Genomic DNA, 54988 nt, shown 5'->3' on the forward strand with positions numbered 1-54988 from the left:
CGCAAGATGGTGGAGCGGCTCGGCGAGGGCGTGGGCGTGGAGCTGACCTACGAGGGCGAGGGCCACGGCGCCTACAACAGCGGTGACCCCTGCGTGCAGAAGGCGGTGAACGGCTACCTGCTGGACGGGAAGGTGCCGACCGCGAACTCCGTCTGCACGGCGGCCCCCGATGCCACGAAGACCCCGGACGGGCCGCAGGCCTCGGAGAGCACCTGAGCCCGGACCCCGGTGACGCGAACGGGGCCGTACCGCGCGGACGCGGTACGGCCCCGTCGGGGCGTTCGGGGGACCGGGGTCGCCGGTCTAGTAGATCGGCTTCTCGGGCTCGATCTGGTGGACCCAGCCGATGACGCCGCCACCGACGTGCACCGCGTCGGCGAAGCCCGCGGACTTCAGGACGGCGAGGACCTCCGCACTGCGGACACCCGTCTTGCAGTGCAGGACGATGCGCTTGTCCTGCGGGAGGTCCTGGAGGGCCGTGCCCATCAGGAATTCGCCCTTGGGGATCAGCTTCGCGCCGGGGATCGAGACGATCTCGTACTCGTTGATCTCACGGACGTCGATGATCTCGATCGGCTCGTCGTTGTCGATCCACTCCTTGAGCTGCTTGGGAGTGATCGTCGAACCCGCGGCGGCCTCCTGGGCCTCCTCCGACACGACGCCGCAGAAGGCCTCGTAGTCGATGAGTTCCTTGACGGTGGCGTTCGGACCGCAGACCGCGCAGTCGGGGTCCTTGCGGACCTTGACCTGGCGGTACTGCATCTCCAGGGCGTCGTAGATCATCAGGCGGCCGACGAGCGGGTCGCCCACGCCGGTGAGGACCTTGATGGCCTCCGTGACCTGGATCGACCCGATGGACGCGCAGAGCACGCCCAGCACGCCGCCCTCGGCGCAGCTCGGGACCATGCCCGGCGGCGGCGGCTCCGGGTACAGGCAGCGGTAGCAGGGGCCGTGCTCGGACCAGAAGACCGAGGCCTGGCCGTCGAAGCGGTAGATCGAACCCCACACGTACGGCTTGTTCAGCAGCACGCAGGCGTCGTTGACCAGGTATCGGGTGGCGAAGTTGTCCGTGCCGTCGACGATGAGGTCGTACTGGCTGAAGATCTCCATCACGTTCTCGGCTTCGAGCCGCTCTTCGTGAAGGACCACGTTGACGTAAGGGTTGATGCCCAGCACGCTGTCGCGCGCCGAAGCGGCCTTCGAGCGGCCGATGTCCGCCTGGCTGTGGATGATCTGGCGCTGCAGGTTCGACTCGTCGACCTCGTCGAACTCCACGATGCCCAGCGTGCCGACGCCGGCCGCGGCCAGGTACATGAGGGCGGGCGAGCCGAGGCCGCCGGCGCCCACCGCGAGCACCTTGGCGTTCTTCAGGCGCTTCTGCCCGTCCATCCCGACATCCGGGATGATCAGGTGACGGGAGTACCGACGGACCTCGTCAACGGTGAGCTCAGCAGCTGGCTCTACCAGGGGTGGCAGCGACACGGGGGCTCCAGGCGGGTCATCCCCGCGGTCACGGGGAGCATCAAGGGCTAGTTATGTCCCGTAACACTGCCACGCTCCACTTCATTCCGAGACACTCGTCCCGATCCGCGAGACGATTTCGTCCCAGTACCCGGGCATCGAGGCCCACGGGTCCCGGTCCCCGGCCCCCCGCCGGTCGGTCAGCCAGACCGTTCCGGCGCCCTGCCAGCGGGCGATCCGGACGGCCTCCTCCAGGTGGGTGCGGGGCACCCCGTGGACGAGGTGGCAGAACCGCTCCGGCGGGTGCTCGGCCGTCCACTCGGCCACCTGGGACCAGCGGTAGTCGGCCCAGGCCCCGGAGAAGGTGACCAGTTGGTCGGCGGCCTCCGCGTAGCCCGCGTACGGGTGGGTGCCGTGCCCGAGGACGATGAGCAGGTCCTCGCCGAGCCCGCGCAGGGTGTCCGTGACCCTGCGGACGAAGGCCAGTTCCGACCGGTCGGCGGGCACGTCGGCGAGGTAGAAGCCGGCCACCCCGTACCAGTCGCGGAACCGGTGCGCGTCGGCGATGAGCTCCGCCAAGGGCCGCGCGCCGTCCCGCACGGCGAGATGACCGAGGAGACGGGGACCCCCGGCGCCCGGGGCCCGCAGCTTCGCGGCCGCGTCACCGCAGTGCGGGTCCGGGCGCCCTCCCGGGCCCTCCGTCACGTTGAGGACCGCCCAGTGCAGGGGGGTCCCGGGCCGGGTCAGCTCCGCCCACTCGACGGGGGCCAGCAGGGGATGGGCGTAGCCCGGGGCGCCGAGGCCGAGGCGACCGGCCCCGGTCGCGGCGGCCGCCGGGCTTCCGGGCGGCGTGGTCAGATGCGGCACGCCGCCTCCATCCAGATGTCCGCCAGGGATTCCTCCAGGTTGATGCGCGGTCGCCAGCCGAGCCGGTCGCGGGCGGTGCGCACGTCGGCCTGCTGCCAGGCGCCGCAACCGTCCGGGTACGGGTAGGGCTGCGGGGCGGTCCCGGCGAGCTGCTCGGCGGTCGCCTCGGAGCGCGGCGAGCCGATGGCGGCGAGGCCCGGCGGCCGGCCGGGGTGCGCGTGCTGCGGGGGCAGGTCGAGTTCGTGCAGGGCTCCGCCGTAGCCGGCGACCCGGGCGAGGACGGCCGCGGCGTCGCGCAGCCGGACCGCGCGGCCGGTGCCGATGTTGACGACGCCCTGGGCGGCGGACAACGAGGCGGCGTGCACGGCCCGGGCGACGTCCCGGACGTCGACGAAGTCGCGCTGCACGCCGAGGCCGCTCAGCTTGAGCTCGCCGTCCCCGGACTGCATGGCCCGCCGCATGGCCTCGGCGAGCCTGCCGAGCGGGGAGCCCGCGGGCGTGCCGGGACCGACGGGCGAGAAGATCCGCAGGACCACGGCGTCCAGCCCGGATCCGAGGACGAGCTCGGTGGCGGCCAACTTGCTGACGCCGTACGGCCCGCCGGGTCTCGGCACGGCGTCCTCGGCCGTGGACGAACCGGGCTGGCTGGGCCCGTACTCGGCGGCGCAGCCGAGCTGGACGAGCCGGGCGCCGCAGCCGCTGCGGCGCAGCGACTCGCAGATGGTGGCGACGGCGACGGTGTTGTGCCGGGTGAGTTCCCGGGCACCTCCGCGGGTGGCGCCCGCGCAGTTGATGACGACACCCGGGTGGACGGCGTCGAGGAAGCGGGTGAGCGCGCCGGGGCTGCCCGTGGCGAGGTCGAAGCGGACGTCGGCGTCGTCCCCGCGGCCGAGGGCGGTGAGCTGGACGGCGGGGTCGGCGAGCAGCCGGTCCGCGACGTAGCGGCCGAGGTACCCGTTGGCTCCGATCAGCAGCACCCTCATCGCGCCGCCCCTTGGTTGTTTGGCTGGCCGGTCATCCTGTTGCTCCTTGGTGGTGGGATTCGGTAGGGGGTACGGCGCTCCGGCGTCGGCTCCGAAGCTCAGGGACGCGCGTGGGCCGAGGCCCGGGACAGCGCGAGGAAGGCGTGTACGAGGAGTCCCGCCGCGGCGGCGGTCACCACCGCCGGATCCGGGACCAGGGCGACGGCCAGTGCCACGGCCACGGGCGCGCGGTGGGCGCCGTGGCCGAGCAGCAGACGGGCCAGGAACAGCAGCACCGCGAGCGGCACCGCCGCCGCGAGCGGCGCTCCGATCACCGCGGCCGCCCCCGTGGCGGCCGCGGTGAACAGCAGGAGGGTCCCGGCGAGCAGGGGCCGCGCCCCGTCGGCGAAGTCCTCCAGGGCCCGGCTGGCGGCGATCCGGCGACGGGCGCCGGCCGCGAAGAGGAGCCCGGCCAGGTGTCCGGGGGCGACGGCGAGGGCGAGCGCGGCGCCTAGGGCGGGACCGTGCCGGTGCACGGACCAACCGATGGCTGCCGCGCCGATCAGGTGGGCGACCCAGGGGAACCGGCCACCGGTGGCGCGCCTGGGCAGGACCAGGGCCCCGGCGGTGACGAGCGTCGCGAGGAGGCCCGCCCACGGCGTCCCGGTGGCGGCCGCGCCCACCGCGACGGCGCCGGGCAGCAGGGAGTATCCGACGCCGCGCAGGGCGCGCCCGGACGAGGCCCGGGCGGCCGGCGCCGGCGCGGTCGGGGCGGGCCGGGCCTCGTCCCGGGGGGTTCGGGCGTACAGCTCCTCCGCGAGGGAGAAGACGTCGCGGTGGCGGAACCGGGCGGCGGTGCGGTCGGTGATGCCGTGCGCTTCGAGGCCGGCGGCGATCTCCAGCGGGTCGACGGCCCGCTCGCAGAGTTCCCGGTGGCGGTGCAGCAGCGACTTGACGGGGTCCCCGCCGGCGGTCCGCCGCCGGGGCGCCCCCGGGGTCGGGCCGTCGGGTCCCGCGAGGGGGCGGGGCGCGGCGGGGCCGGGGCCCGCGTCGGCCGTGGGCGTCGCGGCCGGTGCGGCCGGGGCCGCCGGTGCGCCGCCGGGACCGTGCGTGTCGCCCGTGAGGGGGCCGTGGTCGAGGGTGGTCACGCGGTGGCCTCCGTGATCCCGGAGGCGCCGCCGGTGGAACCGGGTGCCGCCCAGGTGGGGGTGGTCCAGTGGCCCGGGACCCGGGCTTCCGCGGGCTGCTCGAAGGGGATCTCCCCGTCGGGCCGGGCGGAGCCGCGGGCCAGGAGCCGCAGGTAGATGTCCTGGAAGGCGGTGACGTTCTGCTCGACGGTGAACAGTTCGAGTGCGCGGGCCCGGGCGGCCGAGCCGAGCCGCTGGGCCCGTTCGGGTTCGCCCAGCAGGGCGAGGCAGGCGTCGGCGAGGGCGCGGGGGTTGCGGGGCGGGACGACGAGCCCGGTGCCGCCGATGACCTCGCGGACGGCGCCGACGTCGGTGGAGACGGTGGCCCGGCCGCAGAACATGGCTTCGGCCAGGGTGATGGGAAAGCCCTCGATCACCGAGGACAGCACCACGATCCGCCCGGCTCCGTAGGCGTCGGCGGGGGTGGGCGCCTCGGGGCCGCCGACCTCCTCGAAGGTGACGGGGCTCTCCCCCACCGTGCGGGCGTCGGCGGCCTCGTCGGGGAAGAGCTGCGCGGCCAGCGAGCGGCAGTCGGCGAGGTAGCCGAGGGCGGCGGCGCCGGGCGCGACGGCCGTCGCGAAGATCCGCAGCCGGGCCCGCGGGGCGGCCCGGCGGACGTCGGCGAAGGCGTGCAGCAGGCCGATCAGGTCCTTGGCCGGGTCGATCCTGCCGGCCCACACCAGGGTGTCGGGGTCGCCGCACTCCGGCTCCTCGCCGACGGCGGCGAATCGGTCCGCCTCCATTCCCGGGTAGACGGTCCGCAGCCGGTCGCGGGGGGCTCCGCAGCGCTCCTGCCAGCGGCGGGCGTGGGCGTTGCCGGGGGTCAGCAGGTCGGCCCGGGCGTAGATCTCCCCGGCGAGCCGGGTGTGGAAGGCGGCGAGCAGGGCGCGGAGCGCGGGCCGGGTGTCGTCGGTTTCGGACAGGTAGTGGGAGCGCAGTTGCACCCCGTACTCGGTGACCAGCAGCGGAACCCCGAAGAAGCGTTTGGCCAGCAGACCGGGGAGCGCGGCGACCCCGCCGGCGGCTGCGTGGCACACGTCGACCGCGCCGAGGCCCTCCTCGCCGTCCTCGTACCAGTCGAGGGACAGCGGGCGCAGCGCCCGTTCCAGTTCGTCGACGAACTCCAGCAGGTCCGGTACCTGGGCCAGTTGGACGGCACGGGCGGCGCCGCCCGCCCGGCAGGCGGACTCGACCGTGCGCACGGCCGTCTCCGAGCGCAGGGCGGCGTACATCCCGCCCTGGTCGCGGGCGAGTTCGGCGAGGGCGTAGAGCCCGGCGGCGAAGGGCTCGCCCTGGCCGGCGCAGACGCCGCGGACCAGTTCCCCGAAGGCTTCGGTGAAGCGGCGCCGCTCGCGGCGGGAGTGGGTGCGGCCGTCGTCGGCGGGGGCCCACAGCGGGGCGGTCCGTACGCGGGTGACGTGGTCGGGGAGCCGGACGCGGCCGTGCTCCTCCTGACGGGCGCTGCGGCTCAGCGCGTAGAGCTCGAACTCGTGCTGCGGGAGACCGCGCACGAGCCGGTCGCACCACAGCCTCGCCTCTCCGGCCGCATACGGATAACCGCCTTCCGTGAGCAGTGCGATCCGCACGAGTGGCACCCCCGATCTCCCGTTCAGGGGGTCGCCGTCGGCCCGGCGACCCGCCGCGGAAGAACTCAAGCGGATATGCCGAAGGCGCGACGGACGGTTGTCCGTCGCGCCACCGGAAGGGGTGAAGAGTCGTAACTTTCCCGTACGGTTCGCGTTCGAGCACGCTAGGAAAGGGTGTCTCCCCGGCCTCCTCCGCACTCCCCCGCACGCGCCCCGAACGCCCCGGAGCGCCCCGGAGCGCTACTGGGCGACGGCCTCCTGACGCGCGGAGCGGCGACCGGCGGCCAGTGCCGGGTCGAGGGCCGGTACGGCGTCGAGCAGCCGGCGCGTGTACGGGTGGGCGGGTCGGTCGTAGACCCGGTCCACGGGTCCCTCCTCGACGATCAGGCCGTTGCGCATGACGGCGACCCGGTCGCTGACCTGTCGGACCACCGCCAGGTCGTGCGCGATGAAGACGAGCGCGATGCCCAGCTCCCGTTGGAGCTCCGCCAGCAGGGCCGTGACCTGCGCCTGGGTGGTGACGTCGAGGGCGGAGACCGGTTCGTCGCAGACGATCAGCCGGGGTCGGGGGGCGAGGGCGCGGGCGATGCCGACGCGTTGGCGCTGACCGCCGCTGAACTCGTGCGGGTAGCGGTCGTGGTGCCCCGCCTCCAATCCGACGCGGACGAGGAGTTCCCCGACCCGGGCGCGGATGGCGCCCTCGTCGCGCTCCCCGGCGGCGCGCAGCGGGTCGGCGATGGACTCCCCGACCGAGCGGCGCGGATTGAGGGAGGACACCGGGTCCTGGAAGACCATCTGGGCGCCGGACGCCACGCCCCTGATCCCGGTGCCGGCGTGCCGGACCTGCCCGGAGGTGGGGGCCAGCAGTCCGACGAGCATCCGTCCGAGGGTGCTCTTGCCGCTGCCGCTCTCCCCGACGATGCCCAGCGTCTCGCCTTCCCGCACGGCGAGGGACACGCCCCCGACGGCGGTGATCCGGCGCCCTCCCCGGCCGAACTCCCGGCTCAGCGCGAGGGCCTCGACGACGGGTGCGGCTTCGGCGGGGGCGGCCCGCAGCCGGGGTGGGCGGGGCGTGTCGAGCCGGGGCACGGCGGCCAGCAGGGTCCGGGTGTAGAGCGCTTCCGGCGCGGAGAGGACCTCGGCCACGGGACCCCGCTCGACGGCGGAGCCGTCCCGCATGACGAGCAGGTCGTCGACGCTCTCGGCGGCCACGCCCACGTCGTGGGTGACCAGCAGCAGGCCGAGTCCGTGTTCCTCGCGCAGTCCGTGCAGCAGGTCCAGGATCTGCGCCTGGACGGTGACGTCGAGCGCGGTGGTCGGTTCGTCGGCGATCAGCAGGCGCGGCTCGCAGGCCAGGGCCATCGCGATGAGGGCGCGTTGGCGCATGCCGCCGCTGAACTCGTGGGGTCGGGAGCGGGAGCGTCGCGGGGCGTCGGGGATGCCCACCCGGTCCAGGACCTCGACGGCCCGCTTCCGGGCGGCCCGTCGGGGGCCGCCCGCGTGGACCCGGTACACCTCGGCGATCTGGTCGCCGACGGCGTAGTACGGGTCCAGGGCGCCGAGCGGGTCCTGGAAGACCATCGCGGCGACCGAGCCGCGCAGTCGGCGCAGGTCGGCGGCGGACGCCGTGCCCACGTCGGTGCCGTCGACGCGGACGGTCCCGCCGAGGCGGGCGCCCGTGCCGCGGTGCAGCCCGAGCAGGGCGGCGGCCACCGTGGACTTGCCGCTGCCGGACTCGCCGACGATGCCGAGGGCGCGGCCGGGTTCCAGGGTGAAGGAGACGCCGTCGACGGCCCGTACGTGTTCGCCGGGCGCGCCGATCGGGAAGTCGACCGTGAGGCCGTCGACCTCCACCAGCAGTTCCGTCATGCGAGGGCCACCCTTCGGTCGGCGACGGCGTACAGCAGGTCGGCGACGGCGCCGGCGATGACGACCGCCGCTCCGATGGCGAGGACGACGCCCACGACCACGGGCAGGTCGACGACGCGCACGCCGTCGATCAGGGTCTTGCCGAGGCCGGGGATGCCGAAGAGGGATTCGGTGAGGACCGCGCCGCCGATCATGGTGCCGAAGTCCACGGCACTGAGGGCGATCACGGGGGCGACGGCGCCGCGCACGGCGTGCCGGGTGACGATGGCGCGCTCGCCCACCCCGTAGGCGCGGAAGGTGCGGATGTGGTCCTCCGCGAGTGTTTCGAGGGTCGAACTCCTGGTGATGCGGGCGTACTTGGCACTTTCGAACAGGCCGAGCGTGAGCCAGGGCAGCAGCAGGTTCCAGGCCCACTGCTCGGGATCCTCGCCCAGCGGGACGTAGGTCGGGAAGGGCAACCACCGGAGGTGGGCGCAGATCAACATGAGCAGCAGCAGGCCCAGGATGAAGACGGGCGTCCCGGTCCCGGCGAGGGTCAGGACGGTCAGGGCCCGCTCGGTGGGGCCGCCGCGGCGCAGCGCGGAGAGCAGTCCGGTGCCGACGCCGATGACGAGCCAGATGACGAGCGCGCCGACGGCGAGCGACAGGGTGGCGGGCAGCCGTTCCAGGATCAGCTCGGTGACCTGCCGGTCGTTCTGGTACGAGAAGCCGAGGCAGGGGGCGTCGCAGTGCAGCACCAGCCCGGCGCCGCCGGAGTGGTCCCGGCCGACGAGGATTCCCTGGAGGAAGCGCAGGTACTGCACGGTCACGGAGTCGTTCAGGCCGAGTTGCTCGCGGACCTGGGCGATCTGCTGCGGGCTGCAGCGTTCGCCGCAGGCGAGGCGGGCGGGGTCGCCGGGGGCGACGTAGAAGAGGGCGTGGACGACGACGGACAGGACGAGCAGGACGAGGAGGGCGCCCCCGACCCGTTTGAGCACGAAGCCGGTCATGCCGTGCGTTCCTTCCTGGTGCCGACCCGCAGGCGCGAGCCCTCGCGCGGGTCGAGGGCCGTGCGGACGGCGTCGCCGAGGACGGTGAAGGCCAGCACGGTGACGAAGAGCAGCCCGGCGGGGAGCAGGACGTAGGCGGGGTCGGCGCGGAACCAGGTCTGCGCGCCGGACAGCATCTGCCCCCACGAGGGGGTGGGCGGCTTGACCCCGACCCCGAGGAAGGAGAGCGAGGCCTCGGCCACCATGGCGCCGGGAACCTTGATCGCCGCGAGGGTGACGACGGGTGCGGCCAGTGCGGGCAGCAGTTCGCGGCGGGCGATCCGCAGGGTGCCGTTCCCGGAGAGCCGGGCGGATTCGACGAAGTCGAGGCCGGTCAGGGCGAGGGTCCGGGCGCGGACCATGCGGGCGGTGCCACCCCAGTCGAAGAGCCCGATGAGCAGGATCAGTAGCAGTTCTCGGGGGAAGTCGGGCGGGACGACGGCGGTGAGGGCAATGCCGATGACCAGCATGGGCAGGGCGATCATCACGTCGGTGAAGCGGCCGATGACCTGGGCGACGAAGCGGTTGCCGAGGGCCGCGGCGAGTCCGACGCCCACGCCGACGGCGATCTGTACGACGGTGGCGCCGAGGGCGACGAGCAGGGAGACCCGCGCCCCGTACAGGAGGCGGGTGAAGAGGTCGCGGCCGGTGCCCGGTTCGACGCCGAGCCAGTGGTCGGCGGAGACGCCGCCGAAGGAGCCGAGGGGGACGCCGCCGCGTGCGGAGTCGACGAGGTCGTCGTGGTAGGCGTTCGGATCCTGACCGGTGAGCTGGGCGAACAGTGGTGCGGCGAGGGCGAGCAGGACGAGCAGTGCCAGGACCGTGGCGGCCGCGATCGCGGAGGGGCGACGCAGCATCCGGCGCAGGACCTGGCGCGCGGCGCCCGCCGCCGGGGGGACGCCCCCGGCGGCGGTGACCGGCTTTTCGATCAGGACGCTCACTTGACGGCGACCTGCGAGATGTCGAGGACGCCGGTCCAGTCGCTGATGACGACGTTCTTGACGTCCTTGCCGACGAGGCGCTTGTAGACCGGGTGGAAGAGCGGCACGTCGAGGGCCTGCTCGCCGATCTTCTTGTCGAGGGCGCCCCAGCGCTTGCCCGCGGCGGCGAGGTCGGTGAGCTTGGCGATCTCGTCGATCTCGGCGTTCACGGCCGGGTCGTCGAGCTGGGCGTGGTTGTAGTTGGAGCCGTTCGTGACGATCTGCCGCCCGTCGAAGATCGGGGCGAGGAAGGGGGCGCCGGAGGGCCAGTCGGCGCCCCAGCGGGAGAGGAAGAAGCCGGGCGTGTTCTTGACGTCCCAACGCCTCTCGTTGAAGGCGTTGTTCTCCAGGCCCTCCAGCTTGACGGTGATGCCGGCGGCGGCGAGGGCCTGCTGGACGGCGGTGGCCACCTCGGGGCTGGTCTGCCGGTTCTGCGCGGTGGAGTGGGTCAGGGTGATGGTGAGGCCGTCGGGGTGGCCGGCCTCCTTGAGGAGCTCCTTGGCCTTCTCCGGGTTGCCCGTCCTCCCCGCCGGGAAGTGGTCGTAGGCGGTGAAGCCGAAGGCCTCGCGTTCGGGCAGGAAGGTGGTGGCGGGCTCGGCGAGGGCGGAGCCGCCGGCCGCGTTGATGACGCTGGTGCGGTTGATGGCGTAGGAGATGGCCTGGCGGACCTTCGGGTTGTCGAAGGGGGCGACCTTCGGGTTGAAGGCCAGGTAGTTGATGTAGCCGAAGTGACCGGTTCCGACGCGGGACGCCAGTTCCTTGTTGTCGCCGATCTGGGCGAGTTCGGCGGGGCCCAGGTTCGTGTCCGTGGTGACGGCTGCGGCGTCGGGGCCGGAGCCGGTGGTCAGCCGCTGGTTGATGACCGCGGCGTCGAGCCCGGAGCGGACGTCGATCCGGTCGGGGTAGGCCTTGCGCTCCTCGTCGGTCTTCTCGTCCCAGTGCTCGTTGCGCTCCAGGGTGAGGTGTTCGCCGTCGCCGTCGTTCTTGACGACCTTGTACGGGCCGGAGGAGACCGGGTGCTCCTCGTACTTGACGCCGGTGTCCTTGACCTTGGGCACGGGGGCGAACTGGGTCTGGGTGGCGAGGAAGGGGAACTCGCCCTCGGGCTTGCGGAGTTTGAAGACGATGGTCCTGGCGTCCGGCACCACGATGGAGTCGAGGCCCTTGCCGCCGTCCTTGTAGGGGCCCTGGTAGCTTTCGCCGCCGACCAACCAGTCCCTCAAGTAGGGTGCGCCGCCGGAGAGTTCGGCGGCGAAGGAGCGCTCGATGCCGTACTTGATGTCGGCGGTGGTGATCGGGGAGCCGTCCTCGTACTTCAGCCCTTCCTTGAGGGTGTAAGTCCATTCGGTGGCGTCGGCGTTGGGCTTGCCGAGGTCGGTGGCGAGGTCGGGGACGACCTTCGCGCCGGCCGGGCCGTCCTCGCGGTTGCGGGTGGTCAGCGTGCGGAAGACCAGCGAGGGAACGTTTCCGCCGCCCGAGGTGTAGAGCCGCGCGGGGTCGAAGTCGCTCTGCGGCTCGTTGTTGAGGACGGTCAGGGTGCCGCCCTTCTGCGGCGCGGCCCCGGCGGCTCCCGGCTTGCCTTCGGCGGCGGCCTTGCCCGCGGCGTCCTCGGGCCCGCACGCCGCGGCTCCCCCGGCCAGTACGAGGCTGACGGCGACCGCGGCCACGCGGCGCGCTCTGTGGGACTGACGGACCGGACCGACGGAATGCATGGGAAAAGGACCTCTCGGCGTGGAATGGGATGCGGAAAAGGCCACGCGAGGGGCAGCTGTCGCCGGTCGGCGAACGGAAATGGACCGTCGGAAAGGAGCAGCCGCGCCCGCGGGCAGGAAATGCCCGGGCGCGGCGACGCAGTCGGTGAGGAGGTCGCGGCGCTCAGGCAGGCGTCAGCGACAGGAGATGTCGGCCACGCTGTGCGCGGCCACACCGAGGAGCGCCAGCTCGATGGCGGCGCTCGCGGAGAGGGTGTGGCGGTGCGACATGCGGAGAACAATGACCGATGAGCGGACACCCTGTCAACGAAAGGACCGGTACCGCTCCGGAATCTCCGATCAACTCCCGGGGAAGGCCCAGGGATTGGGCTTGCATTGAATATTGTCGATGTTGAGGGATTTCGTCTGCTGCTGCATGATCGGCGCGAGCGCGCCCGGCGTCCGGCAACTCACGTGCCCGTGTCCGAGCCGGTGCCCGACCTCGTGGTTGATGAGCATCTGACGGTAGGCCAGCATCTGGTCGGGACCGAAGGTCGTGGAGCCCTGGGCCCAACGGAACGCGTTGATCATCACGCGTTCGGTGGAGGCGGAGTCGCAGGAGACGTTGTCGACGGTGGTGTCCAGCGAGGACTTGGCGCACCATTCGCCGGTCGTCCCGGGGCTGGCCAGGGTGATCACGAACAGCACGTCGCCGGCCGGCACCCGCTCGAACGTCATCTGCCCGCCGTGGGACCAGCTGCGCGGGTCGTTGAGGGTGCGCTGCACGGCGTCCGCGAAGAGCTGCTGGTCCATGCCGAGCCCCTGCTCGACGTCGACCCGGTAGCGCACCACCTTGCCCTTGCCGGGCGCCTTCTCCACGCCCGCCACGGTGTCGAAGGTGCCGGGTCCCTTCAGTCGGGGGTCGATCGGGAGCTGGAGCGCCATCCGTTGCTCGTACGTCAGCGGTTGCTCCGGCGCGGGTGCCGCCACGACCGGCGGGGAGTCGGGGGTGGGCCGTCCCTCGGACCGGTCCGTCCGGCCGCTCATGGCACGTTCGACGCCGTCGTCCCCGGCGGCGCGCGTCCCGCCGATGGAATCGTCGTCGAGCGCGACCTGACCCGCGACGACGACGGCCAGGACGGTGGTGACGGCCGCGGCGGCCATCCCGGTGTACGTACGGAACTTCGTTCCGCGCCCGGATCCGGTGCGCTCGCCGGTGGCGGCGGGCTCGGCCTCCCGCGGCCCGGGCACCAGGGGCGCCGCCCCGAACGGGTCGGGGGCGGGACGCCCGGAGACGAAGGGGTCGTCCGCGAAGGGGTCCTCCGCGAACGGATCGGTGACGAACGGACGGGGCGCGACCGACACGGGCGCTCCGGCGGCGGTCCGCAGCGCGGAGACCGACGCGGGGGTCCGGGGGGTGCCGCGCCGGTCGCCGTGGACGGCGGGCTCCGCGGGCGGGTGCGCACCCCGGGCCCCACCGGGTTCGTACGAGTCGGGCCGGCCGCCGGGTCGCGCGCCGGGGCCTGCCGGCGGGACGTACCCCTGGTGGATGACGGTGGGCTCGGGCGCCCGGCGCGGGCCGCGGGGCTCCCCGTGGGGGGCGGGGCGCGTCGGGGGGAAGTCGGTGGCCGCGGACGCCCCGTGGGGCGCCGGCTCGTACAGGGCGCCGGAGAGGGCTCCGTACGGATCCCCGTACGGGTCCCCGTGGTGTCGCTGCTCCGGCCGCGGCGGGCCGTCCGCCGGAGCGGGGGCGGCAGGAGCAGGGCCCTTGCGACTATGTCGTCCCACGGTCCTCAGCCCTTGCCGTCTTCGGTGTCCCGGTCGGTGTCGTGCAACAGCTCCCGGAAGGCGGCGGCGACCACCTCCGGGTACTCCATCATCGCCACGTGCCCGGCCTCCGGCATGCACAGCAGCCGCGAGCCCCTGAAGGCGGCGGCGGCCTTGCGCGCCATCCGGTACGAGACCAGTTGGTCCCGGCCACCGTAGACCAACAGGGTCGGTGCGAGCACCCGTTGGGCCTGACGCCACAGCCCGTGCTGTCCGCCGAGGGTGTAGGCGTCGACGATCCCGCGTGACGAGCGGGCCAGGGCGTCCCAGAAGTACGGCAGGGCCATCCGCCGTTCCATCTCCTCGACGGCCCACCCGAACCCCTCGGGCGTCACCCGTGCGGGGTCCCCGTAGCAGAGCGCCGTCACTCCCCGGGTGCGCTGTTCGGCCGTCAGCCCACTGGTGAGGCGGGTGCACAGGGTGGCCATGCCGGGCAGCGCCAGCAGGGCGGTGGGGACGGCCGATCTCTGCACGCGCAGTTCCGGCAGCGCCGGCGACACCAGCGTCAGCGTGCGCACCAGATCGGGGCGGACCGCCGCGATCCGGGTGGAGACGGCGCCACCGAGGGAGTTCCCGAACAAGTGGACGGGCCCGCGCCCGGCGGCGTCGAGGTGACGGATGACGGCCCGGGCGTGCGCGGTGACGGAGTAGTCCCGGTCGGCGGGCGGCGGGGACCAGCCGAAGCCGGGCAGATCGACGGCCTCGGCGTCCACGACGCCGGCCAGCTGCTCCATGAGCGCGGACCAGTTCTGGGAGGAACCGCCGAGTCCGTGCACGAAGAGCGCGGGCGGCAGACCCTCCCGTACGGGTGGCCGGAAACGTACGTTCAGCTCCAGGCCCGGCAGCGTGACGGTGCGCAGCTGCTCCCCCTCGGCCACCCGTACCGCCCCCACCTGGGGGTTCGGCTCGACGGTGGACCGCACACCCGGCAGCTCGGTCGAAGACATGGGGCAATGTTACGAGAGGATCACGCCCACCCCTCGGACTTCCCTTGTGTTCGCGGTCACAGGACCACCTGGCGGAGGATCCCCGATCCTCCTAGGCTCATAGGGAGGAGCGAAGGCGAGGGGAGCGCGATGACAGCCGACCCTGCGGAACCGGACACCTTCCGGGGGAGGATTCCGGAGATCACCGACCCCGAGGCGCCCGAGGCGGACGTCGCGGAGCAACGGGCCGAAATCCAACAGCAGGAGGACGACCCGCTGTCCGGCCTGGAGCCGGGCGAGGCACCCGAGGCGGACGCCGCGGAGCAGGCCCGCGTCGTCCCGCTCGACGAGGAGGACTACCGCTGAGGGGCACCGTCGGCCCATTCACGGCCCGCGCCCGCCGCTGACCAGCGTGTCCGGCCGGTCCGTACCGCGAGAAAACTCGGCTTGAACCCACCAGATCGGGTTACCGAAAAGTACGATGGCGGCGCGGCGCAGAGCGCACTGTGTACTGAAAGAAAGTGGGAGGCGGCGTGACAGCCATCGAGCAGACCGAGGCAGCGCGTCCGCGGGGCACGCGACTGCCGCGTCGCGCCCGGCGCAACCAGCTCCTGGGCGCGGCCCAGGAGGTCTTCGTCGCACAGGGTTACCACGCCGCCGCGATGGACGACATCGCGGAGCGCGCCGGAGTCAGCAAGCCGGTGCTCTACCAGCACTTCCCCGGCAAGCTCGACCTGTACCTGGCACTGCTGGACCAGCACTGCGAGGCCCTGCTGGTCGCGGTGCGCACGGCGCTGGAGTCGACCACCGACAACAAGCTGCGCGTGGCCGCCACGATGGACGCCTACTTCGCGTACGTCGAGGACGAGGGCGGCGCCTTCCGGTTGGTCTTCGAATCGGACCTGACGAACGAGCCCGCGGTGCGCGAGCGCGTCGACCGGGTCTCGCTCCAGTGCGCCGAGGCGATCTCCGACGTCATCGCCGAGGACACGGGGCTGTCGAAGGACGAGTCGATGCTGCTCGCCGTGGGCCTGGGCGGGGTGTCCCAGGTCGTGGCCCGGTACTGGCTGTCCAGCGCGAGCCCCGTCGCCCGGGACACCGCCGTGGACCTGCTGACGTCGCTGGCCTGGCGCGGCATCGCCGGTTTCCCGCTGCACGGCACGGACGCCTGACCGGCACCTGTTCGCTGCGAGCGTGTCCGCCGCGAGCCGATCGTGTCCCCTCTCCGGGCTAATGTGGACCGGGTACGGCGCGGCTGATCGCGCGAACCGGACCGTCGGAGGGACAAAGCCGTGGAGGTCAAGATCGGCGTGCAGCACGCACCCCGGGAGATCGTGCTGGAGAGCGACCTGAGCGCCGAGGAGCTGGAGAGCATCGTCTCCGCCGCGCTGTCGGGCACGGCGCCGCTGCTCAGCCTCACCGACATCAAGGGCCGCAAGGTCCTGGTGCCGTCGGACCGCCTGTCGTACATCGACCTGGGCGAGCCGAGCGTGCGCAAGGTCGGCTTCGGAGCGCTCTGAGGCACCGAGAACTGAGAGGAACGGCCCGGCGGTTGACTCCGCCGGGCCGTTTCCCTTTGTTCCGCTTCGGGTAGGACCGCAGTGACCGCCTGCCCCCGACCGCATGGGAGTGACCAGATGCTGCTGTTGGAGGCGCTCGGCTCCGGTCTGTTGGGTCTCGCCTTGGCCGGCGCGGCCGTGCGGGTTTTCGCCCGACGGCTGCCGTCTCCCGGAATCGTGCTGGTCAGCGGTGCGGCGGGGGCCCTCTTCGGGGCGTACCTCACGCACACCGCGCTGGGTCCCGGGCACAACACCCTGGCCTACACGTTCCTTGGTGCCGCCCTGGTGTCGACCGTCGTGCTGTCCCTGCTGCTGCGGCCGGACCCGCATGCGGGGAGGACGCCCCGCAGGGCTCCGTTTTCGCTCCCTTCGCGGGGCTGACCCCTCGGGGGACGGGGCTCCGGAACCTCCGGGTGGATCGCCGGGCGGGCCCTGAGGTGCCGGATCGGCGTCCACCGCCCCGCGGGCGGGGGTCCCGGGGCACGGAACCCGGAAAACGGAACGGGGGCCCTGCGGACAGGACCCCCGAACGTGGTGGACGCGCGAGCGGTCAGGCCGCGAGGCCCAATGCCGCCATCCGCTTCGTGTGGGCCTTGGTGATCCGGGTGAACATCTCGCCGACGGCCGCCAGGTCGAAGCCCGCCGCCATTCCGTCGACGCCGCCGACCAGCATCGTGGAGAGCGCGTCGCGCTCGGCGACCACCCGCTGGGCCTGCGAGAGCGCCTCGCCCATCAGGCGACGCGCCCACAGGGCGAGCCGGCCGCCGCAGCGCGGGTCGGCCTCGATCGCGGCACGGACCTTCTCGACGGCGAAGCCGCCGTGGCCGGTGTCGTCGAGGACGCCCACGACGAGGGCGCGGGTGTCGGTGTCCAGGTGGGTGGCGACCTCGCGGTAGAAGTCGCTGGCGATCGAGTCGCCGACGTACGCCTTGACCAGGCCCTCCAGCCAGTCCGACGGGGCGGTCTGCCGGTGGAAGTCGTCGACGCCCTTCGCGAAGGGCTCCATCGCGGCCGTCGGCTCGACGTCGATGGCCGCCAGCCGCTCGCGCAGCCGCTCGAAGTGGTGGAACTCGGCCGAGGCCATCTTCGCGAGTTCGGCCTTGTCATCGAGGGTGGGTGCGAGCTTCGCGTCCTCCGCGAGCCGCTCGAAAGCCGCGAGCTCTCCGTACGCCAGCGCGCCGAGGAGGTCCACGACGGCGGCCCGGTACTGGGGCGACGCCGAGGCGGTCGCCCAGTCCTGGGCGGCGATTCCGTGCGCCTCGGCGGGGGCGCTGTCGTCGGCGGGAGATGCGTTTTCTACGGTCGACATGCTCCGCACAATAGCCGCCCGAAAGGCCGCACAAGTCACCACACCTGCACACTGTCGGTCCGTGTAAACGCGCCTACCCGGTGAATTCACCCGACACAGCTGCGCGATTCCGGGGTACAGTGGTAATGCGCCTGCCGAATACTCGGCGGGCCGTCCGAATGAGGATGCCCGGTCGGTGGCCCGATCGGCTCCAACCCGACCGCCCTCGGTGTGGTGCGTACGTCCATGCGTACAGCCTCCGCACGAGGGGCCCCCTCAGCGGCAGAAGCGCTTGAGCGAAGGCTAGTGGTCCCGCGCAGCTTCGTACGTGGCAGTACTGCAAGCACGGCACGGTACGACCCCCCTCGCCGCCTCGCGCCGCGTCTCACAGAAGAGGCAGCACCCTGACTACGTTCCGAGACCTCGGGATCTATCCCGAGACGGCCGAGGCCCTTGAGGCCGTCGGCATCGTGTCCCCCTTCCCGATCCAGGAGATGACCCTCCCCGTCGCCCTTTCCGGCACGGACGTCATCGGCCAGGCGAAGACCGGCACCGGCAAGACGCTGGGCTTCGGCCTCCCCCTGCTGGAGCGCGTCACCGTTCCCGCCGACGTCGAGGCCGGCCGCGCCCGCCCCGACCAGCTGACGGACGCCCCGCAGGCCCTCGTGGTGGTTCCCACCCGCGAGCTGTGCACCCAGGTCACCAACGACCTCCTCACCGCGGGCAAGGTCCGCAACGTCCGCGTCCTCGCCATATACGGCGGCCGCGCGTACGAGCCGCAGGTCGAGGCGCTCAAGAAGGGCGTCGACATCATCGTCGGCACCCCGGGCCGCCTGCTCGACCTGGCCGGCCAGAAGAAGCTCGACCTCTCGCACGTCCGCGCGCTCGTCCTGGACGAGGCCGACGAGATGCTCGACCTGGGCTTCCTGCCCGACGTCGAGCGCATCATGAGCTACCTGCCGCCGAAGCGACAGACGATGCTGTTCTCGGCGACCATGCCGGGCGCCGTCATCAGCCTGGCCCGTCGCTACATGACGCAGCCGACGCACATCCGCGCCGTCTCCGAGGACGGTGAGGGCGCGACCGTCGCCAACACCACGCAGCACGTCTTCCGTGCGCACAACATGGACAAGCCGGAGCTCGTCTCCCGCATCCTCCAGGCCGAGGGCCGTGGCCTGGCCATGATCTTCTGCCGCACCAAGCGCACGGCGGCCGACATCGCCGAGCAGCTGGAGAAGCGCGGCTTCGCCTCGGGCGCCGTCCACGGCGACCTGGGCCAGGGCGCCCGCGAGCAGGCGCTGCGCGCCTTCCGCAACGGCAAGGTCGACGTGCTGGTCTGCACCGACGTCGCCGCCCGTGGCATCGATGTCGAGGGCGTGACCCACGTCATCAACTACCAGACGCCGGAGGACGAGAAGACCTTCCTGCACCGGGTGGGCCGCACCGGCCGCGCGGGCAAGAAGGGCATCGCCGTCACCCTGGTCGACTGGGACGACATCCCGCGCTGGCAGCTGATCAACAAGGCGCTGGAGCTGGACTTCCACGACCCGGTCGAGACGTACTCCACGTCGCCGCACCTGTACGAGGAGATGAACATCCCGGCCGGCACCAAGGGCATCCTGCCCCGCGCCGAGCGCACCCGGGCCGGCCTGGGGGCCGAGAACCTCGAAGACCTCGGCGAGACCGGTGGGCGCGGTGGCCGTGGTGGCCGCGGCCCCGCCGCTGCCGCCGTGGTGACCGAGGAGCGTCCCGCACGCACCCGTACGCCGCGTCAGCGCCGCCGCACCCGCGGTGGTTCGGACCTCGGCACCGAGACCGTGGACGCGCCGGTGACCCCGGCCCCCGAGGCGGCCCCGGCCGCTCCGGGCGTCGAGGAGCCGCGCAGGCCGCGCCGCCGCCGGACCCGGGTGTCCGCCACGGCCGCCGCCGCGGCGGTGGCCGAGGCCGCCGTCGTCGAGGTGCCGGTCGCCGTCGTCGAGGCACCGGCCGCGGCCGAGGCTCCGGCCGTCTCCGACGAGGCCCCGGTCAAGGCGCGTCGCACCCGGACCCGCAAGGCCGTGGCGCCCGTCGCCGAGGCCGTCGCCGAGGCAGCCGTCATCCCGGCCCCGGCCGAGGAAGCCCCGGTCGCCCCGCGTCGGACCAGGGCCCGCAAGGTCGCGGCGCCCGCCGCCGAGGCAGCCCTCGTCGCGGCTCCGGCCGTGGAGGAGGCTCCGGTCGCCCCGCGCCGTCCCCGCGTCCGCAGGGTCGTGGCGCCCGCCGTCGACGAGCCCGACTTCCAGATGGCCCCGATGGTGGAGCCGCCGGTCAAGACCCGCCGGACCCGGCCCCGCAAGGCGGTCGAGGCGGCTCCGGTCGTCGAGGTCGCCGCGCCGGCCGAGGAGGCGCCCGCGAAGCCGAAGCGCACGCGGGCCCGCAAGGCGGCCCCGGCCGCGGAGGTCGCCGCTCCGACGGCAGCCTCCGCCGAGGAGGCTCCGGCCAAGCCGAAGCGCACCCGCGCCCGCAAGGTCGCGGAGACCGCCCCCGAGGCGTAGGGCCCACGCCCGCACACCGGCCCCGGTCCCCTTTCGCAGGGGACCGGGGCCGTTCTCGTACCCGGGGGCTACGGGCCGGTAGCCTCGGGCCATGAGCAAGCCGCCGCGCCTCACCCTGCCGTCCGTAGCCCGCGCGTACCGCCTCACCACCGCCCGCGGCGCCTTCGCCGTGCACGAGGCCGGGCGGCCCGTGCGGGGCACCGCGCTGCTCGTTCCCGGGTACACGGGCAGCAAGGAGGACTTCGTCGGCCTGCTGGAGCCGCTGGCCGCGGCCGGGTACCGGGTCGTCGCCGTCGACGGGCGCGGCCAGTACGAGACGCCGGGGCCCCGCGACGAGGCGGCGTACGGGCTGGAGGAGCTGGCCCGCGACGTCCTGGCCCAGGCCGCCGTGCTGGGTGGCGGGCCGCTGCACCTGGTCGGTCACTCCCTCGGCGGCCTCATCGCCCGCGCGGCCGTCCTGCGCGACGCCGCGCCCTTCGCCTCGCTCACCCTGATGAGCAGCGGGCCGGGCGCGATCACCGAGGTCCAGCAGGCCCGTACGAAGCTGCTGGTCGCCGGTCTGGAGGCGTTGCGGGACGACATGCCGGCGCTGTGGGCGGCGATGCGGGCCCAGGACCCCGAGGACACCCTTCCCGACGGTCCCGCGATGACGGAGTTCCTGCGGGAGCGCTGGCTGGCGACCGTGCCCGAGCAGCTGATCACGACCGGCCGGGTGCTGATCGGCGAGCCGGACCGGGTGGCGGAGCTGGCGGAGCTGGCACTGCCCAAGCTCGTTCTGTCCGGAAAGGTCGACTACGCCTGGCCCGTCCCGTTGCTGGATGAGATGGCCGTTCGCTTGAGTGCGGCGCGAGTGATCGTCGAGGATGCCGAACACTCCCCCAATGCGGAGAATCCGCAGGTCACGGCGGGTGCGCTGGCCTCGTTCTGGGAGCTCGCCCTCCAGAGGTAGTTAGCGAGGGAAAAAATTTCCTTAGCGTAGGGAATGTTTGCGGCTTACACTTCGTTAACCCTGTGCAAGGAGAAACACCGACGAAGGGAGAAGCCCATGCGCTTCGAGATTCTGCGCCTGAACGACGTCGACGGATCCGCCGTGGACAGCACCGTCGTGGACGCGGCCTCCGTCAACCGGATCGTGCAGCACGCGGCCTCAGTGGGCCAGCGCATCCTGATCCGACCGGCCGGACCGGCGTCCTCCTGAACCTCGCGCAACGCCCCCGCACCGAAATCCGGTGCGGGGGCGTTCGTGTGTCCGGGACGCCGGTGCGTCCCGGCCCGCGCGTCAGGCTCCGCGTACGACCTGGAGCACGCCGTTGATGATCTGCTGGACGGCGATGGCGGAGAGCATCATGCCCGCGAGCCGGGTCACGAGCACCACGCCGCCGTCCTTGATGACCCGGATGATCACCAGCGAGTAGCGCATGGTCAGCCACAGCACCACGTGCATGGCGATGATCGCGCACCACACCGAGACCTGCCCGGTCACCCCGTCGGCCTTCTGCACGGCCAGGATGACGGACACGATCGCGCCGGGACCCGCCAGCAGCGGCATGCCCAGCGGGACGAGGGCGACGTTCACGTCCTTGGTCTGCTTGGGCTCATCGGTCTTGCCGGTGAGCAGGTCGAGCGCGATCAGCAGGAGCAGCAGGCCACCCGCGATCATCAGCGCGGGGACGGAGACGTGCAGGTAGTCCAGGATCTGCTGACCGCAGATCCCGAAGACGGCGATGACGCCGAAGGCGACGCAGACGGCCTGCCAGGCCATGCGGCGCTGCACCTTGGCGGGACGCCCGGAGGTCAGCGCGAGGAAGATCGGCGTGATTCCCGGGGGGTCCATAATCACGAAAAGCGTGAGAAAGAGGGATCCGAAGACGGCGAAGTCGAGCACAGTGATGCCTTGCAGGTGAGGGGTGTGAAGAAAAGGGGAGGAAGGACGCGCGGCGCTTACGCGCGCGGGGCTCCGCCGGCGCCGGGCACGGGGAAGGCGCCGGTCGCCCGGCGCGTGATCTCGCCGTAGATCTCGGGGTCGGTCGTGTACTCGCCGAGCCGGCAGGTCTTGCGGCTGCCGTGGTAGTCGCTGGAGCCGGTCGTCAACAGGCCCAGGTCGGCGGCCAGGGCGCGCATCCGGGCGCGGGTGTCGGCGTCGTGGTCCATGTGGTCCACCTCGATGCCGTCCAGGCCGGCGGCCGCCATGGCGGCGATCTGCGCCTCGGACACGCAGTGGCCGCGCTTGACGGCGGCGGGATGCGCGAGGACGGTGACCCCGCCGGCGGCCTTGACCAGGCGGATCGCGTCGAACGGGTCGAACTCGTGCTTCTCCGCGTAGGCGCGGCCGCCGTTGGCGAGCCACTGCTCGGTGAACGCGTCGGAGACCGTCGGGACGACGCCCAGCTCGACCAGGGCGGTGGCGATGTGCGGGCGGCCGACCGAGCCGTCGCCGGCGATGCGCGCCACCTGTTCCCAGGTGATGTCCACGCCGAGTTCCCGCAGCTTGCCGATCATGGCCTGGGCGCGGGGGGTGCGGTCGTCGCGGACGAGCTCCCGCTCCCGGAAGAGCTCGGGCTCCCGCGGGTCGAAGAGGTACGCCAGCATGTGCAGGTTCACGCCGTCGAGCCGGCACGACAGCTCGGCCCCCGTGACCAGGGTCAGACCGTCGGGAAGGACGGCCGTCGCCTCCGCGTACCCGGCGACCGTGTCGTGGTCGGTCAGCGCGACCACGTCGAGACCTGCGGCGGCGGCGTTGCGCACCAGCTCGGCGGGGGTGTCCGTGCCGTCGGAGGCGGTGGAGTGGGCGTGCAGGTCGATGCGCACAGCCGAACTCCAGGGCTCGCGGGGACGGGGGGACACTCCAGGATAACCGCGTCGACCCCGTGCCCCTTACCCTGCCGGACGCCCGGTGGCAAGCCCCTCCAGCGACGGATCAGGGGTCACGGGGAGAACGGGCGGCCCGGGACGGGCGGTCAGGGGCCGGCGGGGTCAGGGGCTCAGGATGCGGGGGCTCAGGGCGCCGCAGGGCAGGAGCTCCACCTCGGAGCCCGCGTCGCGCAGGTCGGTGAGGACCAGTTCGTCGTACATGAGGAGGCCGGACTGCTCCGGCCAGACGATGGCCCACAACCACATCCCCCGCGCCTCGCCCGCGAAGACCGCGCGGTCGTCGGGCACGCCCTTGAGGTGCCACAGCGGCGCCGGCCGCCCCGCCGCGACGACCTTCGCGTCCGGCGGGCCCGAAACGTCGATGTGCGGGCCGGGGTCCGGCCCGTCGATGCCCGCGAAACGCGCGCCGAGGCCTACGCCGAGTTCCTCCGCGACCAGCAGCAGCTCCCCGAGGCCGCCCAGCGGCCCGGGGCCCGAGCAGGCGACGGCGGTGGCACGGCCGCCGCTGCGGTCGTCGCCCGCGGTGGCGACCCCGGTGAAGAGCCACCCCACCGGAAGGGGCCACGGCATCCACACCGGCACCCGCGCCCGGTGGACGACCACGCCGAGTCCCTCGACGCTGGGCGGGATGACGGGCTGCAGCGGGTGGACGGCGCCGTGCGCGGCGCACTGCCAGGAGTCGGCGAAAAGACCGGGCGCGCGCACCCGGCCACCGCACTTCGGGCAACTCGGTTCGCCCCTCATAAGAAGCACGCTCCTCCCCGCCCGCCGCCCCGTCAAGGCGCGGTCACCCGTCCGGATGTCATCCGTACCCGGCGGGCGCGGCGCTCAGTCCAGTGCGACGGCCGTACGCAGAGGGTCCCGCAGATCGGTGCCGCGCGCGAGCCAGCGTTCCTGGAGGGCGGCGGCGCCGTGGACGCGCTTCCAGGCGGCCTCGTTCGCGGTCATCGGGAGGAGCGGGAGGAAGCGGACCGGGTCCATGGGTTCGTCGAGGTCGAGGTCCTCGACGAGGCCGCCGGACTCGGCGACGAGGACGGAGGTGAACGGAGCCCCGTCCCAGAGGGGTTCGCCGACGTCGAGGGAGGCCCCGGGGGCGACGATGAGCCCCTCGACCATCGGGGAGGCCGCCAGCACGGCGAGCGGGCGCAGCAGTTTGTCGGTCGGGGCGAGCCCGGCCCGTACGGTCAGGACCAGCTCGGCGCGCGGGCCGCGCACGGGGTCGGCGACCATGTCGGTCGGGTCGGTCATGGGGTGTGCGGACATGCCGAGGGTCGCGTACCGCAGGAGGTCCCCCTCGGCGAAGCGGAGGACCTCGATGCGGTCGGTGCCCAGGAAGGTGACGGCGGCGCGGGCGTCGGGCTCGCCGAACGTGCTGCGGAGCCGGGCTTCGACGAGGGCCGGAATTTCTGCCATGGAACGAGCATAGAACTCGTATCGCGGGGGTAAAGCGCGGGTCCTGACCACCCGTCGGCTGTTAGTGTGGACAGCTGGTCGGGGCCGCGTTCGACAGGCCCCGTTCGCAAGCGGTGGAGGACGTCCCCCACGGGGGACCGGCCGGAGGAGGTGGGGCTGCAATGGATCGAAGTCGATCGTGCAGTACCAATCGCTCTTCCACTTCCGCGGCGGGCGCTTCCCGCCCTCTGTGATCTTCTGATCAGTAGAAGAGCGACGGCAGAACTTTGTCCTCCCGTCCTGCTTCCTTCCGTTCGCCCCGGGCCTGCCCGCCCGCGCGTCGGAAGGTCTCCCACCCGTACGGTCCGCAGCCGTGCGCGCGAAGGAGCCTGCCATGTCGATGCTGCCCTACCTCCGTGCCGCCGTCCGTCCGGCACTTCGCCGGTCCACCCCCGCGCAGCCCGGCTACGACGCCACCCGCGACCCCTCCGCCAGTAGCGCGGTCGTCGACTGCGCCGTGTACCGCGACGGGCGCAGGGACCGGCGCGAGCCCGGCTCGGCGTGCCTGACGCCGCGTGAGGCGATCCGTCGTGTCCGCGAGGACGGCGGTTTCGCCTGGATCGGCCTGCACGAGCCGACCGAGGCCGAGTTCGCGGGGATCGCCGCCACGTTCGGTCTGCACCCGCTGGCGGTCGAGGACGCGGTGCACGCGCACCAGCGGCCGAAGCTGGAGCGGTACGACGACACCCTCTTCACCGTCTTCAAGACGATCCACTACGTCGACCACGCCGAACTGACGGCGACCAGCGAGGTCGTCGAGACCGGTGAGGTGATGTGCTTCACCGGCCCGGACTTCGTCATCACCGTCCGGCACGGCGGCCAGGGCTCCCTGAAGGGCCTGCGCCACCGGCTCCAGGACGACCCGGACCTCCTCTCGCGCGGCCCCTCCGCCGTGCTGCACTCGATCGCCGACCACGTCGTCGACGGGTACATCGCGGTCGCGGCGGCCGTGCAGGACGACATCGACGTGGTGGAGAGCGAGGTCTTCGCCGCTCCCGCCAAGGGCGTCGCGCGCGGCGGAGACGCCGGCCGGATCTACCAGCTCAAGCGGGAGGTGCTGGAGTTCAAGCGGGCGGTGGCGCCGCTGCTGCGGCCGATGGAGCTGCTGAGCGAGCGGCCGATGCGCCTCGTGGACCCGGCCGTCCAGAAGTACTTCCGCGACGTGGCCGACCACCTGGCGCGGGTGCACGAGCAGGTCGTCGGCTTCGACGAGCTGCTGAACTCGATCCTCCAGGCCAACCTCGCGCAGGCGACGGTCGCCCAGAACGAGGACATGCGCAAGATCACCTCCTGGGCGGCGATCATCGCGGTGCCGACGATGATCTGCGGGGTGTACGGGATGAACTTCGACCACATGCCCGAGCTCCAGTGGGAGTACGGCTATCCGATGGTGATGGCCACGATCGTCGGTGTCTGCTTCACGATCCACCGCGCGCTGCGCCGCAACGGTTGGCTGTAGCACCCCGCAGGCGAAGGCCTACCCTGTGCGCATGACTCTCAGCGCGCTCGACCTCGCCCTCGTCGAGGAGGCCTCCAAGAAGTCCGGCCTGATCTGGGTCCGCGGCGAAGGCGCCGACCGGGCCCTGTGGCACGCCTGGGTGGGCGGCGCCGCGCACGTCCTCGGGGACGGGCCCGGCGAGCAGCCGTTCCCGGGACTGGCCGACGGGTCCACCGCCGAGGTGACCGTGCGCAGCAAGGACAAGGGCGGGCGCCTGGTCGCCTGGACCGCGACCGTACGGGAGCTGGAGCCGCGCGGCGAGGCCTGGGAGGCGGCGGTGGCCGAGCTCAAGGGCAAGCGGCTGAACGCACCCGACTCGGAACTGATGACGGACCGCTGGGCGCGCGAGTGCCGGCTGCTGCGCCTGGAGCCGGTGGCGGTGTCCGGGCGGCTGCCGGACGGTTCGCTGGCCGCGGTTCCGCTGCCGACCCAGGCGACGACCCGCCGGGCGATTCCGGCCGGGCTGCCGAAGCTGCTGCTGAAGCGGAAGCGCAGGAGCGGACGCTGAGGAGGAACGGGCGCTGAGAAGGAACGGGTGTCGGGGAGGAACGGACGCCTGAGGGTTCGCTCAGCCCCCGCCGCCCGTGCCGGAGCCCGAGCCGGTGCCGGAGCCCGCTCCCGCCGTGTTGGTGGGGGCCGGTGAGGCGCCGCCGCCCTGTCCGTCCTTGGTCGTGGGCAGCTCGACGGTCTGGTCCTCCTGTGGCGGGTCCAGCGGGAAGGCCTTGCCCCATTCGGCGAGCTCCACCCGCCCCGCGCCGCCCGCGCGTTCCATCAGCAACGGGTAGGGGGTGCCGGTCAGGGAGACGGAGAGCCGGCCGCCCTTGCCGCCCTCCGCCAGGACGGGCACCACGCGGGTCGGTCCGACCGTGCTGTACGGCCCCTTGGTGAGCTTGCCGTCGAGGCCGAGCAGGCCGTCGAGCAGGACGTCCATGTCGGTGAAGCCGCGGAACTGCTTGTAGGACGGGTCGTTCTCGGGGACCTTCACGTACTTGTCGCCGAGCTTGCCCGCCGAGTCCGACTTCCCCCAGAAGGCGGCGCTCGCCTTCAGGTAGAGCTGCTCGCCGACGCGCAGCAGTTGGAAGGTGTCCTCCTGCGACTTCACCTCGCCGGTGCCGCCCTCCGACTTCAGCCGCATGTCCAGGGTGAAGGTCTTGCCGCCGGTCACCAGCGTCCCGGACAGGTGCACCGATTCGGCGGCCGTCGCGGCCGCCTTCGCCTGGGCCTCGATCTTCTCGGCGGGGAGCTTGCCGATCCCGTTCGTGCCCTTGTCGGGGTCCTTCTTCTCGCCGCAGCCCGCACCGGTGACGGCGAGGCCCGCGCACAGGACACCGATGACGGCGGCCCGACGCAGCCGTACGGCGGAGGGGTAGGCGGTCACGGGCGGGTGCCTCTCGTCGTGCGGCTGCGGGCAGCAGGCAGCGTACCCGCCCCGCGCACGGCCGCTTCCGGACCCCCGGGCGGACGGCCCCACCAGGACGGTTGCGCGCGGCACGGGCTAGCCTGAGGCACGGCAGGACTGTCGATTGACGCTCTAGGAGGCGCTCGGATGGCTGCAGGCGCCCCGCGGATCTTCGTCTCGCATCTGTCGGGTGTGCCCGTCTTCGATCCCAACGGCGATCAGGTGGGCCGGGTCCGGGACCTGGTCGCGATGCTGCGCGTGGGCGGCCGACCGCCCCGGCTGCTGGGCCTGGTCGTGGAGGTCGTCAGCCGCCGGCGGATCTTCCTGCCGATGACCCGGGTGACGGGCGTCGAGTCCGGCCAGGTCATCACCACCGGTGTCGTCAACATGCGGCGCTTCGAGCAGCGCCCGACCGAGCGGCTGATCCTCGGTGAGCTGCTGGACCGGCGGGTGACGCTCGGGGCGACCGGCGAGGACGTCACCGTCCTCGACGTCGCCATCCAACAGCTCCCGGCCCGCCGGGACTGGGAGATCGACCGGATCTTCGTCCGCAAGGGGAAGGCGGGCGCGCTGCGCCGCCGCGGCGAGACCCTGACGGTGGAGTGGTCCGCGGTGACCGGCTTCTCGCTGGAGGAGGACGGGCAGGGCGCCGAGAGCCTGGTGGCGACGTTCGAGCAGATGCGCCCGGCGGACCTGGCGAACGTCCTGCATCACCTGACCCCGAAGCGGCGCGCCGAGGTGGCCAACGCCCTCGACGACGACCGGCTCGCGGACGTCCTGGAGGAGCTCCCCGAGGACGACCAGGTGGAGATCCTCGGCAAGTTGAAGGAGGAGCGCGCGGCGGACGTCCTGGAGGCGATGGACCCCGACGACGCGGCCGACCTGCTGTCCGAGCTGCCGGAGGACGACAAGGAGCGGCTGCTGACGCTGATGCAGCCGGACGACGCCGCCGACGTGCGGCGCCTGTTGTCGTACGAGGAGCGGACGGCGGGCGGTCTGATGACCACCGAGCCCATCGTGCTGCGGCCCGACGCGACCGTCGCGGACGCCCTGGCCCGGGTACGGCAGTCGGACCTGTCGCCGGCGCTGGCGGCGCAGGTGTACGTGTGCCGCCCGCCCGACGAGACGCCGACGGGCAAGTACCTGGGGACGGTGCACTTCCAGCGGCTGCTGCGGGACCCGCCGTTCACCCTCGTCAGCTCGATCGTGGACACCGACCTGCCGCCGCTGCGGCCGGACGCCTCGTTGCCCGTGGTGACGAGCTACCTGGCCGCGTACAACATGGTCGCCGTGCCGGTCGTCGACGAGAGCGGCTCGCTGCTCGGTGCGGTCACCGTCGACGACGTACTGGACCACCTGCTGCCCGAAGACTGGCGCGAGACGGACTTCCATTCCGAGGAGGCCGTGCGTGGCCACTGAGCGGGGGCGCGGCGAAGCCGCGCGCGAACGGCGCCGGGAGCGGCGCGAGCACGCCCGGGACGGATTGTCCGACCGGCTGGAGGAGGCGGCGGAGCGGCTGCGGCACGAGCGGCCGGAACGTTCCGCCGACCGGGCGAAGGGCACGCCGCCGGCCGGGTCGAGCGCGCTGTCGCGTTCACGCGTACGGCTGGACCTGCCGCGCCCGGCGCGGCGCCGGTTGCTGCCGGAGTACGACCCGGAGGCGTTCGGGCGGCTGTCGGAGAAGGTGGCGCGGTTCCTCGGCACGGGCCGGTTCATCGTCTGGATGACGCTGGTCATCGTCGTGTGGGTGCTGTGGAACATCTTCGCGCCGGACGAGCTGCGGTTCGACCAGTACCCGTTCATCTTCCTGACGCTGATGTTGTCGTTGCAGGCGTCGTACGCAGCGCCGCTGATCCTGCTCGCGCAGAACCGGCAGGACGACCGGGACCGGGTCACCCACGAGCAGGACCGCAAGCAGAACGAGCGGTCCATCGCGGACACCGAGTACCTGACCCGCGAGATCGCGGCGCTGCGGATGGGCCTGGGCGAGGTCGCCACGCGCGACTGGATCAGGTCCGAGTTCCAGGACCTGATCAAGGAGATGGACGAGCGGCGGCTATTCCCGCCGGAACGTGATGAAGGCGACCGCTGAGTAGCTTTCCTGAGCCGTGCTACCGAGCCGTACCATCGGGGCATGGCTACCGACACAAGCTCCGCCGCCGTGCCTGAGCAGGACGCGATCCTGGACGCTCTGGCGACGGTGAACGACCCCGAGATCCACCGGCCGATCACCGAACTCGGCATGGTCAAATCGGTGGAGATCGGCGAGGGCGGCGCGGTGGCCGTCACGGTCTTTCTGACGGTGTCGGGCTGTCCGATGCGCGAGACCATCACCAAGAACGTCACCGAGGCCGTGGAGCGGGTCGCCGGTGTGACCTCCGTCGCCGTGAGCCTCGACGTGATGAGCGACGAGCAGCGCAAGGACCTGGCGGCCACCCTGCGCGGCGGCACCGCCGAGCGCGAGGTGCCGTTCGCGAAGCCCGGCTCGCTGACCCGCGTGTACGCGGTCGCGTCGGGCAAGGGCGGTGTCGGCAAGTCCTCGGTGACGGTCAACCTGGCCGCCGCGATGGCGGCCGACGGCCTGAAGGTCGGTGTGGTCGACGCGGACATCTACGGTCACAGCGTGCCCCGCATGCTCGGTGTCGAGGGTCGCCCGACCCAGGTCGAGAACATGATCATGCCGCCGTCCGCGCACGGCGTGAAGGTCATCTCCATCGGCATGTTCACCCCGGGCAACGCGCCGGTCGTGTGGCGCGGCCCGATGCTGCACCGCGCGCTCCAGCAGTTCCTCGCGGACGTCTTCTGGGGCGACCTGGACGTGCTGCTGCTCGACCTGCCGCCGGGTACGGGTGACATCGCGATCTCCGTGGCGCAGTTGGTGCCGAACGCCGAGATCCTCGTCGTGACCACCCCGCAGCAGGCGGCGGCCGAGGTCGCCGAGCGGGCCGGTTCGATCGCGGTGCAGACCCACCAGAAGATCGTCGGCGTGGTCGAGAACATGTCGGGCCTGCCGTGCCCGCACTGCGACGAGATGGTGGACGTCTTCGGCTCGGGCGGCGGCCAGAAGGTCGCCGACGGCCTGACGAAGACGGTCGGCGCCTCGGTACCGGTCCTCGGCACGATCCCGATCGACGTGCGGCTGCGCGAGGGCGGCGACGACGGCAAGCCGGTCGTGCTGTCCGACCCGGACTCCCCGGCCGGTGCCGCCCTGCGCGCGATCGCGGGCAAGCTGGGGGGCCGCGCCCGCGGCCTGTCGGGCATGTCGCTGGGCATCACCCCGCGCAACAAGTTCTGAGCCACGTGGAGGAGGGGGCCACCGCCGGTCGGCGGTGGCCCCCTCCTCCACGTGCGCGGTCCCGCCGGGCGGGCTACTCGTAGGCGGCCAGGTCCGCGATGACGGAGAAGCCGATCCCGTAGGCGCTCATGCCCCGTCCGTAGGCACCCAGGTGGACGCCGCCGGGGGTGGAGCCGGCGAGCACCCAGCCGAACTCGGACTCGCGGTAGTGGAAGGGCGTCGGCTCACCGTCGACCGGCAGCGACAGCGTGGACCAGTCCTCGCCGCCGAGGTCGTCGGCGAGCTCCCAGGCGGCCTCGGTCTGCTGGTCGAGCCAGTCGCTGCGCAGGGAGTGGTCCATCTGCCCCGGCCAGCTGTACGAGAGCAGTCCGGAGCCGGCCAGCCAGGCCGCCGAGGAGACCGAGGTGGCCTCCAGGGTGCCCGTGCCGTCGCCGCTGCGGCGCAACGGATTGCTGGCCACGGTGATCACCACCGCGAAGCGTTCCTTCTCGCCGGTGGCGAGCTCCCCGCGGGCGGAGGGCTCGTCGCCGTGGCCGGTCGAGCCGTGTTCCACGGTGCCGTCGGCGCCGGTGCCGACCTGCATGAGCCAGCGACGGCCGGTGAAGGCCCCGTCCAGCCCGTACCAGGGGAAATCCGCGCTCAGGTACCCGTCCGCCGTCCGGCGGGCCGCCGGGACGGGCGCAGCGGTGTCCTGGGGCTGCCCGGGGGGCCCTTGGGGATCCTGGGCGGTGTGCTCGGTGTGCGGGGGTGCGGCGGCAGGGATCTCGGCGGGCTGTGTGCCCACCCGGCTACTGCGCGTCGTCTCCATCTGGGCGGCCTCTCGTTCCGTCGGGTCCGGAACGGCCCTCCCCCTCGCTTCGCTGGGGGGACCCCCTCCCTCGGGCGTCTTCGGTCCGGACAGATGGAGGATAGCCATCCGACCCGGGATCGCCGGGCAGGCGGCGGCTCAGGTGGCGTCGGCGTCGAAGGGCGTGCGCGGCTCGGGCGCCGGTGCGGCGGGCTTCTTCAGCAGGTCCGGGCCGGTTCCGGCGGCGGGCGCGGCGGCGGCTTCCACGGCCGGGTGCTCCTTGCCGTTCACCGCGTCCGTGACGTCGGTGAGTTCCTTGCGGAGGTCGAAACTGGTCCGGAGTTCCTTGAGGTCCTCGTTCTCCGTGAGCTGCTTGCGGATGAACGTCTTCGGATTCAGGTCCTCGAACTCGAAGTCCTTGAATTCCGGGCCGAGTTCGGAGCGGATGTCCTGTTTGGCGCTGTCGGAGAACGACCGGATCTTGCGGATCACGTTCGAAACGTCCTGGATCACCTTCGGCAGCTTGTCGGGGCCGAAGACGAGGATGGCGAGAACCACGATGGTGACCAGTTCGAGTGCGCCTATGTCGTTGAACACCTTGCCGCTCCTCGGCTCTCTCCACGTCGGGCCCGGACAACGGTACCCGGCGATGACCTCGGTCCCCTACGCCGGTGCCGGCCCTTTCCCGGATTCACCCCGCCGTCACCCGGCATTCGGCCTCAGGAGCCGTTCGCGGATCCCAGCACCACCTCCAGCGTGCGCTCCTTTCCGTCGCGGAGCACGGTCAGGCGGAGCGGATCGCCGGGGCGGTGGGCGCGGATCTTGATGATCAGCTCGTCGCCGCCCTGCACCCGGACCCCGTCGACCTTGGTGATCACGTCGCCCGGCTCGATGCCGGCGCGGGCGCCGGGCCCGTCGGCGACCACCGACGGCTTCCCGTCCTCGCCCTTGGTCCCGACGCGGGCGCCGTCGCCCTTGAACTGCATGTCCAGGGTGACGCCGATGACGGGGTGGGTGGCGCGACCCGTACGGATCAGCTCCTCGGCGACGCGCTTGCCCTGGTTGACCGGGATGGCGAAGCCGAGGCCGATGCTGCCGCTCTGGCGGGAGCCGGACTCGTCGTCCTCGCCCTGGTCCGCGCCGCGGATGGCGCTGTTGATGCCGATGACGTGGGCGCGGGAGTCCAGGAGCGGGCCGCCGGAGTTGCCCGGGTTGATGGGGGCGTCGGTCTGGAGGGCGTCCACGTAGCTGATGTCGCTGCCGTCGCCCTTGTCCCCGCCCGCCGTGATGGGGCGGCCCGTCGCGCTGATGATGCCCGCGGTGACGGTGTTGGAGAGGTCGAAGGGGGCACCGATGGCCACCACCGGGTCGCCGACCCTGACGTTCTCGGAGTTGCCGAGGGCCAGCGGCCTCAGGTTCCGTACGCCGGTGACCTTGACGACGGCCAGGTCGTAGCCGCCGTCGCGGCCGACCAGGGTGGCGGGCACGCTCTCGCCGGTGCTGAAGGTGACCGTTATGTCCTTGGCGCCGGCGACCACGTGGTTGTTCGTCAGGATGTGGCCCTGGGAATCGAGGACGAAGCCCGTACCGGTCCCGCCGCCCGCGCCGCCCGCGACGTGCAGGGTGACCACTCCCGGCAGGGCGGTCGCGGCGATCCCGGCCACGCTGTCCGGCGCCCGACCCTTGTTCTCCGCGGCGGCCTGCGGGAGTTCCAGGCGGGTGCTGCTGCGCCGCTCGGCGACGATCCCGAGGTAGCCGCCGATGCCGCCCGCGAGGAGCGCGATCACGGCGCCGAAGGCCGCCAGCTGCCACAGCCGGGGCGCCCTGGAGCCCCGGCCCATGTCCGTGACCTGGAGCGGACGGTCCGCCCAGGGGTCGTAGCGGGGGCCCGCCGTGGCGTCGGGGAACGCGAAGGGGTCCGAGGGCCCCGCGTCGGCGGTGGCCGGGACGCCCTCGGCGAACTCCCGATCGGGGGAGCGGTCGTCGGACGGGGCCCCACCGGCCGGTCCCGCGGGCCGGCTCCACCACCGCGGACCCGGGACCGACCGCCGATCGTCGGGCCGTGCGCCGGGGGACTCCCCGCCACCGGCGGGCGGGGCGCCGTCGGGCTCCCCGGCCGGCTGCGGACCGTCGGACGGTCGGTCCTCGGGGAAAGGGGCGTCGGTGGCGTTCCGGGCTTCCGGGTCCTGAACGGGCGGCTGCTGACGGTCGGGCTGCTGACTGTCGGACATGGATGCTCCCCCGCGTGCCTGTCGCACCGCACGGCGGCGCATCTGCCGCAGATTCAACCAGGTACCCGGGCCCGCCGGGGGCCCGGGTACGTGGCCCTTCCGCCTCAGCGGGAGAGCGAAACCGGCTGCGCGGTGGCCGGGGTGGCCGTGGCGGTCACGGGCAACTGACCGGTCGGACCCAGGCTGGGCACGCCGCCCGGGCTGGGAAGCCGGTCCCGGACGACCGTCGACAGCGGCACCGCGGGGCCGGGCCGGGCGGCGGGCGCCTCACCGCGGGCGTTCGGCTCCACCGCCTCCAGCGGCAGTGAGCCACCGAGCGCGATCGCGGCCAGCGACACGGCTCCCGCCGCGACGAAGGCGAGTCGGTGTCGGGGTCGACCCACCTCATGGATGCGGAAGCCTTCGCGGCGTGGGGCGGCCGGGGCCGCGTACGCGAAGCCCCCGAACGGCTCGGCGCCCGGCGGAGGCGTGAGCCCCGACCCGCGGGGGACTCCGGACGGGCCCGAGGCCCCCGGTGGTCCCGACAGGCCGTCAACCGCCCCTCCGGGCAGGCCTTGGAGCCGGGCGAGCAGCCCGGCGGACACCGGTGGTGGCGCGCTCTCCACGAACATGGTCTTCAGACGTCGCTGGGCATCGGCCTCGGCCTTGCACTTGGCGCAGGTCGCCAGGTGGGCCAGGACCCGCTCCCGGGCGTCGTGGTTCAGCTCCCCGTCCACGAGGGCGGCGAGCCGGTCGCCCAGGTGCTGTTCGGCGGGGGACGGACTGGCTCCGCTCACTCGGCTCCGCCCTCTCCCCCGGCTCCCGGCGCACCCACCGCCACCCCGGCCAGCGCACGCTGTTCGGCACGCGCCTGCGGGGACCGGTGCTTGAGCGCCTTGCGCAGGTGCGAGCGACCCCGGTGGATGCGGCTGCGGACGGTGCCGAGCTTCACCCCGAGGGTGGCGGCGATCTCCTCGTAGGACAGCCCCTCGATGTCGCACAGCACCACGGCGGCACGGAACTCCGGCGCGAGGGTGTCCAGCGCCTGCTGCACGTCCGCGTCGAAGTGGGTGTCGTGGAGGACCTGCTGGGGGGACGGCTCGCGGCTCGGCAGCCGCTCCGCGGCGTCGTCGGCGAGGGCGTCGAAGCGGATCCGCTGCTTGCGGCGCACCATGTCCAGGAAGAGGTTGGTGGTGATGCGGTGCAGCCAGCCCTCGAAGGTGCCCGGCGTGTACGTGGACAGCGACCGGAAGACGCGGACGAAGACTTCCTGGGTGAGGTCCTCGGCGTCGTGCTGGTTGCCCGTCAGACGGTAGGCGAGGCGGTACACCCGCGCGCTGTGCGTGCTGACGATCTCCTCCCACGTGGGAGGGGTCCACGCCTGGGAGCCCGCATCGGCGGCAAAGGTCGCGGTGGTTGCGGTGTCGGCGGTGTGGAAGCGGTCAGCAATGTCGGTCACGGATTTCGGCTCACCAGCCGACCAGAAGAAGCGTCTCAGGACGCCCCCACGATCCACAGGCGCAGCCGCACCTCCCCTATCGGCTCTGGTGGTGTCCAGTGGAGCCCCTACCATAACCACCCCTCCCGTCAGCTCCGGATAAGCGTTTTTACGTTAACTTTGCACGGGCCTCGGGTCCCGGCCGCCGATCTGCCCGCTGCCGTCCCCTCCGTCCCGCCTCCACCCCTCCCAACGCCCGGTCCCATCTGCGGGTTCCCGACGCCAGCGGATACAGTCACCGTTGCGCCAACTATGGGGACAGGAGAGGGTCATTAGCGGCAACCGGCAGACGAGCTGGGCGTTCGCCGACGCGTTTGTCGCCGAGGACGACGCTCTGCGATGGGCCCGCGACCGGTCCAGGGAAGCGGGCCTGCGCTCCGTCTCCCCCGGCACCGGGGCCGCGCTGCGCCTGCTCGCCGCCACCGCCGACGCCAAGGCGGTCGCCGAGATCGGTACCGGAACCGGCGTCTCCGGCATCCACCTGCTCCACGGGATGCGCCCGGACGGCGTCCTGACCACCGTCGATCCCGAACCCGACCGGCAGGCCTTCGCCCGCCAGGCGTTCCGCGCCGCCGGATTCGCCGGCAACCGGGCGCGCTTCATCCCCGGCCGCGCGCTGGACGTACTGCCCCGACTCGCGGACGGCGGGTACGACCTCGTCTTCTGCGACGGCGACCCCGCCGAGTCCCTCGACTACCTCGCCGAATCGTTGCGCCTGCTGCGCCCCGGGGGGCTGGTGTGCTTCGAGGGGGTCTTCTCCGACGGCCTCACCGTCGACTCCACGGCCGTCCACATAGAGGTGACCCGGGTGCGCGAGCTGCTGCGGAGCGTCCGCGAGAGTCCGGCCCTGGAGGCCGCGCTGCTCCCGGTGGGTGACGGCCTGCTGTGCGCGGTCCGTCGCTGAGTCCCGCACGGAGCGGGTGAAGGGTGTGCCGGCCCGGATCCGACCCCGGTCCGATCCGCCGCCGCGCCGTCCGGCGCCGGACACGACACCGCCCCGGACGCAGGAGCGGCCGGGGCGGTGCAGAGATGGCTCAGATGGTGTCGACGCTTCAGCCGACGACCTTCTTCAGGGCGTCACCCAGGGCGTCCGCTTCGTCCGGAGTCAGCTCGACGACGAGCCGACCGCCGCCCTCAAGCGGTACGCGCATGACGATGCCCCGCCCCTCCTTGGTGACCTCGAGCGGGCCGTCGCCCGTCCGCGGCTTCATGGCCGCCATGCTCGTTCCCCTTCCTGAAACCAGCTCATCGTCAGCCGACGGCCCCGTTCAGGCGCCTAGTACCCGGCATCGAACACATTGCTTCCCGGCCATTATCCCGCATGTCAGGACCCGATGACCAACATCGGTGGGGAACGCTTGCGCAACGCGCTCTGCCAAAACCACTCATTTCGGGGACCCGCCTGCGATACTTCGCCGCTGCTCCCGGGGTGGGGCCTCCGCTTTGTTTGACGCACATCACATGTCCGGCGGTCCCGGCGTCCGCCATGCTGACCCTTGCACCGGCCGGTACCGGCCGGTAGCCAAGCCCGCGACGAAGGGGGACCCCCTGCCATGGCCGACAGCGTGCTCTACGAAGTGACCGACGGACTCGCGACCATCACGATCAACCGTCCGGACGCGATGAACGCCATGAACACGGAGGCCAAGGTCGCCCTGCGCGACGCGGCCCTGGCGGCCGCCGCGGACTCCGGGGTGCGGGCCGTCCTGCTCACCGCGGCGGGCACCCGGGCCTTCTGCGTGGGGCAGGACCTCAAGGAGCACATCGGGAACCTGGCGGCGGACCGCGAGAACGGCTCGTCCCTGACGATGGACACCGTCGCCGACCACTACAACCCGATCGTCCGGGCGCTGACGGAGATGCCCAAGCCCGTGGTGGTGGGCGTCAACGGCGTCGCGGCCGGCGCCGGCTTCGGTTTCGCCCTGGCGGCGGACTACCGGGTGGTCTCCGAGGAGGCGTCCTTCAACACCTCCTTCGCGGGGGTGGCGCTGACCGCCGACTCCGGCGTGTCCTGGACCCTGCCCCGCCTGATCGGCGCGTCCCGCGCCGCCGACCTGCTGCTGTTCCCCCGGTCGGTGAAGGCGCGCGAGGCGTACGAGCTGGGCATCGCCAACCGCCTGGTGCCCGCGGCGGACCTGCACGAAGAGGCCGCGGCCGTGGCCCGCACCCTCGCGCAGGGCCCCACGGTGGCCTACGCGGCACTGAAGGAGTCCCTCGCGTACGGGGCGTCCCGCACCCTCCCCGAGGCCCTGGAGCGCGAGGAGGCCCTCCAGGCCCGCGCCGGCGCCTCCGAGGACCACGCGATCGCCGTCCAGGCCTTCCTCGCCAAGCAGCAGCCGAAGTACCTGGGCCGCTGACGCACCGCCCGTCGTCCTCCCGCCGGGCCCGCCCGCCCGCGGAGCTCTCCCGCGGGGCTCAGGCCCCGCGGGAGACGCAGCCCACCAGGTGGTCGTCGACCAGTCCGCACGCCTGCATCAGGGCGTAGGCCGTCGTGGGGCCGACGAACCGGATCCCGGCCTTCTTCAGGGCCTTGGCCAAGGCCGTCGATTCGGGGGTGACCGCCGGGACGTCCGCCACGGTCCTGGGGGCCGGGCCCGGCTCCTCCGGGGCGTGGGACCAGATCAGCTCGTCCAGCTCCCCCGGCTTCCAACCGGCGAGCTCCTTCGCGTTGGCGAGGGTGGCCTCGATCTTGGCCCGGTTGCGGATGATCCCCTCGTCTGCCAGCAAGCGCCGGGCGTCCGACGCGTCGAAGCGGGCGACGGCCGCGATCTCGAAGCCCGCGAACGCCGTGCGGAAGCCCTCGCGGCGGCGCAGGATCGTCAGCCAGGACAGGCCCGACTGGAAGGCCTCCAGGCACAGCCGCTCGTACAGGGCGTCGTCGCCGTGGACCGCGCGGCCCCACTCGGTGTCGTGGTAGGCGACGTAGTCCTCGGTGGACAGCCCCCACGGGCAGCGCAGGGCGCCGTCCGGGCCGGCGGCCGGCCCACCGCTCACCGCGCGTCCTTGGTCAGGTCGATGGAGGTGTCGGCGGGCGCCGCGTCCCGGGGCCGCGCCGCGGCGGGCGGCGACTCCGCGGCGGCCGACAGCTCCGCGATCCGCGCGTCCCGCTCGGCCAGCTCGGCCCCGAGCCGGTCCAGGACGTCGTCCACCTCGGCCATCCGGTAGCCCCGGGGGGCGACCGGCAGCCGCAGGGCGTCGATGTCCGACCGCACGACCGGCCGGCTCTCCGGCAGCCCGTCGGCCACCCGGTCCGGCTCGGCCTCGGGCAGTACGGCCTCCGAACCGCCGCCGACCACCGCGAGGGTGACCGCGGCCACGACCACGACCAGCGCGATCAGCAAGAACCAGAACACGATCAACTCCCCTGAGAGGCTCCGGCCACCAGGTTAAGGTCACAGACGAGGCGCAAGGGTCGCCGAAGGAGGAAAGAGCAGGATGCTGCGACTGGGCAGACGAGAGTTCGCCACCCACGAGCCGGTGATCATGGCCATCGTGAACCGGACTCCCGACTCCTTCTACGACCAGGGCGCGACGTTCCACGACGAGCCCGCGCTGGACCGGGTCGAGCGGGCCGTGGCCGAGGGCGCGGCGATCATCGACATCGGCGGCGTGAAGGCCGGTCCCGGGGAGCACGTGGACGCCGCCGAGGAGGCCCGGCGCACCGTCGGTTTCGTGGCCGAGGTGCGGCGCCGCCACCCCGACGTGGTGATCAGCGTGGACACCTGGCGGCACGAGGTCGGCGAGGCCGTGTGCGAGGCCGGCGCGGACCTGCTGAACGACGCGTGGGGCGGGGTGGACCCCAAGCTCGCGGAGGTCGCGGCGCGCTGGGACGCGGGCCTGGTCTGCACCCACGCGGGCGGGGTCGAGCCGCGGACGCGACCGCACCGCACCTCGTACGAGGACGTGATGGAGGACATCCTGGCCGTCACGGTCGGACTCGCGGAGCGCGCGGTGGCCCTCGGCGTCCGACGGGACGCGATCATGATCGATCCGGGGCACGACTTCGGGAAGAACACCCGCCACTCGCTGGAGGCCACCCGTCGGCTCGGCGAGATGGCCGCCACCGGCTGGCCGGTGCTGGTGTCGCTCTCCAACAAGGACTTCGTCGGCGAGACCCTCGACAAGCCGGTCAAGGAGCGCCTGCTGGGCACCCTGGCGACCACGGCCGTCTCGGCCTGGCTGGGGGCGCGGGTGTACCGGGTCCACGAGGTCGCGGAGACCCGGCAGGTCCTCGACATGGTGGCGTCGATCCGGGGACACCGCCCCCCGGCGGTCGCCCGCCGCGGCCTGGCCTGAGTCCCGCGGCGGCCCGCCGTCCTCCCCGGCGGTCGGTTGCCGGGGGGCGGACGGTGGGCGCGCGCGGCGGGGGTGCTACTTGCCGACTTCCTTCGTCACCAGGGCGATCGCCTCGTCCACGTCGTCCGTCACGTGGAAGAGGTACAGGTCCTTCTCCGAGGCCTTGCCCTGGGCGATCACCGTGTTGCGCAGCCAGTCGATCAGGCCGCTCCAGTACTCCGTGCCGAACAGCACGATCGGGAAGCGGGTGATCTTCTGGGTCTGGACCAGGGTCAGTGCCTCGAACATCTCGTCGAGGGTGCCGAGCCCGCCGGGCAGGACCACGAAGCCCTGGCTGTACTTCACGAACATCGTCTTGCGGACGAAGAAGTAACGGAAGTTCAGCCCGAGGTCGACGTGCTCGTTGAGCCCCTGCTCGAAGGGCAGCTCGATGCCGAGCCCGACGGAGATGCCGCCGCCGTCACGCGCGCCCTTGTTGGCCGCCTCCATCGCGCCCGGACCGCCGCCGGTGATGACGGCGAAGCCCGCGTCGACGAGGGCCCGTCCGATCCGTACGCCGGAGTCGTACTCCGGCGAGTCGACCGGGGTGCGGGCCGAGCCGAACACGCTGATCGCGGGCGGCAGCTCGGCGAGCGTGCCGAAGCCCTCGATGAACTCCGACTGGATGCGCAGGACCCGCCAGGGATCGGTGTGCACCCACTCGGAGGGCCCGGCCGAGTCCAACAGCCGCTGGTCCGTCGTACTGCCCGCCTGCACCTGGCTCCGCCTGCGCAGCACGGGCCCGAGCTGCTGCTCCTCGGGCCGCCGACGGGCGTCCCCTTCGGAATTGCGGTGGTTGCCCATGATGTGCTCCCTCCTGCTGATCGTTGGATCAGGTTAGGCGCACAAAGGTGACGAGAAGGGGAATTTACGAGGTCAGCCAGGCGCGGAGTCGTTCTTCGCAGTGGAGGATCGCCTTCGTCTCCACGCGTTCGTCGACCTTGTGGGCCAGCAGGGCGTCCCCCGGGCCGTAGTTGACCGCCGGTACTCCGAGGGCACTGAAGCGGGACACGTCCGTCCAGCCGAACTTCGGCATGGCGCGGCCACCGACCGCCTCCATGAAGGCCGCGGCGGCCGGGTGGGACAGGCCCGGCAGGGCGCCGCCGGAGTGGTCGTCGATCACGAACTCGGCGATGTCGCAGTCGGCGAACACCTCCTTGACGTGGGCCAGGGCGTCCTCGGCGGTGCGGTCGGGGGCGTAGCGGAAGTTCACGGTGACCGTGCACGCGTCGGGGATGACGTTGTTGGCGACGCCGCCCTCGATGCGGACCGCGTTGAGGCCCTCGTGGTACTCCAGGCCGTCGATGACCGGCCTGCGGGCCTCGTACGCCGCGAGCCTGGCCAGGATCGGGGCGGCGGAGTGGATGGCGTTGGAACCCATCCAGCTGCGCGCGGAGTGCGCGCGCTCGCCCGCCGTGCGGAGCAGCACGCGCAGGGTGCCCTGGCAGCCGCCCTCGACCTCGGCGTTGGACGGCTCCAGCAGGACGGCGAAGTCCCCGGTGAGCCAGTCGGGGTGGGCCTCGGCGACCTTGCCGAGGCCGTTGAGGTCGGCGGCGACCTCCTCCTGGTCGTAGAAGACGAAGGTGAGGTCGCGGTTCGGCTCGGGCACGGTCGCGGCGATGCGCAGCTGCACGGCGACCCCGGACTTCATGTCCGTCGTGCCGCAGCCCCACAGGACGTCGTTCTCGTCGAGGCGGGAGGGGACGTTGTCGGCGATCGGCACGGTGTCGAGGTGCCCGGCGAGCACGACGCGCTCGGCGCGGCCGAGGTGCGTACGGGCCACGACGTTGTTGCCGTGCCGGTCGACGGTGAGGTGCGGGATACCGCGCAGCGCGTTCTCCACGAGGTCGGCGAGTACCTTCTCGTCGCCGCTCACGGAGGGGATGTCGACGAGCCGGGCGGTCAGCTCGGCGGCGTCCAGGGTGAGGTCCAGCTCGGATTCGGACATGGACCCGACCCTAACGCCCCGGGATGCCCCGGAACCGGGTCCGTCCGGCCGGTGGACGCGTCATATGCCTCAAGTACGGTAGCCGCGTGTCCGAGACCGATCGCTCCCGTCCCCGGCGCCGCCGCCCGCTCCGCGGGGCCGCGGCCCTGTTCGCGCTGCTCGGCCTGGCCGGGTACCTCGTCGTCCAGTACGAGTCCAACGGCGGGGCGGGCGCGCCGTACTGCACGGTGCGCGACTCCCGCGACGCGGCGGGCGGTGGAACCGCGCGCACCTACGAGCTGAGCCCCGAGCAGGCCCGGTACGCGGCGACGATAGCCGCCGTCGGGACGACGAAGGGGAGGTCGGAGCGGGCGGTGACGATCGCGCTGGCCACCGCCATGCAGGAGTCCGCGCTGCGCAACCTCGACCACGGCGACCGGGACTCGCTGGGCCTCTTCCAGCAGCGCCCCTCGCAGGGCTGGGGCACCCCGGAGCAGATCATGGATCCGGTGTACTCGGCCGGGATCTTCTACGACCGGCTGGAGGACGTCCCCGGGTACGCGGGGATGCCGCTGACGGTGGCCGCGCAGAAGGTGCAGCGCAGCGGTTTCCCGGACGCGTACGCGAAGCACGAGCCGGACGCGGCGCTCCTGACCACCGCCTTCACCGGCCGGGCCCGCGACATGCTGGCCTGCGCCGGCCCGAAGGCGCAGCCGGAGGGCGATCCGGCGCGGGTGCGGGACGCCCTCGCCCGCGACTTCGGCGCGGCCGTGCTGCCGAAGGCCGGTGCCCCGCGCGGCAGTTCCGCGCCCCGGGACACGAGCGAGATCTCCCTGCCGGTGCGGGACCAGCGGCGCGGCTGGGAGCTGGCGAACTGGGCCGTCGCGCACGCCTTCGAGCTCGGCATCCAGCGCGTCTCCCACGACGGCATGGCCTGGACCGCCGGCGAGAACCGGGGCGAGTGGGTGCCGAGCGTCCCCGGTGCGTCCGGGTCCGGTGATCCGCGCGCTGCGGGCCCGCAGGACGTGAGGATCTTCCCGACCCGCCCCCGGTGACCGCGGGGGCGCGGACGGGCGTACGAACCGTCCCCCGTGGGGGGTGGGGCGCGCGGCGCCCGCACGCCGGCGCCGCCGGTACGCGGACCCGCTGGTCGGCGTGCGTGGCGGGAGGGCGCGAGGGCATCTCATGCGCTTGTCTCCGAAGCCGATAAGCGCACGCATTACCGATCCTTTACCCGGGGCATCCGCAACTCGATCCACCCCGGGAGCGGTTGTACACGGCGTACTCAGCCGCTACCGCTTAGGAGCATCATGTCCCTCCCCCTGACCCGCCGGATCGCCCGTACCGCGCTGCTCCTCGCCGCCGGTACCGCGCCGGTGGTCGGTGCGGCCGGCGTCGCCGCCGCCGCGGGCCTTGAATCCGTGCCGCTGGGCGCGCTCACCGCCCCGGACTCCGCGGGCGCCACCGCCGCGGCCACGGACGCCACGGGCGCCGTCACCGGGGCCGTGCCCGCCACCGGCCCCGCCGGCGAGCTGGCCGGTACGGCGACCAAGACGCTCGGCGGACTGCCCGTGGGCGCCCTGCCGGTGAGCACCCTGCCCGTGGGCGGTCTGCCGCTGGGCGGCTGACACCGCCGCGGGAACGCCGAGGGGCCGGGAGCACGCGCTCCCGGCCCCTCGGGCCGTTCGGGGCCCGGCTGGACGGCCCTGATCGACGTCCCTGATCGACGGCTCGGACGGTCGGCCGCGGTGGACGGTCCGAGCGCCCGGCCCGGGGCTCAGCCCAGGCGCTTGACCGCCGCCGCGACCCGCTCGTCGGTGGCCGTGAAGGCCACGCGGACGAACCGCGCGCCGGCCTCGCCGTAGAAGTCGCCCGGCGCGGCCAGGATGCCGAGTTCGGCCAGGTGGGCGACGGTGTCCCAGCAGGGCTCGTCCCGGGTCACCCACAGGTACAGGCTCGCCTCGCTGTGCTCGACGCGGAAGCCGTGGGCCTCCAGGGCCGTGCGCAGGGCCTCACGGCGGGCTGCGTACCGGCCGCGCTGTTCGGCGACGTGGGCGTCGTCGCCCAGGGCCGCGACGACGGCGGCCTGCACCGGGGCCGCGGTCATCATCCCGCCGTGCTTGCGGATCTCCAGCAGCTCGCCGAGCACGTCGGCGTCACCGGCGATGAAGGCGGCCCGGTAGCCCGCCAGGTTGGACCGCTTGGAGAGGGAGTGGACGGCGACGATGCCCTCGTAGGAGCCACCGCAGACCTCGTCGTGCAGGACCGAGACGGGCTCCGCCTCCCAGCCGAGCTCCAGGTAGCACTCGTCGCTGAAGAGCAGGATGCCGTGCTCGCGCGCCCAGGCCACGATCCGGATCAGGTCCTCCTTGGGGAGGACCCTGCCGGTCGGGTTGGACGGGGAGTTGAGCCACAGCAGCTTCACGCCGGTCGGGTCGAGGTCGGTCGGGTCGTCGTAGGCCACGGCCTCGGCGCCGCACAGGCGGGCGCCGACCTCGTACGTCGGGTAGGCGAGGCGCGGGTGGGCGACCTTGTCGCCGGCGCCGAGGCCGAGCTGGGTCGGCAGCCAGGCGACGAGTTCCTTGGAGCCGACCACCGGCAGGACGTTGCGGTGTCCGGCGGCGCTCGCGCCGAGCCGGCCGCGCAGCCAGCCCGTGATCGCGTCGCGCAGGGCGACCGTCCCCCAGACCGTCGGGTAGCCCGGGGAGTCGGCGGCGCCCTTCAGGGCGCTTTGGATCAGCTCCGGGACCGGGTCGACGGGCGTGCCGACCGACAGGTCGACGATGCCGTCCGGGTGGGCCGCGGCCGTCGCCTTGTACGGCTCCAGCTTGTCCCAGGGAAAGGCGGGAAGGCGGTCGGATACTGCGGCCACGGGGGTCTCTGCTCTCTCTGGGTACGCGCTGGGTGCGGGTGGTGAAACGGCTCGGTCCCGTGCGGCACGGATGCCGGACGGGACCGAGGAGCGTCTGCCGTGAACGGTCAGTGCTGCGGGTTGATGTCCGCCGGCAGCGCCGCGACGAAGGGGTGGTCGCGCTCGATCAGGCCGAGCTTGGAGGCACCACCGGGCGAGCCGAGCTCGTCGAAGAACTCGACGTTCGCCTTGTAGTAGTCCTTCCACTCCTCCGGGGTGTCGTCCTCGTAGAAGATGGCCTCGACCGGGCAGACCGGCTCACACGCGCCGCAGTCGACGCACTCGTCCGGGTGGATGTACAAGGACCGCTGGCCCTCGTAGATGCAGTCGACGGGGCACTCTTCGATGCATGCCTTGTCCTTGACGTCGACACAAGGCTCCGCGATGACGTAGGTCACGCTCTCGTTCCTCCTCGGTAGGGCTTTCCATTCGCGCGGGAGCGCGGCGTCGTCGATGCCCGCACCTAGTATCTCCGTTCCCGGGCACGATCCGAACAGGAGGGGCGGACAGAGCTGTGGAAATCACTGCCGGTGGGCTGCTGGAGATCCGAATCACCCCGGCTGACGTGGGTAAACGAGTCTCTGTACGACGGGTGGAGGAGGGGTCGGGGCGGTCCCCCGTCTTCGCCGACGCCGTAGGGGTTCTCACATCCTGGAACGAGGGTGTGCTGACGATCACACGCAAGGACGGCGTGTCCGTCCACATCCCGGAATCATCGCTGGTCGCGGGCAAGACGGTGCCTCCCGCGCCGGCCCGTCGCAGGGGTCCGGCGGCCTCCTTCGAGGAACTGGCCCGGGTCACGGCGCGGGCCTGGGTGCCGCTGGAGAGCGAGCCGCTCGGGGAGTGGACGCTCCGGGCCGCGGGGGGCTTCACCCGGCGGGCCAACTCCGTCCTGCCGCTGGGCGATCCCGGCATACCCCTGGACGAAGCACTCGGCAGGGTGACCTCCTGGTACACGGAACGCGACCTTCCGGCCTATGTGCAGGCCGCGACCGGCTCGGCGGGCACGCAGGAGCTCCTCTGCGCGGAGCTGGAACGGCGCGGTTGGGTCAACGAGGTCTCGGCGGAGGTCCGCACCGGCGGCCTGGCCCCGGTGGCGGACCTGGACGCCGACGTGACGGACGTACGTCTGACCCGAACGCCCGACGAGGCGTGGCTGGGCCGCTACGGCAAGGTCCGGGATCCGGACCTGGCCGCCCGGATGCTCGTGGCGGGCCCCTCCGTGTGGTTCGCCTCCCTCCCCGACGGCAGGGCGGTGGGCCGGTGCGTGGTGGACGGGCGCTGGGCGGGCTTCGGGGCCGTCACCGTCGCCCCGGAGCAGCGGCGGCGGGGCCTGGCCACGGCGATCATGGCGGCGCTGGCCCGCCGCGCGCTGGAGGAGGGCGCCTCCGCGGCGTGGCTCCAGGTGGAGACCGACAACCCGGCGGCGCGGGCGCTGTACGACGGGATGGGCTTCGCGACGCACCACGCGTACCACCACTTCCGGGCCGGGGTGACGCGGTGAGCGCGCGGACGCGGGAGCTGTTCGCGGCGGAGGCCCGGGCGGAGCGGCCCGATCTGGCGCAGCTGTGCCTGCTGCTGGCGGCGGAGGCGGACCCGGACCTCGACGAACGCGCCATGGACTGGGCGCAGATCGAACTGGACCGGCTGGCGGGGATGTTGCCGTACGGGCTGCGGGGCGGGAAGGCCTGGGCGTCGGCGCTGACGGAGCTGTTGGGCGGCCGGCTCGGTTTCCACGGCACCCCGGCGGACTACGACCGGCTCTCCTCCTCCCTGCTGCACGAGGTGCTGCGGCGCCGGCGCGGGCTGCCGATCCTGCTGTCCGTGGTCTGGATGGAGGTGGCGCGACGGGCGGGCGCGCCCGTGTACGGGCTGGGGCTGCCCGGGCACTTCGTGGTGGGCTTCGGGGACCCGGAGGACGGTTTCGTCGCGGACCCGTTCGCGGGCGGCGCCTCGCTCGGCGCGGGCCCCGCGGAGCTGGCGGCGGGGCCGCGCACGCCGGCCCGGACCCACGACATCGTGCTGCGGATCCTGAACAACATCCGGGCCTGGGCCTCGGCCCGGCCGGAGCAGTCGGCGGTGGCCCTCTGGTCGCTGGACCTGGCGCTGTCGATGCCCTCGCACCCGGCGGCGTTGCGCTACGAGCGGGCGCGGCTGCTGGTGGAGCGGGGCGCCTTCACGGAGGGTGCGGGCGAACTGGAGGCGTACGCCGAGGTGATGGACGCCGTCGACGCCGAGTCCGCGGCCCGCATCCGCGGCGAGGCCGTGTCGGCCCGCGCGCTGCTGAACTGAGGCCCGGGTACGCGTGAGCCCCTTCCCCGCTCCGGGGAAGGGGCTCACGGGCCGCGTCGGTGCGCGGCCGGACGCTCCGGTCAGCCGGCGTTGGTGTCGATGACCCCGATCCGCTCGGCGGGCGTCTTGCCCTTGAGGGCCTTGCCGAGGGCTCCCGCGACGTCCTCGGGGGTCACGGCCGTCTTCGCCCCGGTGCCCCGCGTGACCATGACCCCGTCGAAGGCGTTCCCGTAGGTGGCCTTGAGGGCCTCAAGGTCGTACTTCTCGACGAGGCGGCCGTCCACGGCCGTCATGCTGAGGATCTTCGGCAGGGACCTGGCGCCGAACGGGAGGGACTTGCCGCCCGCCTTGACGGTCGCCGGGGAGGCCATGGCCGGTTCGGCGAACTCCTTCATCGCCCGGTTCAGTTCGTCCTGGGTGATGGTGGGTTCCCGGGTGGTGACGGGGAGTTCGACGGGGGCCGCCTTGCCGCCGCCGACGAGCGCGCCGAAGGCCTTGCGGACGAGGTCCACCGAGCCGTCGACGTCGAGGCCCTCGCCCGCCTTGCCGGGAACGGCGACGGCCTTGCCGGTGTCGAACTTGATGGTCGCCTCGGTGACGCCGCCGGCGCCGCCCGCCAGCTCCTGGAGCGCGTCGCGCAGCTTCTCCTCGTCGACCGGCATGACGGCGTCGGCCGTGCGCTCGACGCCGAAGAGCGAGCCGATGACGGTGACCGGGTTGTAGTCGCTGCCGGCCGCGTTGCGGACGGTGGTCTGCGCGTCGAGGGTGAGCCCGGCCTTCTCCGGCTTCAGCTCGACCGGCTTGCCGCCGACGCTGAGCTGGAGGGGGGTCGCGGCACGGGTGCCGAAGGCCTTCTCCAGCTTGTTGACGGCCTCGTCGCGACTGCCGCTGATGTCGACGCCGAGGACGGTGGTGCCCTTGGGGACGTCGGAGTGGTTCAGGAGCAGCCCCGCGCCGTAGGCCACGCCGGCCAGCGCGATGACGCCGCCGCCGAGGAGGACCAGCTTGGAGCGGCCCTTCTTGGCGGGCTTGGCCGGCTTGCCGGCCGGCTTGGCGCCCTTGGTCTGCTTGCCCGCCGGGGGCGCGGGGGGCGTCGGACGGGGCTGCTTCGGCGGCTGCGGTCCGGGCGGGGGCACGGGTGCGACGGGGCCCGGCGCCGGGGTCGGCGCGCCTCCCGCCTCGGGGCCCGGCCAGCGCGGCGCCTCGTCGGCGTGCACGGGTACGGTCCCCATCGCGGGCCCGCCCGTCGGCCCGGCGGGCTCCGTGTAGGCGGGGAAGGCCTCGGTGACGGGCCCGGCGTCGTACGCCGGGTAGCCCTGCGGCGGCGTGCCGACGCCGGGGCCGCCGACGTTCGGGGGCGGCGCGAAGCCGGCCCCGGTGCCGTGCGCGACGGGCGGCTGCGGAGCGCCGTGGCCCGCCGGGGGCGCGAAGCCCGCACCGGGGGCCGGGGCTCCGGGGCCGCCGTGTCCACCGGGGGCACCCGGTCCGGCGGGGGCGCCACCGGGCGCCGAGCCGTAGCTCGCGCCCTGCGCGGGGCCCTGACCGGCGCCGGTGGGCGGCGGCGGGGTGGCCTTGCGCGGAGCGAACCAGTTGCTGTTGGCCGCCTCCTCCGACTCGGCCGGCGCGGGGGCCTGGGGAGCCGCGGGTCCGGGGGCCGGCGCGGCCGGCGGGCCCGGCGGCAGGGCCGAGCGCACGGGTGGCGCGGACCGTGCCGGTGCCGGGGCCGGCGCGGGCTCGGCCCGGGTCGGCTCGGGTCCGGCGGGCTGCTCGGTGTCCCTCACCGGCTTGCGCACGACCACGGGCGGGATCGGCCGCGAACCCGGAATGTTGATCCGGATACGGGTCGTCAGGGTGGTCTCGGTCTTCGGCCCGTCATTGTCGGGCGTGGACGGGTTCGACGTCACAGGGTTCTCCTCCGGGGCGGTCGCCGCGGCGTCCGTGGACGGGTAGTGGCCGGTTCCGTACGGCGGTGTACCCGAGGGGTAGACGGCTCCACCGTGCCCTGCGGGCCCGGGGGGCGAACTGTCGGTTTCACGACTCAAGGCAGGTTCTCCCGGTTGGCTCCGCCGCCCGTCATACCGTGCGCGGGCAGCTCGGCGGCCCGTCCACCATACTGGCCGTCGCCCGCGCACAACTGTCCCCCAGGAATCCAGGGTTCCTCTTGGGCGTCCGCGCGGGCCCGTCCGAGGGGCCGTCAAACCCCCTCAAGCCGTCCCCGATCGGAGTCCCGAGGAGTGGGACGGACCGTCAACCGCGCGGTCGCGCGGCCGAAACGGGACGGTCCGGGGACAGCCTCACCGTGGCGCAGATCACAGCGATCGCACTACCACCCAAAAGGTATGCGTACATACCGATTCCGGATGAACCGAGCAGGAAATCACCCTCCGGGCGCGGAAGGCTGAGCACCACGTACGAGATGAACCAGCCGATCGCCGCCGCACCCACGCCGATGCCCGCGCCGGTCGAGATCCGGCCACCGAGGAAGAGTCCGAAGAGGGCGAGCAGCGCGAGCAGCAGCCCGCCGGGGAACCACAGGTCCACCACAAGCCAGCCGGCCGCGCCGGTGATCGCGCCGAGGACCAGCAGACCGAGCAGGACGGCGACGCGTCCGGGCGTCCAGGCGGCGGTCACGCGTCCACCCCCGCGAAGAGGTCGCGCTCGCGGACGCCCGCCGGGGCGCCCGGTTCGCCGGTGGCCAGTTCGTAGTACTCGCGGGTGAACAGCGGCTGGGCCAGATCGTTCGAGAGGGCGAAGAAGGGGCCGTCGACGGCGACCTGCGTGGCGTGGGCACGCATGGCGGCCGCCTTGGCCGCCGCGAAGTCCTGTCCGGCGTCGTCGCCGATCTCGGCGGTGATCCGCTCGTCGGCCACCACGCCCGGTACGTCCTTCGGGGTCGCGAGGCCGGGGAAGGGCGTCGTGTCCCGGGCCTCGGCCAGCCGGGCGAAGCCCTCCTCGACGACCGAACGCGGGACCCGGTTCCAGTAGACCTTGTCGATGGTGTGCGGGGCGCCGAGTTCCGGCCGGTGGTCGGCCGCGGCGGCGAGTTCCGCGGCGCGCGTCGCGACGCGGTGGGCCTGGATGTGGTCGGGGTGGCCGTACCCGCCGTCGGGGTCGTAGGTGACGAGGACCTGCGGACGCAGCTCGCGGATCACCTCGACGAGGTATCCGGCGGCCTCGTCGAGGTCGGCGGACCAGAAGGCGCCGGGGCGCATGTTCTGGGGCGCGCCCATCATGCCCGAGTCCCGGAAGCGGCCCGGGCCGCCGAGGAAGCGGTGGTCGGTGACCCCGAGCTCCTTCATGGCGGCGGCGAGTTCACCGACCCGGAAGGGACCGAGCGCGTCCTCGCGGTCGGCCGTCAGGTGGGCCGGCCCCGGCGGGATGACCTCGCCCTCCTCGCCGAGGGTGCAGGTCACCAAGGCCACGTGGACGCCCTCGGCCGCGTACTTGGCCATGGTGACGCCGTTGTTGATGGACTCGTCGTCCGGGTGCGCGTGCACGAGGAGCAGCCGGCGGGCGGGAAGACCGTTCATGGGCCCAGCCTACGAGCCGGACCTACAACTTGAGGCCACTGATCATGCTCGCCACGTTGGACGTGAGCTGGCTGAGCGTCGGAGCGATCGTCGAGCTCGCCAGGTAGAACCCGAGCAGTACGCAGACGAACGCGTGCCCCGCCTTCAGACCCGACCTCCGGACCAGAAGGAAGACGACGATCGCCAGCAGCACCACGGCCGAGATCGAGAGTGCCACGGCGGTTCACCTCCACGTCGAGCGGACATCGGTACGCGTTTCCCTGCACGCACGGCGAAGTCGTACCCCACCGTGCGCTACGGATCATAACTATCCGTACCAGCGTATCGATCGAATTCCGGCAGCACGAGGGGCGTACGGCGGACACGGACGGGGGCACGAAAACGCCGGCCGGGGAGGCTGCGCGCCTCCCCGGCCGGCTGTCGGCACCCGCACGGCCGCACCCACCCAGGGTGCCCGGCCCGGATCTCGGGTCAGAAACGGTCAAGTTGCCCCCGTGTAAAGCGTGTTGCCGTTACGGCGGTCACGGGCGCGCGATCGACGACCGGTGTCGACGTGTGGCCAAAAATGATCGGCGGAAGGGACCCGTCCGGAGGGTCCGCAGCAGTCCGCGGGGGCCTCCGGAGCGGGCTTCCCGGGACAGGCCGGGCTAAACCTGAGCCGGGGGCGGCGGCGCGGGCGGTTCCGGGGACGGCGGGACCACCTGTTTCTCGGCCGCGAAGTGACAGGCCGACGGATGGGCGGCCGGACCCGACGGGAAGACCGCCGGAACCGCGAGCAGCGGCTCCTCCTCGGCGCAGCGCGCCTCGGCCTTCCAGCAGCGGGTGCGGAAGCGGCAGCCCGACGGCGGGTTGGCCGGCGAGGGCACGTCACCGGAGAGGATGATGCGCTCCCGGTGGGCGCGGGCCCGCGGGTCCGGCACGGGGACGGCGGAGAGCAGTGCCTGCGTGTACGGGTGGGTGGGGTGCTCGTAGATCTGGGTGTCCGAGCCGATCTCCACGACGCGGCCCAGGTACATGACGCCGACCCGGTCGGAGATGTGGCGGACGATCGAGAGGTCGTGCGCGATGAACACGTACGACAGGTCGAACTCGTTCTGGAGCCGTTCCAGCAGGTTGACCACCTGGGCCTGGACGGAGACGTCCAGGGCGGAGACGGGCTCGTCGGCGACGATGACCTCCGGGCGCAGGGCGAGGCCGCGGGCGATGCCGATGCGCTGGCGCTGGCCGCCGGAGAACTGGTGCGGGTAGCGGTTGATGTACTCCGGGTTCAGACCGACCACGTCGAGGAGGTCCTGGACCTTGCGGCGCCGGTCGCCCTTGGGAGCCACCTCGGGGTGGATCTCGTAGGGCTCGCCGATGATGTCGCCGACCGTCATGCGCGGGTTGAGCGAGGTGTACGGGTCCTGGAACACCATCTGGATGTTGCGGCGGACGGCCTTGAGGGCCTTGCCGGACAACCGGGTGAGGTCCTCGCCCTTGTACGAGATGGATCCGGCGGTGGGGCGCTCCAGGTTGACCAGCATCCGGGCGACGGTGGACTTGCCGCAGCCGGACTCGCCGACGATGCCGAGGGTCTCGCCCCGGGCAAGGGCGAAGGAGACCCCGTCGACGGCCTTGACCGCGCCGATCTGCTTGCGGAAGAGGATGCCCTGGGTCAGCGGGTAGTGCTTGACGAGGTCGCGGACCTCCAGGATCGCTTCAGGCACCGAGGCACTCCTTCCAGAAGAAGCACGCGCTCGTCCGGTCCGGGCCCACCTCGGCCAGGGGCGGCACCTCGGTCCGGCAGACGGGGCGGGCCATCGGGCAGCGCGGGTTGAAGGCGCAGCCGGGCGGGATGGCGAGCAGGTTGGGCGGCAGGCCCTTGATCGCGTAGAGCTCCTGGCCCTTCTGGTCCAGGCGCGGGATCGAGTCGAGCAGGCCACGGGTGTAGGGATGGGCGGGGGCGCCGTAGATCGCGTCGACCGGAGCGGCCTCGACGATGCGGCCCGCGTACATGACGGCGATCTTGTCGGCGACGTCGGCGACGACCCCGAGGTCGTGGGTGATCAGGATCAGGCCCATGTTGAGTTCGCGCTGGAGCTCGGCGAGCAGGTCCATGACCTGGGCCTGCACGGTGACGTCCAGGGCGGTGGTCGGCTCGTCCGCGATGATGAGGGCGGGTTCCAGGGCCATCGCCATGGCGATCATGATGCGCTGGCGCATCCCGCCGGAGAACTGGTGCGGGTAGTCCCCCACCCGGTCCTTCGCGGCCGGGATCTTCACCCGGTCCATCAGTTCGACGGCCCTGGCCCGGGAGTCCTTGCGGGACATCCCGCGGTGCACCTCGTACATCTCGCCGAGCTGGGCGCCCACGCTGACCACGGGATTGAGTGACGACAGCGCGTCCTGGAAGATCATGGCCATCCGCGCGCCGCGGATCCTGCGCCGTTCCTCCTCCTTCATCTTCAACAGGTCCTTGCCCTGGAAGAGGATCTCGCCGCCCGCGATCCGGCCCGGCGGGGTGTCGAGGATGCCCATCACGGCCTGGGCGGTGACGGACTTTCCGGAGCCGGACTCGCCGAGCACGGCGAGGGTCTCGCCCTCGTCGACCGAGTAATTCACGCCGTTGACGGCCTTCGCGACGCCGTCGCGGGTCTTGAACTCCACGTGCAGGTCGCGGACTTCGAGCAGCATCTGACGGCTCACTCCTCAGCGCAGCTTGGGGTCGAGGGCGTCGCGCACCGCGTCGCCGAGCATGATGAAGGCGAGCACGGTGATGCTGAGCGCGCCCGCGGGATAGAGCAGCATGTGCGGGGCGTTGCGGATCTGTGAGGCGGCGTTGGAGATGTCGATGCCCCAGGAGACCGTCGGCGGGCGCAGGCCGACACCGAGGAACGACAGGGTGGCTTCGAGCGCGATGTAGGTGCCCAGCGCGATGGTGGCGACGACGATGACGGGCGCGACGGCGTTGGGGGCGACGTGCCGCAGCAGCATCCGGCCGTTGCCGGCGCCGAGGGCGCGGGCGGCCTGGACGTAGTCGTTCTGCTTGGCGGTGATGACCGAGCCGCGCGCGATGCGGGCGATCTGCGGCCAGCCGAGCAGCACGATGAACCCGACGACGGGCCACACGGTGGTGCTGGTCACGACGGACAGGAACACGAGGCCGCCGAGTACGACGGGGATGCCGAAGAAGATGTCGGCGACCCGGGAGAGCAGCGAGTCCCCCCATCCCCCGAAGAAGCCGGCGAGTCCGCCGAGCGCGGAGCCGAGCAGGGCGGCCCCGACGGTCGCGCAGATGCCGACGGTGATGGAGGCGCGGGCCCCGTAGACGGTCCGGGTGTAGACGTCGCAGCCCTGGGTGTCGTAGCCGAAGGGGTGGCCCGGGGAGGAGCCCTCCTGGGACTTGGACAGGTCGCACTGCAGGGGGTCGCCGCTCGCGATGAGCTGCGGCCAGATGGAGATGACGACGAGGAAGAGGATCAGCAGCGAGGAGACGATGAAGACCGGGTTGCGGCGCAGTTGGTGCCAGGCGTCGGACCACAGGGAGCGGGCCTTCTCGCCGGAACCGCCGGGGCCGCCGGTCTTCGTGACCCCCTCGACGCTCTCGGCCTCCTCCAGCGCGAGGTCCATGGCACCGCCCTGACCGGTGGGCGACATGGCCTCTCCCTCCCGGGGGCCGACGGGGTCGTACCCGCCCGGATTGTCGGGGCGCTCGGGCTCAGGCATAACGGATCCTCGGGTCCAGGACCGCGTAGAGCAGGTCGACGAGCAGGTTCGCCAGCAGGAAGACGATCACGAGGATGGTCACGAAGCCGACCACGGTCGGTGAGTTGTTGCGCAGGATGCCCTGGTAGAGCTGGTAGCCGACGCCGTGGATGTTGAAGATCCGCTCGGTGACGATGGCGCCGCCCATCAGGGCGCCGATGTCGGTGCCGATGAAGGTGACGACCGGGATCAGGGAGTTGCGCAGCAGGTGGCGGGTGATGACCCGGCGGCGCGGCAACCCCTTGGCGACGGCGGTGCGGACGTAGTCGGCCTTGACGTTCTCGGCGATGGAGGTGCGCGAGAGGCGGGTGACGTACGCGAGGGAGACGAGGGCGAGGACGATGCCGGGCAGGATCAGCTCGCTGAACGGCGCGTCCGGGGAGACCGTCGGCCGCACCCAGCCCCATTTGACCCCGAAGAGGTACTGGAGCAGGTACCCGGTCACGAAGGTCGGCACGGAGATGACGACGAGGGTGAGGACGAGTACGCCGGTGTCGACGCTCCTGCCGCGCCGCAGGCCGCTGACGACGCCGAGGGTGATGCCGATGACGATCTCGAAGAAGATCGCGACGATGGTCAGCCGCAGGGTGACGGGGAAGGAGCTCGCCATGAGTTCGGTGACGGGCTGTCCGTTGAAGGCGGTGCCGAAGTCGCCCTGGAAGATCTGGCCCATGTAGTGGAGGTACTGCTTCCACAGGGGTTGGTCGAGGTACAGGTCCTTGCGGATGCGGGCCGCGGTGGCGGGGTCCGGTGCCTTGTCGCCGAAGAGGGCGGCCACCGGGTCGCCGAGCGCGTACACCATGAAGAAGATCAGGAACGTGCTGCCGATGAACACGGGGATCATCTGGAGCAGCCGCCGGATCACATAACGTCCCATGGAGTGCTCCATGTTGTCGGTGGGCGCGGCGGGCCTCCCCCGCCCCGGGGGCGGTGGGAGGCCCGGTTCGATCCGTCGGAGGCGGTCAGGCGACCTTGATCTGGTCGTACACGGGGACGCTGAACTGGTTCAGGGCCACGTCGGAGAGCCGCTCGGAGTAGCCGGCGCTGCCGTTCTGGTACCAGAGCGGGATGGACGGCATCTGCTCGGCGAGGATCTTCTCCGCGTCCCGGAAGATCGCGGTCGCCTTCGTGGCGTCGTTCTCCTTGTTGGCGTCGTCGATGAGCTTGTCGAAGTCCGCGTTGCTGAACTTCCCGTAGTTGGAGGAGGCGCCGGTGTAGTAGAGCGGCTCCAGGAAGTTCTGGATCAGCGGGTAGTCGGCCTGCCAGCCGGAGCGGAAGGGCCCGGTGAGCTTGAAGGAGCTCTGCTGGTTGCGGAAGTCCGCGAAGGTGCCGACGGGGTTGACCGTGCAGACGGGGCCCTCACCGAGCGCGTTGTTGACGCTGTTGCAGACGGCGTCCATCCAGTCGCGGTGCGAGCCGGTGTCCACGTTGGAGGTCAGCGTGACCTTGCCGCCGGGGAGTCCGCCGCCCTCCTGGA

59 protein-coding genes and 1 pseudogene (2 of these 60 only partly in view) are annotated in these 54988 nt (G+C 72.7%); 21 read left to right on the forward strand and 39 right to left on the reverse strand.

What is annotated here, in order from left to right:
- Positions 1-216, forward strand: partial view of an alpha/beta hydrolase gene (locus tag ACZ58N_RS04950; RefSeq protein WP_471155696.1) — the final stretch only. 1380 nt of this gene lie to the left of the window's left edge; only the last 216 of its 1596 coding nucleotides appear in the window; its start codon lies off the left edge, out of view; the stop codon is at positions 214-216.
- Positions 217-303: 87 nt separating this feature from the next.
- Here the strand turns inward: ACZ58N_RS04950 and moeZ are convergent, their stop codons facing one another.
- On the reverse strand, positions 304-1467 hold the full coding sequence (gene moeZ, locus ACZ58N_RS04955) for an adenylyltransferase/sulfurtransferase MoeZ (protein ID WP_471156553.1): 1164 nt from the start codon (positions 1465-1467) through the stop codon (positions 304-306).
- On the opposite strand from moeZ, the gene ACZ58N_RS04960 reads away from it, so the two are divergent.
- Complete coding sequence (locus ACZ58N_RS04960; RefSeq protein ID WP_471156610.1) at positions 1411-1533, forward strand: hypothetical protein; 123 nt, start codon at positions 1411-1413, stop codon at positions 1531-1533. The genes moeZ and ACZ58N_RS04960 overlap by 57 nt on opposite strands.
- Before the next feature lie 30 nt (positions 1534-1563).
- Here the strand turns inward: ACZ58N_RS04960 and ACZ58N_RS04965 are convergent, their stop codons facing one another.
- The 11 genes from ACZ58N_RS04965 to ACZ58N_RS05015 all read right to left on the reverse strand — a co-directional run bounded on the left by ACZ58N_RS04965 (position 1564) and on the right by ACZ58N_RS05015 (position 14405).
- Entirely contained in the window at positions 1564-2328 is a 765-nt protein-coding gene (locus ACZ58N_RS04965) for a spherulation-specific family 4 protein (protein WP_471155698.1), read from the reverse strand.
- A complete protein-coding gene (locus ACZ58N_RS04970; protein WP_471155699.1) occupies positions 2316-3311 on the reverse strand; it encodes an NAD-dependent epimerase/dehydratase in 996 nt (331 codons plus the stop codon). The genes ACZ58N_RS04965 and ACZ58N_RS04970 overlap by 13 nt, the downstream gene beginning before the upstream one ends.
- A 98-nt stretch (positions 3312-3409) precedes the next feature.
- Positions 3410-4438: a hypothetical protein gene (locus ACZ58N_RS04975; protein WP_471155701.1), complete on the reverse strand. Its 1029-nt coding sequence runs from the start codon at positions 4436-4438 to the stop codon at positions 3410-3412.
- Positions 4435-6063: a DUF3492 domain-containing protein gene (locus ACZ58N_RS04980; RefSeq protein ID WP_471155703.1), complete on the reverse strand. Its 1629-nt coding sequence runs from the start codon at positions 6061-6063 to the stop codon at positions 4435-4437. The genes ACZ58N_RS04975 and ACZ58N_RS04980 overlap by 4 nt, the downstream gene beginning before the upstream one ends.
- Positions 6064-6303: 240 nt before the next feature.
- Positions 6304-7932 (reverse strand): dipeptide ABC transporter ATP-binding protein, encoded by a 1629-nt coding sequence (locus ACZ58N_RS04985; RefSeq protein ID WP_471155706.1) that lies wholly within the window; start codon positions 7930-7932, stop codon positions 6304-6306.
- Positions 7929-8921 (reverse strand): ABC transporter permease, encoded by a 993-nt coding sequence (locus ACZ58N_RS04990; RefSeq protein WP_471155708.1) that lies wholly within the window; start codon positions 8919-8921, stop codon positions 7929-7931. The genes ACZ58N_RS04985 and ACZ58N_RS04990 overlap by 4 nt, the downstream gene beginning before the upstream one ends.
- Positions 8918-9817: an ABC transporter permease gene (locus tag ACZ58N_RS04995; RefSeq protein WP_471156555.1), complete on the reverse strand. Its 900-nt coding sequence runs from the start codon at positions 9815-9817 to the stop codon at positions 8918-8920. Before ACZ58N_RS04995 ends, ACZ58N_RS04990 begins: the two co-directional genes overlap by 4 nt.
- An 80-nt stretch (positions 9818-9897) precedes the next feature.
- On the reverse strand, positions 9898-11652 hold the full coding sequence (locus tag ACZ58N_RS05000; RefSeq protein ID WP_471155710.1) for an ABC transporter substrate-binding protein: 1755 nt from the start codon (positions 11650-11652) through the stop codon (positions 9898-9900).
- Between the two features lie 174 nt (positions 11653-11826).
- A complete protein-coding gene (locus ACZ58N_RS05005; RefSeq protein WP_471155713.1) occupies positions 11827-11922 on the reverse strand; it encodes an Ms4533A family Cys-rich leader peptide in 96 nt (31 codons plus the stop codon).
- Positions 11923-11991: 69 nt separating this feature from the next.
- Complete coding sequence (locus ACZ58N_RS05010; RefSeq protein WP_471155715.1) at positions 11992-13419, reverse strand: DUF3152 domain-containing protein; 1428 nt, start codon at positions 13417-13419, stop codon at positions 11992-11994.
- A gap of 5 nt (positions 13420-13424) precedes the next feature.
- Positions 13425-14405 (reverse strand): alpha/beta fold hydrolase, encoded by a 981-nt coding sequence (locus ACZ58N_RS05015; RefSeq protein ID WP_471155716.1) that lies wholly within the window; start codon positions 14403-14405, stop codon positions 13425-13427.
- 129 nt (positions 14406-14534) lie between these two features.
- Between ACZ58N_RS05015 and ACZ58N_RS05020 the strand changes: the two genes are divergently transcribed.
- From ACZ58N_RS05020 to ACZ58N_RS05035, 4 genes are all read left to right on the forward strand, one after another.
- Positions 14535-14750, forward strand: a complete 216-nt coding sequence (locus tag ACZ58N_RS05020) for a hypothetical protein (protein WP_471155718.1) — start codon at positions 14535-14537, stop codon at positions 14748-14750.
- A 167-nt stretch (positions 14751-14917) separates the two neighbouring features.
- On the forward strand, positions 14918-15556 hold the full coding sequence (locus ACZ58N_RS05025) for a TetR/AcrR family transcriptional regulator (RefSeq protein ID WP_388888944.1): 639 nt from the start codon (positions 14918-14920) through the stop codon (positions 15554-15556).
- Positions 15557-15676: 120 nt separating this feature from the next.
- Positions 15677-15904 (forward strand): DUF3107 domain-containing protein, encoded by a 228-nt coding sequence (locus ACZ58N_RS05030; protein ID WP_281209304.1) that lies wholly within the window; start codon positions 15677-15679, stop codon positions 15902-15904.
- 117 nt (positions 15905-16021) lie between these two features.
- Positions 16022-16324 (forward strand): hypothetical protein, encoded by a 303-nt coding sequence (locus tag ACZ58N_RS05035; RefSeq protein WP_471155721.1) that lies wholly within the window; start codon positions 16022-16024, stop codon positions 16322-16324.
- Positions 16325-16493: 169 nt separating this feature from the next.
- On the opposite strand, the gene ACZ58N_RS05040 is transcribed toward ACZ58N_RS05035, so the two are convergent.
- Positions 16494-17252 (reverse strand): ferritin-like fold-containing protein, encoded by a 759-nt coding sequence (locus ACZ58N_RS05040; RefSeq protein ID WP_281209306.1) that lies wholly within the window; start codon positions 17250-17252, stop codon positions 16494-16496.
- 449 nt (positions 17253-17701) lie between these two features.
- Between ACZ58N_RS05040 and ACZ58N_RS05045 the strand changes: the two genes are divergently transcribed.
- From ACZ58N_RS05045 to ACZ58N_RS05055, 3 genes are all read left to right on the forward strand, one after another.
- Positions 17702-19762 carry a DEAD/DEAH box helicase gene (locus ACZ58N_RS05045; RefSeq protein WP_471155725.1) on the forward strand — a complete coding sequence of 687 codons (2061 nt, stop codon included), beginning with the start codon at positions 17702-17704 and terminating at the stop codon, positions 19760-19762.
- A 91-nt stretch (positions 19763-19853) separates the two neighbouring features.
- Complete coding sequence (locus tag ACZ58N_RS05050; protein ID WP_471155727.1) at positions 19854-20711, forward strand: alpha/beta fold hydrolase; 858 nt, start codon at positions 19854-19856, stop codon at positions 20709-20711.
- A 96-nt stretch (positions 20712-20807) separates the two neighbouring features.
- Entirely contained in the window at positions 20808-20960 is a 153-nt protein-coding gene (locus ACZ58N_RS05055) for a hypothetical protein (protein WP_471155729.1), read from the forward strand.
- Between the two features lie 81 nt (positions 20961-21041).
- Here the strand turns inward: ACZ58N_RS05055 and ACZ58N_RS05060 are convergent, their stop codons facing one another.
- The 4 genes from ACZ58N_RS05060 to ACZ58N_RS05075 form a co-directional block, all read right to left on the reverse strand.
- The gene (locus tag ACZ58N_RS05060) at positions 21042-21647 is read right to left on the reverse strand and encodes a MarC family protein (protein ID WP_471155732.1); all 606 of its coding nucleotides are present in this window, start codon (positions 21645-21647) and stop codon (positions 21042-21044) included.
- A gap of 56 nt (positions 21648-21703) precedes the next feature.
- Positions 21704-22570, reverse strand: coding sequence for a PHP domain-containing protein (locus tag ACZ58N_RS05065; RefSeq protein ID WP_471155735.1), 867 nt, complete (start codon positions 22568-22570; stop codon positions 21704-21706).
- A 165-nt stretch (positions 22571-22735) separates the two neighbouring features.
- The gene (locus ACZ58N_RS05070; RefSeq protein WP_471155737.1) at positions 22736-23377 is read right to left on the reverse strand and encodes a DUF6758 family protein; all 642 of its coding nucleotides are present in this window, start codon (positions 23375-23377) and stop codon (positions 22736-22738) included.
- An 84-nt stretch (positions 23378-23461) separates the two neighbouring features.
- Positions 23462-24046 carry a suppressor of fused domain protein gene (locus ACZ58N_RS05075; RefSeq protein ID WP_389708028.1) on the reverse strand — a complete coding sequence of 195 codons (585 nt, stop codon included), beginning with the start codon at positions 24044-24046 and terminating at the stop codon, positions 23462-23464.
- A 373-nt stretch (positions 24047-24419) separates the two neighbouring features.
- Here ACZ58N_RS05075 and ACZ58N_RS05080 point away from each other — a divergent pair, with 373 nt between their 5' ends.
- Together ACZ58N_RS05080 and ACZ58N_RS05085 are read left to right on the forward strand one after the other, a co-directional pair.
- The gene (locus tag ACZ58N_RS05080; protein ID WP_471155743.1) at positions 24420-25544 is read left to right on the forward strand and encodes a magnesium and cobalt transport protein CorA; all 1125 of its coding nucleotides are present in this window, start codon (positions 24420-24422) and stop codon (positions 25542-25544) included.
- Between the two features lie 31 nt (positions 25545-25575).
- Positions 25576-26091, forward strand: a complete 516-nt coding sequence (locus ACZ58N_RS05085) for a hypothetical protein (protein ID WP_471155745.1) — start codon at positions 25576-25578, stop codon at positions 26089-26091.
- A gap of 60 nt (positions 26092-26151) precedes the next feature.
- On the opposite strand, the gene ACZ58N_RS05090 is transcribed toward ACZ58N_RS05085, so the two are convergent.
- Positions 26152-26961 carry a hypothetical protein gene (locus ACZ58N_RS05090; RefSeq protein WP_471155747.1) on the reverse strand — a complete coding sequence of 270 codons (810 nt, stop codon included), beginning with the start codon at positions 26959-26961 and terminating at the stop codon, positions 26152-26154.
- A 168-nt stretch (positions 26962-27129) separates the two neighbouring features.
- On the opposite strand from ACZ58N_RS05090, the gene ACZ58N_RS05095 reads away from it, so the two are divergent.
- From ACZ58N_RS05095 to ACZ58N_RS05105, 3 genes are all read left to right on the forward strand, one after another.
- Positions 27130-28401 carry a magnesium transporter MgtE N-terminal domain-containing protein gene (locus ACZ58N_RS05095; protein ID WP_471155750.1) on the forward strand — a complete coding sequence of 424 codons (1272 nt, stop codon included), beginning with the start codon at positions 27130-27132 and terminating at the stop codon, positions 28399-28401.
- Between the two features lie 166 nt (positions 28402-28567).
- The gene (locus ACZ58N_RS05100; RefSeq protein WP_471156558.1) at positions 28568-29074 is read left to right on the forward strand and encodes a DUF1003 domain-containing protein; all 507 of its coding nucleotides are present in this window, start codon (positions 28568-28570) and stop codon (positions 29072-29074) included.
- 42 nt (positions 29075-29116) lie between these two features.
- Entirely contained in the window at positions 29117-30277 is a 1161-nt protein-coding gene (locus ACZ58N_RS05105; protein WP_471155753.1) for an Mrp/NBP35 family ATP-binding protein, read from the forward strand.
- A gap of 73 nt (positions 30278-30350) precedes the next feature.
- On the opposite strand, the gene ACZ58N_RS05110 is transcribed toward ACZ58N_RS05105, so the two are convergent.
- From ACZ58N_RS05110 to sigE, 5 genes and pseudogenes are all read right to left on the reverse strand, one after another.
- The gene (locus ACZ58N_RS05110) at positions 30351-31085 is read right to left on the reverse strand and encodes a hypothetical protein (RefSeq protein WP_471155756.1); all 735 of its coding nucleotides are present in this window, start codon (positions 31083-31085) and stop codon (positions 30351-30353) included.
- Positions 31086-31223: 138 nt separating this feature from the next.
- Positions 31224-31661, reverse strand: coding sequence for a sec-independent translocase (locus tag ACZ58N_RS05115; RefSeq protein ID WP_471155759.1), 438 nt, complete (start codon positions 31659-31661; stop codon positions 31224-31226).
- A 122-nt stretch (positions 31662-31783) separates the two neighbouring features.
- Entirely contained in the window at positions 31784-33295 is a 1512-nt protein-coding gene (locus ACZ58N_RS05120) for a S1C family serine protease (RefSeq protein WP_471155762.1), read from the reverse strand.
- Positions 33296-33591: 296 nt separating this feature from the next.
- A pseudogene (locus ACZ58N_RS05125) lies at positions 33592-34071 on the reverse strand (anti-sigma factor family protein); the annotation flags it as partial.
- Positions 34068-34847 carry an RNA polymerase sigma factor SigE gene (gene sigE, locus ACZ58N_RS05130; protein ID WP_281210626.1) on the reverse strand — a complete coding sequence of 260 codons (780 nt, stop codon included), beginning with the start codon at positions 34845-34847 and terminating at the stop codon, positions 34068-34070. The gene sigE and the pseudogene ACZ58N_RS05125, both read right to left, overlap by 4 nt.
- Before the next feature lie 166 nt (positions 34848-35013).
- Between sigE and ACZ58N_RS05135 the strand changes: the two genes are divergently transcribed.
- Positions 35014-35676 (forward strand): O-methyltransferase, encoded by a 663-nt coding sequence (locus tag ACZ58N_RS05135; protein ID WP_385575383.1) that lies wholly within the window; start codon positions 35014-35016, stop codon positions 35674-35676.
- A 148-nt stretch (positions 35677-35824) separates the two neighbouring features.
- Here ACZ58N_RS05135 and ACZ58N_RS05140 read toward each other — a convergent pair whose 3' ends face one another.
- On the reverse strand, positions 35825-35992 hold the full coding sequence (locus ACZ58N_RS05140) for a DUF3117 domain-containing protein (protein WP_003966491.1): 168 nt from the start codon (positions 35990-35992) through the stop codon (positions 35825-35827).
- 333 nt (positions 35993-36325) lie between these two features.
- Here ACZ58N_RS05140 and chcB point away from each other — a divergent pair, with 333 nt between their 5' ends.
- Positions 36326-37129 carry a 2-cyclohexenylcarbonyl CoA isomerase gene (gene chcB / locus ACZ58N_RS05145; RefSeq protein WP_471155768.1) on the forward strand — a complete coding sequence of 268 codons (804 nt, stop codon included), beginning with the start codon at positions 36326-36328 and terminating at the stop codon, positions 37127-37129.
- A 58-nt stretch (positions 37130-37187) separates the two neighbouring features.
- Here the strand turns inward: chcB and ACZ58N_RS05150 are convergent, their stop codons facing one another.
- Together ACZ58N_RS05150 and ACZ58N_RS05155 are read right to left on the reverse strand one after the other, a co-directional pair.
- A complete protein-coding gene (locus ACZ58N_RS05150) occupies positions 37188-37766 on the reverse strand; it encodes a DNA-3-methyladenine glycosylase I (protein WP_471155769.1) in 579 nt (192 codons plus the stop codon).
- Positions 37763-38131, reverse strand: coding sequence for a DivIVA domain-containing protein (locus ACZ58N_RS05155; RefSeq protein ID WP_471155771.1), 369 nt, complete (start codon positions 38129-38131; stop codon positions 37763-37765). The genes ACZ58N_RS05150 and ACZ58N_RS05155 overlap by 4 nt, the downstream gene beginning before the upstream one ends.
- 76 nt (positions 38132-38207) lie before the next feature.
- On the opposite strand from ACZ58N_RS05155, the gene folP reads away from it, so the two are divergent.
- Positions 38208-39068, forward strand: a complete 861-nt coding sequence (folP, locus tag ACZ58N_RS05160; RefSeq protein WP_471155773.1) for a dihydropteroate synthase — start codon at positions 38208-38210, stop codon at positions 39066-39068.
- Positions 39069-39143: 75 nt separating this feature from the next.
- Here the strand turns inward: folP and ACZ58N_RS05165 are convergent, their stop codons facing one another.
- A complete protein-coding gene (locus tag ACZ58N_RS05165; protein WP_471155775.1) occupies positions 39144-39911 on the reverse strand; it encodes an LOG family protein in 768 nt (255 codons plus the stop codon).
- A gap of 64 nt (positions 39912-39975) precedes the next feature.
- Positions 39976-41055 carry a succinyl-diaminopimelate desuccinylase gene (gene dapE / locus ACZ58N_RS05170; protein WP_471155777.1) on the reverse strand — a complete coding sequence of 360 codons (1080 nt, stop codon included), beginning with the start codon at positions 41053-41055 and terminating at the stop codon, positions 39976-39978.
- Positions 41056-41141: 86 nt separating this feature from the next.
- Here dapE and ACZ58N_RS05175 point away from each other — a divergent pair, with 86 nt between their 5' ends.
- Complete coding sequence (locus ACZ58N_RS05175) at positions 41142-42089, forward strand: hypothetical protein (protein ID WP_471155779.1); 948 nt, start codon at positions 41142-41144, stop codon at positions 42087-42089.
- Between the two features lie 255 nt (positions 42090-42344).
- Positions 42345-42662: an ATP-binding protein gene (locus tag ACZ58N_RS05180; protein ID WP_471155780.1), complete on the forward strand. Its 318-nt coding sequence runs from the start codon at positions 42345-42347 to the stop codon at positions 42660-42662.
- 149 nt (positions 42663-42811) lie between these two features.
- Here ACZ58N_RS05180 and dapC read toward each other — a convergent pair whose 3' ends face one another.
- A complete protein-coding gene (dapC, locus tag ACZ58N_RS05185; RefSeq protein ID WP_471155783.1) occupies positions 42812-43906 on the reverse strand; it encodes a succinyldiaminopimelate transaminase in 1095 nt (364 codons plus the stop codon).
- Between the two features lie 107 nt (positions 43907-44013).
- Positions 44014-44343 carry a ferredoxin gene (gene fdxA, locus ACZ58N_RS05190; protein WP_281211214.1) on the reverse strand — a complete coding sequence of 110 codons (330 nt, stop codon included), beginning with the start codon at positions 44341-44343 and terminating at the stop codon, positions 44014-44016.
- 116 nt (positions 44344-44459) lie between these two features.
- On the opposite strand from fdxA, the gene ACZ58N_RS05195 reads away from it, so the two are divergent.
- Both ACZ58N_RS05195 and ACZ58N_RS05200 read left to right on the forward strand, forming a co-directional pair.
- Positions 44460-45449 (forward strand): GNAT family N-acetyltransferase, encoded by a 990-nt coding sequence (locus ACZ58N_RS05195; protein ID WP_471155787.1) that lies wholly within the window; start codon positions 44460-44462, stop codon positions 45447-45449.
- On the forward strand, positions 45446-46237 hold the full coding sequence (locus ACZ58N_RS05200; protein ID WP_471155790.1) for a transglutaminase family protein: 792 nt from the start codon (positions 45446-45448) through the stop codon (positions 46235-46237). Before ACZ58N_RS05195 ends, ACZ58N_RS05200 begins: the two co-directional genes overlap by 4 nt.
- Positions 46238-46317: 80 nt before the next feature.
- On the opposite strand, the gene ACZ58N_RS05205 is transcribed toward ACZ58N_RS05200, so the two are convergent.
- The 9 genes from ACZ58N_RS05205 to ACZ58N_RS05245 all read right to left on the reverse strand — a co-directional run.
- Positions 46318-48141 carry a peptidoglycan binding domain-containing protein gene (locus tag ACZ58N_RS05205; RefSeq protein ID WP_471155793.1) on the reverse strand — a complete coding sequence of 608 codons (1824 nt, stop codon included), beginning with the start codon at positions 48139-48141 and terminating at the stop codon, positions 46318-46320.
- 343 nt (positions 48142-48484) lie between these two features.
- Positions 48485-48868 (reverse strand): DUF6113 family protein, encoded by a 384-nt coding sequence (locus ACZ58N_RS05210; RefSeq protein ID WP_471155794.1) that lies wholly within the window; start codon positions 48866-48868, stop codon positions 48485-48487.
- Positions 48865-49767 (reverse strand): N-acetyl-1-D-myo-inositol-2-amino-2-deoxy-alpha-D-glucopyranoside deacetylase, encoded by a 903-nt coding sequence (mshB, locus tag ACZ58N_RS05215; RefSeq protein WP_471155796.1) that lies wholly within the window; start codon positions 49765-49767, stop codon positions 48865-48867. The genes ACZ58N_RS05210 and mshB overlap by 4 nt, the downstream gene beginning before the upstream one ends.
- A gap of 22 nt (positions 49768-49789) precedes the next feature.
- Positions 49790-49984, reverse strand: coding sequence for a hypothetical protein (locus ACZ58N_RS05220; RefSeq protein ID WP_030226073.1), 195 nt, complete (start codon positions 49982-49984; stop codon positions 49790-49792).
- A 430-nt stretch (positions 49985-50414) separates the two neighbouring features.
- Positions 50415-51473, reverse strand: a complete 1059-nt coding sequence (locus ACZ58N_RS05225) for an ABC transporter ATP-binding protein (RefSeq protein ID WP_471155798.1) — start codon at positions 51471-51473, stop codon at positions 50415-50417.
- On the reverse strand, positions 51466-52440 hold the full coding sequence (locus ACZ58N_RS05230; protein ID WP_471155801.1) for an ABC transporter ATP-binding protein: 975 nt from the start codon (positions 52438-52440) through the stop codon (positions 51466-51468). Before ACZ58N_RS05230 ends, ACZ58N_RS05225 begins: the two co-directional genes overlap by 8 nt.
- A gap of 15 nt (positions 52441-52455) precedes the next feature.
- Complete coding sequence (locus tag ACZ58N_RS05235) at positions 52456-53472, reverse strand: ABC transporter permease (RefSeq protein WP_471155804.1); 1017 nt, start codon at positions 53470-53472, stop codon at positions 52456-52458.
- Positions 53465-54388, reverse strand: a complete 924-nt coding sequence (locus ACZ58N_RS05240) for an ABC transporter permease (RefSeq protein ID WP_471155806.1) — start codon at positions 54386-54388, stop codon at positions 53465-53467. The genes ACZ58N_RS05235 and ACZ58N_RS05240 overlap by 8 nt, the downstream gene beginning before the upstream one ends.
- 85 nt (positions 54389-54473) lie before the next feature.
- On the reverse strand, positions 54474-54988 hold the 3' end of the coding sequence (locus tag ACZ58N_RS05245) for a peptide ABC transporter substrate-binding protein (protein WP_471155808.1). Its footprint extends 1117 nt past the window's final position; the window shows 515 of its 1632 coding nt (coding positions 1118-1632); its start codon lies beyond the right edge, outside the window; its stop codon occupies positions 54474-54476.

Source organism: Streptomyces sp. NPDC040432, assembly GCF_055595445.1.

Bases quoted from the DNA above. Each gene is read 5' to 3' on its own strand.
- ACZ58N_RS04970 (WP_471155699.1), bottom strand. From the start codon at position 3,311: ATGAGGGTGCTGCTGATCGGAGCCAACGGGTACCTCGGCCGCTACGTC.
- ACZ58N_RS04985 (WP_471155706.1), bottom strand. From the start codon at position 7,932: ATGACGGAACTGCTGGTGGAGGTCGACGGCCTCACGGTCGACTTCCCG.
- ACZ58N_RS04990 (WP_471155708.1), bottom strand. From the start codon at position 8,921: ATGACCGGCTTCGTGCTCAAACGGGTCGGGGGCGCCCTCCTCGTCCTG.
- ACZ58N_RS04995 (WP_471156555.1), bottom strand. From the start codon at position 9,817: ATGCTGCGTCGCCCCTCCGCGATCGCGGCCGCCACGGTCCTGGCACTG.
- ACZ58N_RS05000 (WP_471155710.1), bottom strand. From the start codon at position 11,652: ATGCATTCCGTCGGTCCGGTCCGTCAGTCCCACAGAGCGCGCCGCGTG.
- ACZ58N_RS05005 (WP_471155713.1), bottom strand. From the start codon at position 11,922: ATGTCGCACCGCCACACCCTCTCCGCGAGCGCCGCCATCGAGCTGGCG.
- ACZ58N_RS05015 (WP_471155716.1), bottom strand. From the start codon at position 14,405: ATGTCTTCGACCGAGCTGCCGGGTGTGCGGTCCACCGTCGAGCCGAAC.
- ACZ58N_RS05020 (WP_471155718.1), top strand. From the start codon at position 14,535: ATGACAGCCGACCCTGCGGAACCGGACACCTTCCGGGGGAGGATTCCG.
- ACZ58N_RS05035 (WP_471155721.1), top strand. From the start codon at position 16,022: ATGCTGCTGTTGGAGGCGCTCGGCTCCGGTCTGTTGGGTCTCGCCTTG.
- ACZ58N_RS05040 (WP_281209306.1), bottom strand. From the start codon at position 17,252: ATGTCGACCGTAGAAAACGCATCTCCCGCCGACGACAGCGCCCCCGCC.
- ACZ58N_RS05050 (WP_471155727.1), top strand. From the start codon at position 19,854: ATGAGCAAGCCGCCGCGCCTCACCCTGCCGTCCGTAGCCCGCGCGTAC.
- ACZ58N_RS05055 (WP_471155729.1), top strand. From the start codon at position 20,808: ATGCGCTTCGAGATTCTGCGCCTGAACGACGTCGACGGATCCGCCGTG.
- ACZ58N_RS05070 (WP_471155737.1), bottom strand. From the start codon at position 23,377: ATGAGGGGCGAACCGAGTTGCCCGAAGTGCGGTGGCCGGGTGCGCGCG.
- ACZ58N_RS05075 (WP_389708028.1), bottom strand. From the start codon at position 24,046: ATGGCAGAAATTCCGGCCCTCGTCGAAGCCCGGCTCCGCAGCACGTTC.
- ACZ58N_RS05080 (WP_471155743.1), top strand. From the start codon at position 24,420: ATGTCGATGCTGCCCTACCTCCGTGCCGCCGTCCGTCCGGCACTTCGC.
- ACZ58N_RS05085 (WP_471155745.1), top strand. From the start codon at position 25,576: ATGACTCTCAGCGCGCTCGACCTCGCCCTCGTCGAGGAGGCCTCCAAG.
- ACZ58N_RS05095 (WP_471155750.1), top strand. From the start codon at position 27,130: ATGGCTGCAGGCGCCCCGCGGATCTTCGTCTCGCATCTGTCGGGTGTG.
- ACZ58N_RS05105 (WP_471155753.1), top strand. From the start codon at position 29,117: ATGGCTACCGACACAAGCTCCGCCGCCGTGCCTGAGCAGGACGCGATC.
- ACZ58N_RS05110 (WP_471155756.1), bottom strand. From the start codon at position 31,085: ATGGAGACGACGCGCAGTAGCCGGGTGGGCACACAGCCCGCCGAGATC.
- ACZ58N_RS05120 (WP_471155762.1), bottom strand. From the start codon at position 33,295: ATGTCCGACAGTCAGCAGCCCGACCGTCAGCAGCCGCCCGTTCAGGAC.
- sigE (WP_281210626.1), bottom strand. From the start codon at position 34,847: ATGGTAGGGGCTCCACTGGACACCACCAGAGCCGATAGGGGAGGTGCG.
- ACZ58N_RS05140 (WP_003966491.1), bottom strand. From the start codon at position 35,992: ATGGCGGCCATGAAGCCGCGGACGGGCGACGGCCCGCTCGAGGTCACC.
- chcB (WP_471155768.1), top strand. From the start codon at position 36,326: ATGGCCGACAGCGTGCTCTACGAAGTGACCGACGGACTCGCGACCATC.
- folP (WP_471155773.1), top strand. From the start codon at position 38,208: ATGCTGCGACTGGGCAGACGAGAGTTCGCCACCCACGAGCCGGTGATC.
- ACZ58N_RS05165 (WP_471155775.1), bottom strand. From the start codon at position 39,911: ATGGGCAACCACCGCAATTCCGAAGGGGACGCCCGTCGGCGGCCCGAG.
- dapE (WP_471155777.1), bottom strand. From the start codon at position 41,055: ATGTCCGAATCCGAGCTGGACCTCACCCTGGACGCCGCCGAGCTGACC.
- ACZ58N_RS05180 (WP_471155780.1), top strand. From the start codon at position 42,345: ATGTCCCTCCCCCTGACCCGCCGGATCGCCCGTACCGCGCTGCTCCTC.
- mshB (WP_471155796.1), bottom strand. From the start codon at position 49,767: ATGAACGGTCTTCCCGCCCGCCGGCTGCTCCTCGTGCACGCGCACCCG.
- ACZ58N_RS05230 (WP_471155801.1), bottom strand. From the start codon at position 52,440: ATGCTGCTCGAAGTCCGCGACCTGCACGTGGAGTTCAAGACCCGCGAC.
- ACZ58N_RS05235 (WP_471155804.1), bottom strand. From the start codon at position 53,472: ATGCCTGAGCCCGAGCGCCCCGACAATCCGGGCGGGTACGACCCCGTC.
- ACZ58N_RS05240 (WP_471155806.1), bottom strand. From the start codon at position 54,388: ATGGGACGTTATGTGATCCGGCGGCTGCTCCAGATGATCCCCGTGTTC.